We start from the raw sequence: 56105 nt of genomic DNA on the forward strand, positions 1-56105 counted from the left end.
GGATCAGTCAAACAGCTTGTCTATTGCTGCGTGATCAATCTGGCCTGTGAACTCGGCAAGATGCGCGCGCGGAGCTCCCGGGGCTTGGAAGGACTTCAGATTGCTAACGCTCGTGATGTGGCTAGATGTCAGCCCGTTGATCGGGGCGAGTGCCAGTTGCCCATTCTGAAGCCTGCCCACGACAAACACATCCCAACTGGAAGGGTTGGAGAACGACTGAAGAATGCAGCCCACAAGATGCTGGCCGTCAACGGCTTTGCGCCTGCATGTCACGGCGGCATACCTGCTGTTGTCAAAGTAAGATGATCTGCTGCCCTTGAGGTTCATCTCATAAAACGCCTTCAGGGCAGCGAGTGCTTCCTTCGCATCAGATCGAGAGGTCCCCGCTGCAAGCTCTGGTGTGACCACAGCCCAACCCTTGCTCCTTGCTCGACAGTAGGTGGGCCAAGAGGCATTCATAGTAAGGTTGTTTAGTTCCCATTCCATGATCCCAAGATCAGACGCGAGGTTCGTCGCTAGCTCCCGCTGTAACCCGTCATATCGCCCCGTGATTTCTTTGCGGACCTCTTCGCCGGGGTTAGTGTCCAGCTCGGCATCCCGTTGTTGGGATAGGGCGAACTGCTCTGCGGACATTTCACACCACTGCGCGATTACCTCGGCGTTGTCACGGAGCTGAGAGGCTGTCGTGGCAGTCTGCTCGTTAGAAGTGGGCGCGGGGGCCGTCGCCACCGAAGCTGTATTTACACGGCCTGCATCGGCATTGGCGCGCATGTCCTGATCGAGTTCAGCATCCATGAGATAGGTGCCGATCACGAGTGACGCGAAGGAGCCGAGGGTCATAAATGCGCTGTGCCTGACCTGCTTGCGAAATAGTTTGATGACTGCCCAGATAATGAGGATGGGGCTGAAGAGTATAAGTGCAATTGCGGTTCCCAAAGTGTCGTACTCCCAATGATCCAAAGAAACGGTCACCAGAGCGCCTCTGGTGACCGGGGAGTTCGTAAGCCGCCCGTAGACAGCCGCTACGGCCTTTAAGCCGAGGCTCTGGACATGCGCCGCAGCCTCCCCGACCATAAAGGCTGAGGAGGTGGCATTACGGCTGACACCAGCCGCTACGGGAGGGGTTACGACGCCCCGGGACCACGCCGTTTTACGCAGTCCTGGGAATATTTTACTCTTTGCTGGAGCCTAGCTCAAGGGGAATGACTGAGGATGCCAAGGGAGAACACTGCTTGGTTTTGCAAGAGGTTTATCACTTGACATCAAGTCGGAGAACGTAACGCTATGCGCCGCTGCAACAACCAATAATGAGGCTGGAATTGCCCAAGAACAGTGACTTCGAAGTTGTCTTTACGGATGGATGGAGCCAACAGGACTATGAAGAGTATGACGCGGAATGGAAGCAGCGGCATCTAGATAAGCATTTCTTTATGCATGCTTTGGCCCCATCATCGTTTCATTGGCATTTTCAGCAAGCCAGCGAGGCATTACAAAACGACTTGTACTTGCCAGGGCTGTCGGGGCTTTTGAACGGTATCGAAGCAAGTTTGCGAACTGTTTGCTGTCGTTTGCAGGGTGTTCCGCTGGAAGGTGATTTGGGGCGCGTAATGAGCAATGGCCTCCTAAAGCAAGCAAACGAATATGGAATGAGGATAGAAAAACTGTCATTTCCGGATGAGGAGGATTTTCTGGATACAATCCATCATACACGAAACCCGGTAGAGATCGTTCGTTTGAGGAATGACGTTTGCCACGGAAACTTCCAGGCTTACGTCTTAGACTTGCCTGACATTGGTGAGTTTTTCACTCCTGAATGTCTCCGGGAGGTCTCTGCGCATCTGCTTGAAATCAGCTATGAATGGACCTTAGAGATATCACGGTTTATGGTTGAGCAAGGATGGCGGGATCCTGGCAAGGTGATTGAGAAACCGCAAAATCCGCTAGGGATCTGGCTGCATCAGGGTACACATAGCGATACTTAGTTAGCATTGCGGCCATATATTAAGCGAATGGATCTTACGCGCCTCCGGCACCGATGACGGTCCTGAAGCCTCTAACGGGCGAAAAACACAAGGCATGGGTATAGAAAACGCGATATGGGTATGACATCAAAGACATTCGACACCCGTTTTCTGAAACAAAGTTGCGCGCTCGGATGAGGCCGTATGCTTCGTGAACCGAGGTTCATTCCGTATCATTCTCCCAATCGGGTCTGTAATGAAAATGTCCGGAAAGTGCGCGGTATTTCTCCAATTTTTCCAGGACGTCTCGCTTTCTCTTACGCCCTACCCACAGTTCCTTTAGGTTCTGAAATGAAAGGCTGGCGAGTGTAACATTGGGGAAATGCTCGACCAGATCGTCATACTCTTCGCTTGTCAGAGCACCTGCTTCATTCGCAATGGATGGTGACCGTAGGAGATCAATTCTCTTTTCTATCTCTTCGAGTTCTGGGCGAACGGTGTTTTCGAAGTAATCGAAGCGCGAAACCGAAGGCTGATCTTCGCAATAGTCCTCCTCCCATTCCAAGGAAGACTTCGGCCCAAGCCAGGGCCAACGCTCCTCCTGGATCACTACAGAGTAGTTTCGCGCATTCCTCTTCGAATTTTTTCTAGAGCGTTTGCGGGTCGTCCCGTGTATAACTTCAGAAAAAGGCCGCCCCGCTTTTATTCTGGATCTGACGGTCGAAATCGAAACATTGTAATTCTTTGCTATCTCAGCAGCCGTATATTCCTTGCCTTCATGTTCTATTTTCACGGTATTTGATCGATTGCGGGTCTGTGTGGTTTTGCTGGCCCAACGCACTTTTCCGGGCGCATATTCTGGATCTTCATTATTGATCCGATCAAGCGATGCGCTGGGGTAGGGCTTCGACCCTACAGCATATAGGAAGTCTGCAAACTTATCGAAGTCTGGATGCACCGCGATATCCTGCTTTTTCAGCTTCTTCTTCATGTTTGCCCAAGCATTATACTCGGATAGATATTTTTCCTTCAGCTCAGTGGCTGTGAGATTTTGGCAGTCGCGGATCAAATGGGCCGTTGTGATTTTCATTTTGTTCGCTTGGTTAAGTTATTTTGTTTAATAGGGAAATGAGCATGCAACTTGGAACAAAATTGATTACCTAGTGCTCTGAGTGTGCAAGTGGCTTAATTCCAGCCCTTCGTAGCTGGTTCGGCATAGCTCTTCATGAAGCCGTGACACCAAGTAACCATCGCCATACCGGGGATCCATTTTCTTATAATCCACCCAGCCCATGATCAGCTCGCGGAACTCTAGGCGGACATCCGCCCGCCGGAGGGCATCATTGAATGCGTTGCGAAAGCTGTGAAAGACCTTGCGACGTGGCACTGAAATGCCGGTCGGCTTTAAGAATGTGTGAAACCTTTTGGAGAACTGGTCGGACATCTTGGAGCCCCCCATACAAGGCATGTCTGGAAATAGCCACTCACGGTCAGACGCGGCAACGAAGTCAATGAAACCGATCTTGATCAGTTCGGGGTGGATAGGGACTTTGCGCACTGAGTTCTTTGCCTTGAGGCGCTTTATATATTCGCCGTCCTGATAGTCACTCCCGACAACCTTATCGTTCACGCTGATGAAGTGAATACCATCTGCTTCCTGAATGTCTGCGCGCTCAAGCTGCAAGATCTCCTGCATGCGCAGACCTGAGAATGCCGAGACCAACGGAACCCAGAACCGACTTCTGCGTGGGTGATTGTCGCCGGGTGTGTTGATGCCGTTTCCGTCGTCTTTGCAACCTGTATAAAGAGGCTGGCGAAAGATCACCTGAAGCTCTTCGATAGAGAACGGCTCATAGCCTTCTTCATGTTCTGCATAGCTCTTCACACGAGCGGGTTTCACCACCTTGACGCGCTGGGCGGGGTTTCTGGCGAGCCACTCCTTGTCGAGGGCGAACTCGAAGATTTCCCGGAGCACCGTTAGGTTCTTGTCGGCTTCGCTGTGGCGTTGCGCAGGTGCGCCTGTCTTGCGTGCATGTGCCTCAGCCGCCTTGCGCAGGCTGAGGTTTCGGTAGTGGCGTCTCGCATAGGGAGGGATCGTCACGAAGAGGTCGGCGATGTCTTGGCATTGCTCGCGTGTGATTTGTGTGATGGGGAATTTGCTGCCTACTTCTTCTTTGAGTGCGCGGCAAGCCGTGAGCAACTGTTCATAACGTGACCTGCCAACCTCCTGCTTTCGCCGTTCAAGGTAACTGGTCACGAGCTGATCAACCCGGATTTCCTTGTGCGGTTTGATTGTTGCGCCGGGCATGAGCGCAGGGGTGAAAGCTGGGTTGCGTAGTGTGGGATGTTGGCCCTCTTGGACGGCTTCCAATTTGCGGCGCGCCATTTCGAGATTGGCCTCCGCCAGCCTGTCGGACAACTTCTGAAAGCCAAGGCTGGCTTTGAGCTCCGCACTGACTTTTAAGCGCCGGTACTCTTTGATGGTGTTGCCACGCTGCCGTTGGAAAGCTTCTTCGTAGTCTTCCTGTTCGAGGAACTGATACTTGATAAGCTGTTGAAGAGCCTTGTGGTGAAAGGCTGTTTCAATAGCGCGGTCAGGGTATCTGAAGTCTCTGCCCTGATCACCGACATGAATGGCGTCTGCCTCTTCGTACTCTTCGGTGAGTTCGATCAGCACATCGCGTCGGTTATCGCTGGTCACGCCCTTTCGATAACCGCCACTGTTCTGCACGCCCTTCTCTAGCTCATGGAAGTAAGCGATAGCGATCTGGTCGATCTCGTGATCGGTTAGTTCCAAAGTGAACCCGGGTTCACTTTGCTTTGGAGAGGGAGAACTGACGCGTGTGCGCGAAAGCTGGCCTTCGTAGCGTTTGATTTCCGCATCGGTGCGGACGCCGAATGTCTTGGCACGCTCACATGCTTCGCGATGGCTAACCCCCGCGAGACGCTCGACCCATTGGGTCTTGCCAATCACGTCTCGTAGCTTCTCTGGGACCCTCCGGCGGAGCTTCCAGCCCTTGTTGTCTTTGCTGAGGTACTGCTGTCTAGGCATGTCTGTCATGCCCAATGTGTACCACCGTTGTGTACCACTGCTCAATCAAAAGCCCTTTGTAAGCAAGGCTTTTCCGCAATAACAACGCTTTAAGGAAAAGGTGGTAGCGGAGGAGGGACTTGAACCCCCGACACGCGGATTATGATTCCGCTGCTCTAACCAACTGAGCTACTCCGCCGCTCGCCGTGTGGACGCGATTTACGGAATGCTGCCTGTCGGGTCAAGCAGAAAAGCCGAAGAATTTCGGATTTCCCGGAATTTTGTTTAGGCTGCAAATTATGTTGATCTAAAATAAGTGCTTATGCCGGAGGAGATGCGCGTCTTAGGTCAGCAAGGCAAGCCGCGGGAGGAGGTGGCAAGCCAAGTCTGGCGAGCCTTTAGTCGATTGGAGCGTCCAGGGCAGCCAGTTCGGGCAGGGGCAGCTGGTCCAGCAGGCCAAACACCAGTGCGCGGCAAGTTTCACCTGCCCAGTCCGCCGGGTGAAAGCCGGCCGGTAAATCCGGATGGCGCAGAACGACACGGCGCCAGCGGTGTACGATCAAGGTGCGCAGAGTGCCGGTTTGAGCCGGGCTCAGCCGGGATGGCGGCGGTGTGATTTGTTCCAGATCCTGCTGTAATTCCTTACAGGCTTTACACAGTTGCAAAGGGAACAAGCGCGCCTTCAGCCAGCCTGGCACGGCGATGCTGCTGACCTCTGCAGCCATCAGGTCATCCAGAGTGTGCGGTATCGGCCCATGCCCCAGGGCAGTGGTCCGGTTCACGCTTACGTAGTTGGGCAGCAGCAGAACGTCGTCCAGGGTGGTTTGGCCGGAGCCGTCCTCGGCGATAAGCACATGCCAGTCGCCCGGCGCCGCGGCGCTGCGGCCGTAAATCCGGGGCGTCACTGCGGCGGATTGGTTGCGGCCGTATTCGGTTAGATAGTGGATTGACGCACGGCCAGCGCGGGCGCTTTCGATCCAGCCGTCCTTGCGCAGCCGGTGCAGGGCGACCCGGATTGCCTCGGGCTTGATTCCCATCGGGGTGATGATGCGTGTCAAGGCGCCGCCGCTGATCCGGGCGCCCTTTTCCTGGGCCAGATCGCCGAACAGCGACACAATCACCGACCAGACCCGCTGGTTCTGCGGGTCATTCAGTTGTTGGACGGTGGCGTCAAACCAGGGGTTCAGCTGTTCGTTCATAGGGATAAACATAGTCCGCCCGGACGGGTTAGACCAGTCCGGGCGGGGGCAGCGTTGCGGCTCCCTGCCGCTTTAACATGGGATCAAAAGGCGTTCATGGTCAGCAGCTCATATTCCGCTGCAATCTCGTCGTCCTGATTGGTGAGGGTGACGTGCCAGCGGACCTCGCCGTATTCTTCATTGCGCGGGGTCTTCTTCTTGACCGTCAGGCGCACCTTGATGCTTTCGCCTGCGGAAATGGGTTTCATGAAGCGCAGATTATCAAGGCCGGTGTTGGCCAGAACCGGACCTTCGTCCGGCTGCACGAACATGCCGGCGGCAAAGGACAGCAGCAGGTATCCATGCGCAACGCGGCCCGGGAAGAACGGGTTCCGCTTGGCGGCATCATCGTCCATATGGGCATAGAAGGTGTCGCCGGTGAAATGGGCGAAGGTTTCGATATCCTCCAGCGTCACGGTACGGGGCGCGGTGTGCAGGGTCTCGCCGATCGCCAGCTCGCCGAACTTGCGGGTGAAGGGATGTGCCGGACCTTGGATCTCAGCGCCGCCGGGCACCCATTTTTCACCGATCGCCGCCAGAATATCTGGGGAGCCCTGGATGGCGGTGCGCTGCATGTAGTGTTTGACGCCGCGCACGCCGCCCATTTCCTCGCCGCCGCCGGCGCGGCCGGGGCCGCCATGCACCATATGCGGCAGGGGGGAGCCGTGGCCGGTGCTTTCCTTCATCGAGTCGCGGTTGTTGAAGTAGAGCCGCCCGTGGTAGGCGCCGGCGCCGATGGCAACCTCGCGCGCGACGGCCAGGTCGTGGGTGATGACCGAGGCCACCAGAGAGCCCTGGCCGCGGTTGGCCAGATCAATGGCGTGATCCAGATCGCGGTAGCCCATGATGGTGGAAACGGGGCCGAAAGCCTCGGTGTCGTGCACGCGGCTCGCCTTGTCCGGATTGGCACAGTGGAACAGCATCGGCGGCACAAAGGCGCCTTTATCTGCATCTGCGCCCTCGACGGTGAAGTTCGCCGGGTCGCCAAAGACGCGCTCGGCTTCCTGGCCGATGATCGCGGCTTTCTCCAGCACGTCGCGTTTCTGACTGTTCGAGACCAGTGCGCCCATGCGGGTGGTTTCCAGGCGCGGGTCACCGATCTTGGTTTTCGCCAGCCGGCCTGACAGCGCTTCGATCACTGCATCCACCTGCGCCTGCGGCGCGATGATGCGGCGGATAGCGGTGCATTTCTGGCCCGCCTTGGTGGTCATCTCGCGGCTGACTTCCTTGACGAACAGGTCGAATTCCGGTGTGCCAGGTGTGGCATCCGGCCCCAGGATCGAGGCGTTGAGGCTGTCCTGCTCGGCCACGAAACGCACCGAGTTCTGCAGGATCACCGGGTTGGCGCGCAGTTTCAGCGCGGTTTGCGCCGAGCCGGTAAAGCTGACAACATCCTGCATCGTAAGATGGTCCAGCATGTCGCCCAGCCCGCCGGAGACCAGCTGCAGCGCCCCTTCGGGCAGGATACCGCTGTCGAGCATCAGCTTCACCGCCAGTTCCGTGACGTAGCAACTGTTGGTGGCGGGTTTCACGATGGCGGGAACGCCGGCCAGAAGTGTGGGAGCCAGCTTTTCCAGCATGCCCCAGACCGGGAAGTTGAAGGCGTTGATATGCACCGCGACACCGCGCAGCGGGGTGCAGATGTGCTGGCCCAGGAAGGTGCCGTTGCGCGACAGCTGCTCCACATCGCCGTCGAGATAGACATGGCCGTCGGGCATCTCCCGCCGCCCCTTGGAGGCGAACACAAACATGGTGCCGATGCCGCCGTCGATGTCGATCATATGGTCGGACAGGGTGGCACCGGTGTCGAAGCTGAGGTCATACAGCGCCTGCTTGTGCTTGTTCAGGTGGCCTGCCAGTGCCTTCAGCATGCGGGCGCGGTCGTGGAAGGTCAGCTGCCGCAGGTTTGCACCGCCTTTGGAGCGGGCATAATCGAGCATCGCCTGCACATCGAGCGCATCATTGCCGGCGCTGGCGATCACCTCGCCGGTGATGGCGCTGGCGATGTTGCGGGCGCCTGCACCCGGTGCGACCCATCGGCCCGCTGCAAAGCTGGAAATCTCAAGAAGGCTCATGGTGCTGTCCTTTTCGTCACGCCGGTAGGGCCGGCTGGCTGGAATCCGATGCTGAGATATATTGACCGTCCGGTCGGTTTATGCAAGGTATTTGTCAAATGCGCCGCTGACAGGGTGAGGGAACGATGAGCGATACGATTCTGGTAGAGGATCACGGGAGCTGGGTGGAGATCGCCCTGAACCGCCCGGACCGGCTGAACAGTTTCAACGAGGAGATGCACAACGCCTTGCGTGGCGCGCTGGAAGCGGCGCGTGACGGGGGTGCCCGTGCCGTGCTGCTGACCGGGACGGGCCGCGGCTTTTGCGCGGGCCAGGATTTGGGCGACCGCGATCCGCGCAAGATGGACGGGCCGCCGGACCTGAGCAAGACCGTACGCACCTTTTACGCGCCGCTGGTGCGGCTGATCCGGTCGCTGAACGTTCCGGTGATCTGTGCGGTCAACGGCGTGGCCGCCGGGGCCGGGGCCAATCTGGCGCTGGCCTGCGACATGGTGCTGGCGGGAGAGAGCGCCAAATTCATCCAGTCGTTCTCCAAGGTTGGCCTGATTCCCGACACCGGCGGCAGCTGGCATCTGCCGCGACTGCTGGGCGAAGCGCGGGCCAAGGGGCTGGCGCTGACCGCCGAACCGCTGCCTGCGAAAAAGGCCGAAGACTGGGGCCTAATCTGGAAAGCGCTGCCGGATGACGAGCTGATGACCGAGGCCCGCGCGCTGGCAGAGAAATTCGCAAACGGCCCCACTCTGGGCCTGGGTCTCACCAAACAATGCATTCAGGCGGCGGCGGTCAACACGCTGTCCGATCAGCTGGATATCGAAGCCGACGCGATGAAAACCTGCGGCGAGAGTGCGGATTATGCTGAAGGCGTGGCCAGTTTTCTGGAAAAACGCGCGCCTGCGTTCAAGGGCAAATGACCATGACCCCGAAAGAACGCGCCGAAAAATCTGCTGCCGCCATGTGGGCGGATGACCACGCTTCGAAATGGGCCGGGATGGAGATCACCCATGTGGATGTGGGCGAGGCGACACTGGAGCTGACCGTGGCCCAGTATCACTGCAACGGCCACGGCATCTGCCATGGCGGCGTGACCTTCATGCTGGCCGACAGCGCCTTTGCCTTTGCCTGCAACAGCCGGAACCAGGCAACCGTGGCGCAGCACAACGTGATCAGCTTCACCGCGCCGGGGCGGCTGGGCGACAGGCTGACCGCGCAGGCCCGCGAGATTTCCCTGACCGGGCGCAGCGGCATCTATGACGTGACAGTGACCAACCAGGACGGCCGGCAAATCGCCGAGTTCCGGGGTTTTTCCCGGGCGGTCAAAGGCCAGTTGTTTGACGAATAAGGCGTGGAGGACGCAATGGAAGACCTGACCCCGAACAAGGCTGATCTGGACCCGATCGAGATCGCCTCGATTGACGAAATCCGCGCCCTTCAGCTGCAGCGGCTGAAGTGGTCGCTGCGCCATGCCTATGACAACGTGCCGATGTACAAGCAGCGGTTCGATGAGGCGGGGGTGCATCCGGACGACCTGCAGGAACTGAAGGACCTCGCCAAGTTTCCCTTCACCTACAAGAACGACCTGCGGGACAATTATCCCTTTGGCCTGTTCGCCGTCCCGCGCAGTGAGATCATCCGCTTGCATGCGTCCTCCGGCACCACCGGCAAGCCGACAGTTGTGGGCTACACGGCGACTGACATCAGCAACTGGGCGGATCTGGTGGCGCGGTCCTTGCGTGCAGCCGGCCTGCGCAAGGGCGATATGGTGCACAACGCCTATGGCTACGGGCTGTTCACCGGCGGGCTGGGCGCCCACTACGGGATTGAACGGCTGGGCGCGACCGTGGTGCCGATGTCGGGCGGGCAGACCGAAAAGCAGGTTGGTCTGATCACCGATTTCAAGCCTGACGGGATCATGGTGACGCCCTCCTACATGCTCAACATTCTGGAGCAGTACAACAAGGTCGGCATGGACCCGCGTGAAAGCTCTCTGAAGGTCGGCGTCTTTGGCGCCGAACCCTGGACCGATGCAATGCGCAAGGAGGTTGAACAGGCCTTTGATATGCACGCGGTCGACATCTACGGGCTGAGCGAAATTATGGGGCCGGGTGTGGCCAATGAATGCGTTGAGACTAAGGACGGCCCGGTAATCTGGGAAGACCACTTCCTTCCGGAAATCATTGACCCGCAGAGCGGTGAAGTACTGCCGGATGGCGAGATGGGCGAGCTGGTGTTCACGACGCTGACCAAGGAAGGCCTGCCGATGATACGCTACCGCACCCGCGATCTGACGCGGTTGCTGCCGGGCACAGCACGGTCGATGCGGCGGATGGAAAAGATCACCGGCCGCAGCGACGACATGATCATCCTGCGCGGTGTCAATGTCTTCCCCAGTCAGGTCGAAGAACAGCTGATGGCAACCGGCGGGCTGGCGCCGCATTACCAGATCGAGCTTTACAAATCCGGGCGGATGGATGCGATGCGGGTTTATGTGGAGGCAAATCCGGATGCCACGGATGAGCTGAGCAGAACCGCTGCGGCGCGGATGCTGACCAAGCGGATCAAGGATATGATTGGCGTTTCCACCGAGATCATTGTAGGCGACCCTGGATCGGTCGAGCGCAGCCAAGGCAAGGCGAAACGCGTCGTCGACAACCGTGGCAAGTCCTGAATGAGGGAGTGAGTTTTGGCCCGCACCATCGCAAAAGACCATGACCAGAAACGCACCCAGATCCTGAAATCCGCAGCCAAGGTGTTTGCGGAAGCGGGCTATGACCGCGCGTCGATGACACAGCTGGCGCGGGAATGCGGGATCTCCAAGGCGAACATCTACCACTATTACGACAGCAAGGATGCCGTGCTTTTCGGCATTCTTGATACCTATCTTTGCGACCTGCGCGACCGGGTCTGCGGGGTGGAGGCGGAGGTCTGCGGTCCGGAGGACAGGCTGCGCCGTATCGTGTCGGAGATCATGCTGGCCTATCAGGGCGCGGACCACGAGCATCAGGTGCAGATCAGCGCCATGGGTGCGTTGCCGGAGGATCAGCAGAAGCTGCTGCGCGCTTACCAGCGCGAGATGGTGCAGGTCGTCAGCAGCGCGCTGGCGGCGGTGGCTCCGGAGGTGTTCGAGGGCGAAACTGCCAAGTTGCGCGGCGCAACCATGTCGGTCTTCGGCATGTTGAACTGGTATTACATGTGGAATTCCGGCGCAGGCTCCAAGGCGCGCGAGGACTATGCGCGGCTGGCGGCAGATCTGGTTCTGAATGGAATCAAGGGCCTTTGACGCCCTGGACGTTCAGCACGAAAACGTGACCTGAAAACGCCGCAGAGTTTCTTTTGCGTTTGCGCCGGCCTGCACTAAACTTGCGGACCTCAAGGAGGGCGGCATGGCAAACTCTGAAAGTTTCGAAAAGTTCTACTACAAAAAGGTCGGGCTGGGCGAGGGCTGCGGCTGCGCCGAGCGGGTGATAGACATTCATGAATTCGACCGCCGGCCGGGGCGGCCGCAACTGAAATCCTTTGGCCGCCGGTTCTCGCTCAGGTCTTTTGCCCTGAAATACGGGCTCATTTCCCGGCGCAGGACGCGGGTGGAGTAGAGGCAGGCAAACACCCGGAGGGGCAGCCCCCCGGGGCGCAATTGTTCTTGTTCACCGATCAGCCTCGCTGCCCAGCAGCGGCGTAATGCGGCGCACGGCAACGCGGCGGTTGGCGCGTTCAGCGGCCAGTGTCCTCACGGTCAGATCGCTTTCGCCATAGCCCTGCACCACCATGTTTTCCGGCGGCACGCCGAAATACTCAGTCAGAGCCAGCGCCACCGTTTCAGCGCGCCGGTCGGACAGCGCCAGATTGTAGGTGGCTGCACCCACCGCATCGGTGTGGCCTTCAATCAGGAACACTTCGCCCGGGTTGCGGTCGACCAATTCACGCAGCGCGTTGCCCAAGGACGCCAGTTCTTCGGCCTGGTGGGTACGGATCACCGCAGAGCCGGTGTCGAAATTAACGGAATCCACGTTGATCACCGGCACCAGCCGGCGCACGGCGTCAATATTGCGGATCTGTGCCAAAGAGAAGCTGCGGCCGGCATCCGGTGCCTGCTGTGCGGCCAGCGCTGCGGCCAGGTCCTGTGCTGAGACTGCGCCGGTGCTGGAGAAGGCACGGCGGTTGTCCTGAAACTGCGGCAGCTCGTTGACGTCGACCTTTTCGGCCTTCCGGGTGTCGTCGAACAGCACCACGCTGCGGCCATCAGGCAGGATACGGGTGCGGCGCAGCACCCGGCCTTCGGCGGAGCGGATGGTTTCCACCTCAACCCCGTTATCGCGGATGACCACAGTGCGGGTGGAGCCGTCTTGGAACCGGTAGGCGGTCACGTTGGAGCCCGGCTGGCGCAGCAGGGCGTCGTCGTCCTTCAGGACGCGGTACTGGCCGTCCTGTTCCACGATGGCGCGGTCGCCGGTGTTGGAGACGACCTTGCCGCCATTGTTGAGCAGCGTGCCGATGGCCAAGGCGCCAAGGCCAAGCAGCGCGTTGCGTTGCTGGTTGGACAGGCCGCCGTCATCCTGTTTTGGGGCGGTATTGGTCTGCGGGTCGGGGGCTTCTGCCGCAGCCTGGGCGTTTTCGCCGGCGTCGGTTTCAAACTCCTCGTCCGAACTGCGCACGGTGTCTTCGGTTACCGTTTCCTCGATCACCTCGGCCTTGCCGGCGGTGTTTTCTGCCGCGGCTGCGGCCGCTGCTGGGGTGCCCGTCTCAGCTGCGGCCTGAGCGTCAGCCTGGGCCTGGCTGTCCAGCTCAACCAGTTCGGGGTTGTCTGTTTCATCGCTGGCTTCGCCCTGCGACTGGGCCGGGACAGCGGCGGTCGCCCCGGCGGGTTGGTCTGCTTCGGCCTGCCCGTTCTGTTCGGCGGCCTGCGCTTCGGTCTGCTGTTCCAGTGCCTCTGCCAGAGCCGCGGGCTCATCCGCTTCCTGGGCGGTTGCAGTGTCTGCGGCAGCCTCTGCTTCGGCGGACGCCTCCGTTTCGGCACCGGCCTCGACACCGGTTTCAGTACCGGCGGTTTCAGCTTCAGCCTCGGTTCCGGCAGTCATCTCTGCGACGCTGGCCAGCACGCTGGCGGATTGCAGTTCACCCGGCAGGCCGGCGTCAAAGGCGCCGGTGGCATAGGCCTTGCAGAACTTGGCAATCCGGCCCTTTTTATCTTGGACTTCTTCGCCTGCGGCCAGTTCCTTCTGCCGCCGCTCGGCGCGGTTCCGGCAGCGCTCGACCAGTTCGCCGATCTCGGCGTTGGTCATCCCGGTGAGGTCAATACGCTTGTTGCCCTTGTCCTGCGACAGGGCGGGCAGCGGGGCTGCCAGCGAGACCACCACTGCCAGCGCCGTGGCCGATTTGAAAATTCCCGGTTTCATTGCGGTTCCTTCCTTGCTCCGGCACGGGGCCGTACGGAGGTAACCGCTGAGAGCAGGAAAAGTTTCCGCGCATCCCGGCAAAAAAGAAGCCGCCCCGGCAGGGGCGGCTGTGGTCTGGCTGGTTTCCGCCAGCAGCAGGCCGTTTCAGAGGCTTACGGGCGGAACCATGCCGACGATGTCATAGGTCTTACGCAGGATCGGCGCGGTGATTTCGCGCGCGCGCTCCGAGCCGCGGGACAGGATCTTGTCGATCTCATCCTGGTTCTGCATCAGCCGCGCCATTTCGGTCGAGATCGGCGCCAGTTTCGACACGGCCAGATCCGCCAGCATCGGCTTGAACTCCGAGAACTGCTTGCCGCCGACATCCGCCAGCACCTGATCTACGCTCTGCTCGTTCAGGGCGGCGTAGATGTTGACCAGGTTCCGCGCTTCGGGGCGGGCTTCCAGGCCCCCGGCTTCGGACGGCAACCCTTCGGGGTCGGTCTTCGCCTTGCGGATCTTCTTGGCGATGGTGTCGGCATCATCAGTCATGTTGATGCGGCTGGCGTCCGACGGGTCGGACTTTGACATTTTCTTGGAGCCATCGCGCAAGCTCATCACCCGGGTGGCGGCGCCCTCGATCACCGGTTCGGTGATCGGGAAGAAATCGACGCCATAGTCATGGTTGAACTTGGCGGCGATGTCGCGGGTCAGTTCCAAATGCTGTTTCTGATCCTCGCCCACCGGCACGTGGGTGGCGTGGTAGACCAAAATGTCGGCTGCCATCAGCGACGGATAGGCCAGCAGGCCAAGCGAGGCGTTTTGCGCGTTCTTGCCGGCCTTGTCCTTGAACTGGGTCATCCGCTGCATCCAGCCCATGCGGGCGACGCAGTTGAAGATCCAGGCCAGCTGCGCGTGCTCGGGCACCTGGGACTGGTTTATCAGGATGGATTTCTCGGGATCCAGGCCAGCAGCCAGGAAACCTGCACAGAGTTCACGGGTGGATTTCCGCAGATCGGCAGGATCCTGCCAGACGGTGATCGCATGCAGGTCGACCATGCAATAGATGGTCTCCACATCATTGGCCTGCCAGTCGACGAACCGCTTCAAGGCACCAAGATAATTGCCCAGGTGCAGGTTGCCGGAGGGCTGAATCCCCGAAAAGACGCGCGGGGTGAATGTGGTTTCGCTCATCTAGGCGTAACTCCCGTCTGGAAATAGCAACCCCGGTGGCTTACCCATGAGGCTTGGATAGGTCAACAGGCGCGGGGGATTCCGCGCCGCAAGGAGCCAGGATGAGCAACCAGCCCCCGAATACCCCCGTCAACCGGGCCCCGGTCAACCCGCTGCCCGCCGCCGTGGTGGCGCTGGTGCTGATTGTCATCGCGATCGAAGCGGTGTTCTCGCTCGGCGCCCGCGGGATCCTGGGCGGGCCGGAGGCGATCGGCTGGAGGCTGGAGGCAATCCAGTCCTATGCGTTTTCCAGCGAGATCTTCTGGTGGATGCAGGATAGCGGGCGCTGGCTGCCGGAGCATCTGCTGCGCTTTGTATCGTACCCCTTTGTGCACGGCGCCTTCACCCATGCGCTGTTTGTCTGTGTCTTTGTGCTGGCAATGGGCAAAATGGTGGGCGAGGTGATGGGCGATCTGGCGATGGTGATCATTTTTGTGTTGTCCGGTGCAGGCGGCGCGCTGGGCTATGCGCTTCTGGTCAGCGGAGGCCAGCCATTGATCGGCGGTTTCCCGGCGGTTTACGGGCTTATCGGGGCATTTACCTTTCTGCTGTGGCGCTCGCTGGCCTCGGTCGGTGCTCAGCAGAGCCGGGCGTTTTCACTGATAGCTTTCCTGATGGGGGCACAGCTGCTGTTTGGATTGCTGTTTGGCGGGCAAAAGGACTGGGTCGCGGATCTGGCAGGCTTTGCCACCGGATTCGGGCTGTCGTTTTTCCTGGCACCGGGGGGCTGGGCGCGTATCCGCAACCGTATTCGCCACGATTGAACCCGGGGCGCTCCCGCCGGCTGTCACAGCCTCTGACGGGGCAATTCCAGCCGGCGACCCCCGCAGCGGGTGCGAGGAGTCAGACCTGCTTGCGGCGGCTGAAAGCAGTCCGGAATTCGGACAGGCGGAAGGCGCCAAGGGCCTGGCCGGCGGCAAAATAGACCGTGCCGCCCAGTGCCACCAGGCCAAGCAGGGACAAGTAGCGCCAGTAATCCAGCGTAAACAACCAGCCCGCTGCCGAGGTGACGGTATAAAGCACCGCGCCCATTGCGGCTGAGGCAACCACGATGCGCCAGGCGCGGGTAAGGAAGCGGGCATCAAAACGGGCCTCTTCCCCCATCCGGCGGGCACCGATCGCCAACAGCGCCACCATCGCCCAGCCTGCGGCAGAGGCGGCAATTGCGGGGGCAATCCAGCCCAGGACAGGTTTCAGGCCAAAGGCCAGCGCGGCGTTCACTGCCATCGCCACCAGCGCATAGCGGAATGGAGTCTTGGTATCCTCGCGGGCAAAGTAAAGCGGCTGCAGCACCTTTTGCAGCATAAAGGCCGGCAGGCCTGCGCCATAGATGGCGACCGCAATGGCAATGGCCGCCACATCTTCGGGGCCGGTCGCGCCGCGCTCATACAGGACCGAGACCAGCGGCACGGGCACGGTGATAAAGGCGACGGCGGAAGGCACTGCCAGCAGCAGCGAGAATTCTCCTGCGCGCGACAACGCGTCTTGTGAACCGGTGCTGTCCCCGGCCCGAAGACGGCGCGACAGGGCAGGCAGCAGCACGATGCCGACAGCAATACCGACAACGCCCAATGGCAGTTGGTACAGCCGGTCGGCGATGAACAGCCAGCTGGCCGCCTTTTCGATGTCAGAGGCCACGTATTGCCCGACAACCAGGTTGATCTGAGTGACCCCCATGGCCAGCGCAGCCGGCACGGCGACGCGGACCAGGTTGCGCATCTCGAAGTTCCAGCGGGGCAGGCCGGGGCGCAGGACAATGCCTGCACGCGCCGCGGCCGCCCAAACCAGGGCCAGCTGGGCGACACCTGCAACCGGGATTGTCCAGACCAGCCACAGGACGACATCGCCGCCCAGCAGGGCGCCGGCAGCCATGGCCGCACAGGCAAATATGTTGAGGAGGACCGGTGCGGCGGCGGCGGCGGCAAAGCGGCCGGTGGCATTCAGAACCCCGGAAAACAATGCGGCCAGCGACATGAACAGGATATAGGGAAAGACGATGTAGCCGTAGCCCACCGCCATGCCGAAACGGGCATCGCCCACAAACCCGCCTGCCGTCAGCCAGACCAGCCCCGGCATGAACACCATGCCCAGCCCCACCAGGGCCAGCACCGCAGCGGCCAATAGATTGAACGCCTGCTGCGCGTAGTGCCTGGCATCCTCACCGGCCTCGTAGCGCTTGGAAAAGGCTGGCACAAAGGCCGCGTTGAAGGCACCTTCTGCAAAGAAGCGGCGGAACATGTTGGGCAGGCGGAAAGCCACGATGAAGGCGTCCAGCACCGGACCGGGGCCGATAAAGGCGGCAATCAGGATCTCGCGGGCAAAGCCCAGAACACGGCTGGCCAATGTCCAGAACCCGACGGTCAGGAACCCCGATAGCAATTTGATCGGTTTCATGTATCCGCCCGTTTTGCACCTTCGGCGATGGCCTCGCGCAGTTTCTTTTCCAGCGTCCGCTGCTTGGAGTCTGCGTAATATTTCAAGCCGAACATGTCCTTGACATAAAAGGCATCCACCACCTGCTCGCCGTAGGTCGCAATCACCGCATTGGCGATATAGACATTGGCCGACGCCAGCGCCCGGGCCAGATCATACAGCAGCCCGGGGCGGTCGCGCGTATCCACCTCGATGATGGTGTAGATCTCCGAGCCGTCGTTGTCGAAGGTGATATGGGTTGGCACCTTGAAGGCGCGCTCCCGTTTCTTGATCTTGTCGCGGGATTTCAAAGCGTCGCGGGTGATCACTTCGCCCTTCAGGGTCTTCTCAAGCATCTGCTTAAGCCGGTGCAGGCGCATCGGATCGAAGGGGTGGCCTTCGCTGTCCTGAATCCAGAAGGCGTCGGTCACGTATCCGTCCTTGGTCGTGTAGGAGCGCGCATCCACCACATTGGCGCCGACCAGTGCCAGCGCGCCGGCGATGCGGGCAAAGATGCCAGGGTGGTCCTCCATCACGAAACAGGCGCGGGTCGCGTCGCGGTCGACATCCGGGTAAAGCCGGATCATCACCTCGCTTGGATCGCCCTTGGCGGTGTAATCGCGCAGCATCTCGGCGAAATCCACATGGGCGGTGATGTGCAGCCCGTGCCAGTAGGGCGGATAGTGCCGGGCGGTTTCGGTTTTGAGTTCGGCTTTGGACCAATCCTTCAGCGCCTCGCGCAGGGCCTTCTTGGCCGACGCCCCGCGGTGTTCGCGGTTCAGCGCCTCCATGCCGCCTTCGAGCGCTGCGCGGGTCTGGCCATAAAGCGCCCGCAGCAGGGCGGCTTTCCAGTTGTTCCAGGTGTTCGGGCCTACGCCGCGGATGTCACAAACGGTCAGCAGCAGCAGCAGGTCCAGCCGTTTGACTGTTTGCACAGCCTTGGCGAAATCGCGCACGGTGCGCGGATCGGCAATGTCGCGTTTCTGCGCCATGTCGGACATCAGCAGGTGATAGCGCACCAGCCATTCCACGGTTTCGCATTCAGACGGTTTCAGCCCCAGCCTGGGGGCCACCTTGCGGGCGATTTGGGCGCCGAGGATCGAGTGATCCTGTTCACGGCCCTTGCCGATGTCATGCAGCAGCATCGCCACCATCAGCACCTTGCGGTTCAACCCCTTGCGCAGCACGCCCGAGGACAGCGGCAGCTCGTCTTCCAGCTCGCCGCGTTCGATGGCGGCGAAATTGGCGATCACCTGGATCGTGTGTTCGTCCACCGTGTAGGAGTGGTACATGTTGAACTGCATCATTGCCACGATCGGCTCGAACTCGGGCAGGAAGGCCGACAGCACCCCCAGTTCATTCATCCGCCGCAGCGCGCGCTCCGGATTGCCGTGCTTGAGCAGCAGGTCGAGGAAGATGCGCTGGGCTTCCTTGTCGTTGCGCATGCCGTCATCAATCAGACGCAGATTGGCGGTGACCAGCCGCATGGCATCGGGGTGGATCAGCATACCGGTGCGCAGGGCTTCCTCGAAAATCCGCAGCAAATTCACCCGGTCGGCCAGAAATGCTTCCGGATCCTGCACATCCAGCCGGTTGTGCACCACTTTGTAGCCGGGCTTGATCCGCGGGCGCCTGCGGAAGATGCGTTCCAGCAGCGGCGCGCCTTTTTGCTGACTGGCCTCCAGCTTGGTCAGGAAAATCCGGGTCAGGTCGCCGACTCGTGTGGCATGGCGGAAATACTCCTGCATGAAGATCTCCACCCCGCGGCGGCCGGCCTTGTCCTTGTATCCCATGCGGCTGGCCACCTCGACCTGCAAGTCGAAGGTCAGCTGCTCAGTGGCGCGGCCGGTGGCAAGATGCAGATGCGAGCGCACCGCCCAGAGAAAAGTCGCGGCTTTGGCAAACCGCTCCAGTTCAGCGGGGCGGAACAGGCCCAGCGGCACCAGGTCTTCCGCGTCTTGCACCTGGTAAAGGTACTTGGCGATCCAGAACAGCGATTGCAGATCGCGCAAGCCCCCTTTGCCTTCCTTTACATTGGGCTCAACCATATACCGCTGGCCCTGCTTCAGATGGCGGGCGTCGCGCTCGGCCAGTTTGGCTTCAATGAAGTCAGACGCGTCCTGCGAAAACAGTTCCGCCTTCAGCCGCTTTTCCAGCTCCCTTGCCAGCGGCACGTGGCCGGCCAGGAACCGGTGCTCCAGCATTGCGGTGCGGATCGTGTAATCCTCGCCGCCCAGCCGGATGCAGTCCTTGATTGTTCGGCTGGAATGGCCGACCTTCAGCCGCAGATCCCACAGGATGTAGAGCATAGATTCGATTACGCTCTCGGCCCAGGCGGTGATCTTGTAGGGTGTCAGAAACAGCAGATCGACGTCCGAGGCAGGGGCCATTTCCCCCCGGCCATAACCGCCAACCGCGATTACCGCGATGCGCTCGCCCCGGGTCGGGTTAGCCAGCGGGTGAAGCAATTCACCCGCGACATACAATGCCGTGGTCACCAGACCGTCGGTCAGGAATGTGTAGGACCGGGTCAGGTCCCGGGCCGCAAAGGGGGTCGCGGCAAAGGCTTCGGCAATCACTGCACGGCCGGCCTTGTTTGCCGCCTTCAGAACCTTCACCGTTTCCCCGCGCAGATCCGCAGCAGTGGTGTCCTCTGCCATGGTTCTGATCCGGGCCCGGACCGCCGCGGCATCAAAGATGTCCGCAGGATCGCAGATCAACGGGCCTTGCGGTTCGGGAAAGCCGTCGGCGGCGTACTGCGCGAGGCCGGCAGCGGGTTCAGAATCCGGCGCCGGTGAAGCTGCTTGGGGCAGGGTCAATGATCACGACCTTCTGTTCTTGGATGGTAGCGACCGCCAGGCCGCGCTCATTGGTGCCGTCCGGGCGCAGGCGGAAAATGCCGCCGGCACCCTGAAAACCGGCGCCTTGAGTCAGAGCCGCACCGGTCAAAGCGTCGGATTTTCCGGCAGCCACAAGTGCGCCGATTGCGGCAATCCCGTCATAGGCCAGGCTGCCGATCGAATGCGGCGATCCGCCATAGTTCGCCTGGTAGCGGGCGCTGAATTGCTGAACCTTGCCCTGGTCGGGCATTGCGAACCAGCCGCCCTGCACACCGGGCAGAGCCAGCGTTTGGGCTGGAATATCCCAGCGGGTCAGCCCGATATACTGCTTTTCTGCCGGATCCACACCGGCTTCGGGCAGCAGCTGGGCCAGCAGCGGCAGGGCGCCGGCTGTGGTCGAGGTCAGAAACACCGCATCTGCCTGGCGGGATTGATTGCGGATCGCCGGAATGGCGTTGATCACGCCCTGCTGGGACAGCTCATAGCCGACGCTGCCTGCAATATTGGCACCGGTCTGGCTGGCCGCGCGCTGAATGGCAGTGCGGCCAGCCAGGCCGGCAGCATCATTGCCGCCGACAATCAGGATGTTCTGCTTGCCGTTGCGGGCGGCAAAGCGGGTCAGCCGCCGTGCGGTATTGTCAAAGGTAGGCCCCAGGATAAAGACGTTGCCGCCGGCAATTGCTGGGTTGTTTGAAAAGGCCAGCACGTTGACGCCGCGCTGGCGGGCGGCGATGCCCGCTGCATTTGCGGCTTCGGCGTACACCGGACCCAGAATGACACGGGCGCCGTCCTGCAGCGCCTGCTGCGCAGCACCCGAAGCCACTTCGGGTCCGCCCGCCGTGTCATAGACCCGGAGATCAATCTGCACGCCTTGCAAATCGGCAATCGCCATGCGGGCAGCGTTTTCCAGGCTTTGCGCCAGCACTCTGTCGCCCTGCTGGGCTGATCCGCGTGGCACCAGCAGCGCCACCGGCACCGGTTTTGACGTGTTGATTGTCGGACCTGTGCTGAGGGAAACCGGGTCACAGGCTGTCAGGGCAAGTGCGGAAAGTGCCGCGGCGGCTGTCAGTGCCGCCTTGCGGGCGCGTTTGAAAACAGCAAACATAATGGCTTGAAACTCCGTTCTCCCGGCGCGGCTGCACCGTGTGGGTTTAAGGGCGGATCATAAACGACCAAAAAGGCGGGTCCAGCGTTGAATCACCAGAATGTCATATTGTCCCCGGGGCTTTACTTTGTTGCCACGCCCATTGGCACTGCCCGCGACATTACCCTGCGTGCGCTGGATGTGCTGGCCTCGGCCGATGTGCTTGCAGCTGAGGATACACGCTCGCTGCGCAAACTGATGGAGATTCACGGTGTTCCCTTAAACGGGCGGCGGATCATTGCCTACCATGACCACAGCGGTGCAGGCGCCCGCGCCAAACTGCTGGAGGCGGTGGCGGAGGGGAAATCTGTTGCCTATGCGTCGGAGGCCGGGATGCCGCTGATTGCCGATCCGGGATTTGACCTCAGCCGTGCTGCGGCGGAGGCCGGGCATACGGTCACCTGCGCCCCCGGCGCCTCGGCGGCGGCAACCGCGCTGACGCTGGCAGGGCTGCCTACGGATGCGTTTTTCTTTGCAGGTTTCCTGCCTAATGCCTCCGGCGCGCGGCGCAAGCGGCTGGAGGAACTGCGGGACATCCCCGGCACGCTGATCTTTTATGAATCACCGAAACGTATTGCCGCCTCGGTTGCCGACATGGCCGCGGTGCTGGGCAACCGCTCCGCCGCGCTGTGCCGCGAGCTGACCAAGAAGTTTGAGGAAGTGCGCCGCGCCCCGCTTGCCGGGTTGGCTGCGGGGCTGGAGGAAAAACCAGTCAAGGGCGAGATCGTGCTGCTGGTTGACCGGGCGCAACAGGCCGAGGTGAGCGAGGGGGATCTGGAAAGCGACCTGCAAGCGGCACTTCAGGGCAATTCAGTCAAGGATGCCGCCGGCATTGTTGCCGAAATGCACGGTCTGCCGCGGCGCAAGATCTACCAGCTGGCGCTGCAGCTGGCCAAGGGCGGCTGAGACATGACCCGCGCCCGCCAGCATCGCGGTGCCCGCGCCCATCTGGCCGGAGAGGCGGCGGAAGAGATTGTCGCACGCCACTACGAGAATCGTGGTTACACCGTTGCGGAGCGCCGCTGGCGCGGGGCAGGCGGCGAAATCGACCTGATTCTGCGCGGGCCGGACGAGCTGATTTTTGTGGAGGTGAAACACAGCTCAACCAGCGCCGCTGCCGCCCTGCGCATCACGCCCCGGCAGGCGGAACGCATTTATGCCAGCGCCGGGCAATACCTGGAGAACGAGCCGCAGGGCCAGCTGACGCCGGTGCGGTTCGACGCGGCGCTGGTCAACGGCACTGGAGCGGTGGAGATTATCGAAAACGCTTTCGGCTTTGACTGATCCGCAGCTGCCCCATTGAACCCTGGGGCGGGGTGGGCCATGTATTCGGCCAGTTTACAAGGGATACTGCCATGAAAATCGCCTTTCAGATGGACCCGGTCATGGGCGTGGACATCAACGCCGACAGCAGCTTCCGCCTGGCTGAAGAAGCGCAGGCGCGCGGGCATGAGCTGTTCTACTATGCCCCTGATCAGCTGGCCTATCAGGAAGGCCGCATCACCGCGCGCGGCCACGATATGACGGTGCAGCGGGTGGCAAATGCCCCGGCAGTGCTCGGTCCGGAGCGCGAGGTGGATCTGGCGGAGTTTGATGTGGTCTGGCTTCGGCAGGACCCTCCGTTCGATATGCACTACATCACCTCGACCCACTTGCTGGACATGCTGAAGGACCAGGCGCTGGTGGTGAATGATCCGTTCTGGGTGCGCAATTATCCGGAAAAACTGCTGGTTCTGACCTTCCCGGGCCTGACCCCGCCGACCACCATTGCCCGCGATCTGCAAACCATCAAGGCGTTCAAGGAAAAGCATGGCGATGTGATCCTTAAGCCGCTCTATGGCAACGGCGGTGCCGGCGTGTTCCGGCTGGATGCCAATGACCGCAACCTCACTTCGCTGCACGAGCTGTTCACCGGTTTCAGCCGCGAGCCGCTGATTGTGCAGAAGTTCCTGCCGGATGTCAGCAACGGCGACAAACGGGTGATTCTGGTTGACGGCGAACCTGTCGGCGCCATCAATCGCGTGCCGGCTGCGGGCGAGACGCGCTCCAACATGCATGTGGGCGGACGGCCCGAGAAAACCGGGCTGAGCGAGCGGGATCTGGAAATCTGCGCCGCCATCGGACCGTTGCTGCGCGAAAAGGGCCAGATCTTTGTCGGCATCGACGTGATCGGCGACTACCTGACCGAGATCAACGTGACCTCTCCCACCGGGATTCAGGAGCTGGAGCGCTTCGACGGGGTGAATATCGCCGAAAAGGTCTGGCAGGCGATCGAAGCCAAGATCAGCTGATGAGCTGGCAGCGCCGGGCCATAAACGCATGGATGCGTTATGGCATGAAACCGGTGCTGCAGTGCACCAGCAGTCCGGAGTTGGCGCGCAAAAGTTTCGAGCTTGCGGCGCCGCTGTTCTGCCCGGCGCTGCCCTTTACCCGGCTGCTGAGGCGGCCAGCGCCAGTGCCGTTGTACCTGCTGTCCGCCGGCAGGACGCGGAACCGGCAGATTATCCTTTTCCTGCATGGCGGTGCCTATCTGGCAGGCAGCGCCCGCGCTTATCAGGGCATGCTGTCGCGTCTGTCTTGTGCCGCTGGCGTGGAGGTTGCCGTGCCCGACTACCGGCTGCTGCAAGAGGCACCGTTTCCGGCTGCTTTCGAGGATGCGCTGGCGGCCTGGCGGTATTTGCGCAGCACGGGTTATGGAGCTGACGGTATCCTGCTTGCAGGCGACAGCGCCGGCGGCGGGCTGGCGCTGGCGCTGCTTGCAGGCCTTCTCGCCGAGGGAGAACGGCCCGCGGGGCTTATTGCGCTGTCGCCTTGGTGCGATCTGACGCTGAGCGGGGCAAGCATCGAGGCCAACCGCTTCAGGGATGTGATCATTCCTGCCGGACGGATGAAGGAAGCCGTTGATCAGTATCTGGCAGGTGCAGATCCGGCAGATGTCCGGGCCTCGCCTTTGTTCGCAAAGTTCGCAAACCCGCCGCCGGTGCTGATTCAGGCCGGGGATACCGAGGTGTTGCTGTCGGATGCGCAGCGTATGGCGCAGCGTCTGGAGGAGGCAGGCGGCGCGGTGCGGCTGAGCCTTTGGCCGGATGTGCCGCACGTTTGGCAATTCATGGCTGGACATCTGCCGGAGGGGCAGGCCGCATTGGATGAAGCTGCCGCCTTTGCCATATCCGCTTTCGACGGCGGCTTACCGGGATGGGGGCAGCCTGAAACTTAGCGCTTCGGCGAAATGCCGGCGTTGCACCTGGTCCTCGCGGGCCAGGTCGGCAATGGTGCGGGCAACGCGCAGTACCCGGTGGTATCCGCGGGCGCTGAGGCCAAACCGTTCGGCAGCACGGAGCAATAGATCACGGCTTTCGGCATCCGGCGCCGCAATTTCCTCCAGCACAGCGCCTTCGGCATCCGCGTTCTGGCGCAAGCCAGGGTGGCCGCGGAACCGCTCTGTCTGCGTTTCCCGGGCAACCGCGACCCTTTGCGCCACCTGGGCCGAGCCCTCGGCGCCGGGCGGTAATTCCAGATCGGACACATCCACCGGCGGCACGTCCAAATGCAGGTCGAACCGGTCCAGCAGCGGGCCGGAAATCCGCCCCAGATAGTCTGCTCCGCACATTGGTGCCCGCGAACAGGCGCGGTTGGCATCAGCCAGATAACCGCATTTGCAGGGATTGGCCGCAGCGACCAGCATGAAACGGCTGGGGTATTTCACGTGTGCGTTGGCGCGCGCCACCATCACCTCTCCGGATTCCAGCGGCTGGCGCAGCGTTTCCAGCACGGGACGGCCGAACTCAGGCAGCTCATCCAGAAACAGCACCCCATTATGCGCCAGGCTGATTTCCCCCGGCTGCGCCCGCCGTCCGCCACCGGCAATCGCGGCCATGGAGGCGGTGTGATGCGGTTCGCGGAAAGGGCGGGCGCGGCTGATGCCGCCTGCATCAATCAGGCCGCACAAGGAATGGATCATCGAGGTTTCCAATGCCTCGGCCGGTGACAGCGGCGGCAGAATCGAAGGCAGCCGCGCCGCCAGCATCGATTTGCCGGACCCGGGCGGCCCGATCATCAGCATGTGGTGACGCCCCGCGGCAGCAATCTCCAGCGCTCTTTTGGCTTGTTCCTGGCCCTTGACGTCGCGCAGGTCCTTGCCGCCCAGCCCGCTGACGGCCTCGCCCGGGGCGGAGGGTTCAATGCGCCGCTGGCCGGTGAAGTGCTGTACCACTTCGGTCAGCGTGGCGGCACCGATCACCTGTGCTGCATCGACCCAGGCGGCCTCGGGGCCGGATGGTTTCGGGCAGAGCAGCATCCGCCCTTCCTCTGCTGCGGTGACGGCCGCGGGCAGCGCACCCGCGACAGGCATCAGCTGGCCGTCCAGCGACAGTTCGCCCAGCGCGATGGTCTCCTCGGCCTTTTCCGCTGGTAGGATTCCAATTGCCGCCAGCAGAGCCAGCGCAATCGGCAGATCGAAATGACTGCCTTCCTTGGGCAGGTCAGCGGGTGACAGGTTGACGGTGATCCGGCGGGAGGGCAGGGCGATGGACATCGCCGCAAAGGCAGCACGCACCCGTTCCCGGGCCTCGGACACCGCTTTGTCCGGCAATCCGACGACGGAAAACGCCGGCAGGCCGGGCGCGACGGCGCATTGCACCTCGACCAAGCGGGCCTCAACCCCCTGAAAGGCAACTGTGTAGGACCGTGCTGTCATTTCTCCCCGCCCCTTCTGGTTCAGGGAGAAAGGCTTGGTGTTCGTGGTTTCCGAGTCGTTAACGTTTGGGGTGCCACCGGGCGAATTCACGCAGAATTCGCGCTGGCGGCCGGTTCAATCCAGAGACCAAGGCCGCCGCGGCAGATCCCGCGCATAAGGTTCCGGATCGTAGCTGACCTCATGTGCCTGTTCTTGCCAGCGCAGAACGGCCGGATCGGACAGCAGCAGCTTGCAATAGGCGTGCGTTGCGGCAGAGACCGGCAGCCCGTAGCCGATGATGCGTGCGGCAACCGGGGTGTAGAACACCTCCGCCAGCGAATACTCTCCGAACAGATAACCGTCTGCCAGGCCGGAAACGTTGCGCGCATGGGCGAACAGCGTTTCAATTCGGTCCAGGTCCGCCTGAACGGCGCCGGACGTCTCAAACTCTTGGTAGATATGTGCCAGCTGCATCGGGCATTCGCCGCGCAGCGCGCCAAAGCCCGCGACCATTTCGGCCGCCAGCCAGCGAGCGGCGGCTCGCTGTGCGGGATCCGCGGGCCAAAGCCCGGCGTCCGGGTTCTGTTCGGCCAGCGTCTCGGCTATCGCCAGGCTTTCGCCTACAACTGTGCCCTCTGGTGTGCGCAGCGCGGGCACCAGCCGGGCCGGGGCCAGATGCGCCATTTCTTCCGCCATGGTTCCTGAGTACAACCCCACCAGATGCACCGTATGGGGAAGAGCAAATTTTTCGAGCATGAGCCAGCCGCGCAATGACCAGCTGGAGAACATGCGGTCGCCGATATAGATTTCATAAGCCATGAGGTAAGGCTACTGCGTGCATTATCATTCTGAAATGGAATGTTTGTGATGCATTGAATCACGGAAGGTGATTTATGGCGCCTGTCTTCCAGCCATCACGGCCCACAGCGACATCGGTGACCGACAGGTTGTCGATCCGATGGCTGAAGGCCTCTGCGGAAGTCAGTAACTCTGCCCGCTGTATCTGGGTCAGTATTTGCCCGAAATGCCCCACGACGATCAAGTCGCGGCCCTGATTCGCGTTGATCAGCCCGTCAACCGCCGCATTCACCCGGTCACAGACCTGATGCCAGCTTTCGCCGCCCGGCGGGGTCACGTCGCCCGGCGTTTCCCAATAGGCCCGGATCCGGTCCGGGTCCTCGGCGTCCACCTCGGCCCAGGTTCTCAGCTCCCAAGCGCCGAAATGGATTTCACGCAACGCCGCGACATGGGGGAGGCGCTGACGGCTGCCCTGGATCGCGCTGGCTGTATCAACTGCGCGCGACAGGTCGGAGGAGACGATTAATGCGTCAGCCGGCAGGTAATCCGACAGTCGTTTCAGCGCGGAGGTGTCGGACAGGTCTGCCGGCAGATCCGACCAGCCGACCATGCATTTGGCGTGTGTAGGCCCGTGCCGCACCAGGAACAACCGGGTGGTCATAACGCCCCCTTCAGCAGCAGCGGCAGCCCGGCGGTCACCTGCACAACCGTATCTGCACGCGTTGCCAGTGCGATATTGAGCCGCCCCTGCGCCTCGCGGAAACGGCGGGCCAGTTTATTCTCGGGCACAATCCCTAGGCCGGTTTCGTTGGAAACCACTACCAGGTCTGCACGGCAGCGGCCGATTGCTGCCAGCAGGTTTTCCTGTGCAAGATTCAGGTCATTCCCGGCCAGCAGATGGTTGGTCAGCCACATGGTGGCGCAGTCCATCAGGCAAATTTGTTTTGCGGTCAGCGCATCCAGAACCCGGCTGGCTGTTTCCGGTTCTTCGACAGTTGTCCACCCCGAACCCCTTTGCATGAGATGGCGGGACACTTTCTCGCGCATTTCGCTGTCAAAAATTTGTGCAGTCGCCCAGTAAAACCTGTCTTTTCCGGTGTTTGTACAGATCTGTTCGGCAAAGGCCGACTTTCCAGAGGCCGCCCCCCCTAGAATAAAAGTTACATTTGCAGGCATTTTTTGCTAACCTGTAAGAACGAAGCCGTTCCTGTGGGTAAACGCAGGGCCCGGTTAAGACAAGAGACCGCAGTATCCCGGGGTTCCACTTATTAAGGCCGGGAAAGTCTGCGCAGGGGCCAAAAACCATTTTTCTTTTCCATTTTTTGGCCTGTGGATATGGCAAAAGTCGTATCCAGTGCGCTGCTGCTGCCGGCCTATAGAAGACCCGGGCTCAACTTTGTTCCATATGCGTCCCCAGGCATCGGTGGTTTGTTAATTAGTTTCCGGGGGGAAATAAAATGGCACTAGATTCCACAATCGAAAACCCATTGCCGCGGCAGGCGATGAAGGCAGAGCTTTTGGATGCTGAAACCGAGCGGCGTCTGGCTTACGCATGGCGCGATGACCGCGATGTAAAGTCGCTGCACCGGCTCATCAACGCTTACATGCGCCTGGCAATTTCCATGGCGGCCAAGTTCAAGCGCTACGGGGCGCCGATGAACGATCTGATACAGGAGGCGGGTCTGGGGCTGATGAAGGCCGCCGACAAATTTGATCCGGACCGGGGGGTTCGGTTTTCGACCTATGCGGTCTGGTGGATCAAAGCGTCGATTCAGGACTATGTCATGCGCAACTGGTCGATGGTGCGCACCGGTTCCACGTCGTCACAGAAATCGCTGTTTTTCAACATGCGCCGGGTGCAGGCGCAACTGGAGCGCGAGGCCCGTTCGTCGGGCGCGCGGCTGGACCGGCATCAGCTGCATCAGAAGATTGCGACTGAAATCGGGGTGCCGCTGCGCGACGTTGAGATGATGGAGGGGCGCCTGTCTGGTGCCGACTTTTCGCTCAATGCGGTGCAGTCCAGCGATGAGGAAGGCCGCGAGTGGATAGACGCACTGGAAGATGACACGTCTCAGGCTGATGAGCTGGTCCAGGAGCGGCACGACCGCCGCCAGCTGCGCAAATGGCTGGTTTCTGCGCTGCAGGCGCTGAATGACCGTGAGCGCTTCATCATCACCGAACGCAAGCTGCGGGAACGCCCGCGCACCTTGGAAAGCCTGGGAACCGAACTGGGGCTCTCCAAGGAACGGGTCCGCCAGCTGGAGGCCGGGGCGTTCCAGAAAATGCGCAAAAGCCTTGAGGGCCAGTCGCGCGAGGTGCACAGACTGCTTTCATGAGAGAGCAGATAAATTTCCTTAAAATCGTGTTGAGCGCCGCCGGTCTGGCGGCGCTCAGCATGTCTGGCGTCCGGGCGGATGAGGTGTCCGCGGCAGCCCGGCTGCTGGGCGGCGCAGATGTTGTGATTCTCGGTGAGGTGCATGACAATCCTGTGCATCACCAGCGGCAGGCATTGCTGCTGGCACAGCTGCAACCCAAGGCTGTGGTCTGGGAGATGATCACAGCAATGCAGGCAGCTGCATTGGATCCTGAAACGCTGACGAATGCAAAGCGGACGGCCCGGCAGCTGGATTGGGTGAATTCCGGTTGGCCGGACTTCAGCCTTTATGCCCCGGTATTTGCCGCTGCTGCGAGTGCCCGCCAGTATGGCGCACAGGTGCCGCGGTCCGCGGCTGCGGAGGCTTTGAAAAACGGCGTGGCTGCCTATTACGGGGCTGAAGACGCGGCCCGCTTTGGCCTTGACCGGCCGCTGCCGGAGGCAGAGCAGGCCGCGCGTGAGGCGGACCAGCAGGCCAATCATTGCAATGCGATGCCGGTTGAGATGCTGCCTGTCCTGGTGGAGTTCCAACGCCTGCGGGACGCTGCCCTGGCAGAGGCCGCGGATAAGGCACTTGCGGAAACCGGCGGTCCAGTGGCCGTGATCACCGGCAATGGCCATGCCCGCACCGACCGCGGACTGGCGGTCTACTTGGCCCGGGCCCGTCCAGCGGTGCGGATCCGCAGCCTGGGCCAGTCCGAGGGCGGACAGATCAGCGGAAAATTTGATCTGCTGCTTGACGCGGGCGCTGCAGTCAGCCGTCCGGATCCCTGCCTGGCCTTCCTGAACGGCGGCTGACAGGCGCCAGTTGGCGAGGCGCCAGGCTGCTTGAAAACGGCACCGCGCCGTGCGCAGCCCGGCGCCCGGCCCAACGCCGCCAGGGGCGGCGGCCACAGGCCGGTGCCGCGCGGGGGCGGGAGCCATTGGCTTTGGAACTCTGCCGCCGGGAAAACCGTTTCACACTTTTGCCGCAGCGCAGTAAGGTCGCGGTAAATGGGATAAGGGCGGACAAATGCTGGCTGGCAGACATATTCTTTTGATTATCAGCGGCGGCATCGCGGCCTATAAGTCGCTGGAGCTGATCCGCCGCCTGCAGGACAAGGGGGCGCGCGTGACCCCGGTTCTGACCAAGTCCGGCGCCGAATTTGTGACGCCCCTGTCGGTCTCGGCACTTGCCGGAACCGCTGTGCACCAGGAGCTGTTCGACCTGACCTCTGAGGCCGAGATGGGCCATATCCAGCTATCGCGCAGCGCCGATCTCTTGGTGGTGGCGCCGGCCACGGCGGACCTGATGGCCAAGATGGCGCACGGCCACTCCAATGATCTTGCCTCAACCCTGCTGCTGGCCACCGACACCCCGGTGCTGCTGGCGCCAGCGATGAATGTGCGCATGTGGGAGCATCCGGCGACACAACGCAACATCGCGGTTCTGAAGGAGGACGGGGTGTCTTTCGCGGGTCCGAATGACGGCAGTATGGCGTGCGGTGAATTCGGCACCGGCCGGATGGCGGAACCGGATGAAATTCTGGCTGCTATCACCGCCAAGCTTTCGGATGGGCCCTTGAATGGCAGGCGTATTCTGGTGACCTCAGGGCCGACGCATGAGCCGATCGACCCGGTACGCTACATCGCCAACCGCTCCTCGGGGGCGCAGGGGGCAGCTGTAGCCCGTGCGCTGCGCGATCTGGGTGCGGAAGTGGTGTTTGTCACAGGCCCGGCAGCGGTGCGCCCTCCCGAGGGGGTGCAGGTGGTCGAGGTGGAAAGTGCCCGTGAAATGGAGGCGGCCGTGCAAGCGGCATTGCCCGCTGATGCCGGGATCTTTGCCGCCGCGGTGGCAGATTGGCGGGTTGCCAGCGCCTCGGACCGCAAGCTGAAAAAATCCAAGGACGGGCTGCCTGTGCTGGAATTTGCAGAAAACCCGGACATTCTGAGAACAGTTGCACAGATGACAACGGGACGTCCCAAGCTGGTGGTTGGCTTTGCCGCTGAGACCAACGACGTGGTGGAAAACGCCACCGCCAAGCGCAAGCGCAAGGGCTGTGATTGGATCGTTGCAAATGACGTCTCTCCCGCGACCGGAATCATGGGCGGCAGTGAAAACGCGGTGGTGCTGATCTCTGATGATGGCGCCGAGGACTGGCCGCGTATGGGCAAGGATGAGGTGGCCCGCAAACTGGCAACGCGGGTCGCTGCGGCGCTGGCCGGGTGAGTTTGAGTATTTGAACAAAGAAGAAGCAGGGGAGCAGCAATGGTTGCCATCCGTGTAATCCACGACGAAGACGCGGACCGGAATGTGCCGCTGCCCGCCTATCAAACGGCAGGTGCAGCCGGGGCGGACATCCGTGCCAATTTGCCGGACCGGGACGCACTGATGCTGGAACCCGGTGCCAGGGTGCTGGTGCCAACCGGGTTGCGGCTGGAAATTCCTGCAGGCTACGAGGTGCAGATCCGCCCGCGCTCCGGGCTGGCGCTGAAGCACGGGATCACACTGCCCAACACGCCCGGAACAATCGACAGTGACTACCGCGGCCCCCTGGGCGTGATCCTCCTCAATGCAGGGCAGGAGCCCTTTGCAATCCGCCATGGCGAGCGCATCGCGCAACTGGTGGTCGCGCCGGTGCTGCAAGCCCGGTTCGAGCTTGCGGAGGCGCTCACAGGCACCAGCCGCGGCGACGGCGGCTTTGGGTCCACCGGGCGCGGCTGATGCTTCGCATTCTGTTTCTGGCAGCGCTGATTTGGTGGGGCGGGCGATTTCTCGGCCTGCCGCGCAACCTGCGTTTCGGTTTGCTTTCTGTACTGTTTGCGACCGTGCTGGCGGTGCAGTTGACCCTGCCGGACGGGCACCCCTTGCGCGAAGGCACCGGCGGCACGCTGGCGCCCTGGCTGCTCTTGGGCGGCTTTGCTCTTGTGGCTGGGGTTTATGCGCGTATCGTGGCCGGCCTTAAGACCCGCGCCCAGCCTCAGGACACGCAGATGAGCCAGCCCGCAAGCACCTTCACTGAAAGCGAACTTGACCGCTACGCCCGCCATATCGTCCTGCGGGAGCTGGGCGGTCCGGGGCAGAAGAGGCTGAAGCAGGCCAAGGTGCTGGTGATCGGTGCCGGCGGCCTTGGCGCCCCTGCCTTGCAGTATCTGGCTGCCGCCGGAACGGGGACCGTCGGGGTGATCGACGATGACGTGGTCGACAATGCCAACCTGCAGCGCCAGGTGATCCATCGCGACGCAGACATCGGCAAGCCAAAGGTGTTTTCGGCCCAGGCCGCGATGCAGGCGCAAAACCCTTATGTCGACGTGCGGCCCTACCACCGCCGTCTGACAGAAGAAACGGCGGCAGAGCTGTTTGCGGACTATGATCTGATCCTCGACGGCACCGACAATTTCGAAACCCGTTATCTCGCCAACCGAACCGCCGTGTCGCTGGGCAAACCGCTGATCTCCGGGGCACTGTCGCAATGGGAAGGCCAGCTGAGCGTCTTCCACCCGGCCAACGGCGGGCCCTGCTACCAGTGCATTTTCCCCGAGGCACCGGCGCCCGGCCTTGCCCCCAGCTGTTCGGAGGCCGGGGTGGTGGGCCCGCTGCCCGGTGTCGTCGGCTCTATGATGGCAGTTGAGGCGGTCAAGCTGATCACCGGTGCCGGTGCGGTTCTGCGGGGCGAAATGCTGATCTATGACGGGCTTTATGGCGAAACCCGCAAGATCCGCATGGCCAGGCGGCAAGGTTGCCCGGTCTGCGGCAAAGCTTGAAAGCCTGACGAGATCTCCCTGTGAACGAAGCCTTTTTCATTTCGCTGCTCTGCGGCGCACTGTTCGGCGGCCAAGCGGAAACAGTGCATGAGTTCACCTATCCCGGCGGTGCGGCGTCGATCAGAACGGACTGCGAAAATGCAAACCGGGTCATCGAGTTCGGCCTCGACAAGCGCAGCAGCCTGGACAGCATCCAGCAGGTGTTGTTCGCGGCAGAAGTCACCGGCAAGGAGCCGGTGGTGGTTCTGATCGATACCGATGGCAGAATGGGCCGCTTCGAGTGGCGGATCGCCAGGGCGGCCAATGTCGCGGATGTCCCGGTCCGCATCGTGCCGGCGGCGCTGACCGTAGGCGATGGCGCCGGCGGCTGACCCGGTCGCGCTACTGAAACTCAGCACCCGGCACAGATCGGCGATCAAGTCTTCAGGCCCCAACCGCCCGAGGGGCAGGCGGTAAAAACGGCGCGGTATTCAGCTGCCTGCGCCGGGGCAAGGCGGAAGGGTGTCTACATCAGCCCTGCCGTCTCCATCCGGAACACCAGCGGACAGTGGTGGCCCAGCGGGCGTGATGCTGGGAGTATCTTCGCCATGCCCATTCATTGGAAGCCCAATTGCAGCCCTAATGGTTTCCCGTTAGCGTCCCCGGCAAAGGAGATCCGTTTATGCCCAATCCGCTTCTGACCCGCTGGGACACGCCGTTTGAAATTGCCCCGTTCGACAGCATCTCTGATGACGATTTCGCCCCCGCGCTGGAGCAGGCCTTGCAGGCACACACCGCACAGATCGACGCCATCGCAAACAGCGGCGAGGCACCCGGTTTTGCCAATGTGATCGAGGCGCTGGAGACCCCTTGCCGCGAATTAGAACAGGTTTTAGGCGTGTTTTTCACCGTGGCCGGAGCAGACAGCAACCCCAAGCGGGAAGAGCTGCAGCGGGCGTTCTCACCCAGGCTTGCCGCGCATTTTTCCGCAGTCACCGCAAATAAGGCGCTGTATGCACGGGTCAAGGCGGTCTGGGACAAGCGCGAGGCGCTGGATCTGAACCAGGAGCAGCAACGGGTTCTGATGCTGACCCACCGCGGCTTTGTGCGTGGCGGCGCAGCGCTGGAAGGCGATGCCGACAGGCGGATGCAGGAGATCAAAGGGCGGCTGGCGACCCTCGGCACAGAGTTCACCCAGAACCTGCTGGCGGATGAGCGGGGCTGGTTCATGGAGCTTTCCGAAGACGATCTGGAAGGGCTTCCTGAGTTTGTGGTCAGTGCTGCCCGTGCGGCCGGCGAGGAAAAGGGCAAGGATGGTCCGGTGGTTACCCTTTCGCGCTCGCTGATCACACCTTTCCTGCAATTCTCGCCGCGCCGCGACCTGCGCGAGAAAGCCTTCAACGCCTGGGCTGCCCGGGGAGCCAATGGCGGAGACACCGACAATCGCGCCATCGCTGCAGAAATCCTGCAACTGCGCGAGGAGAGAGCGAAACTTCTGGGCTACGAAAATTTTGCCGCCTACAAGCTGGAAACTGAAATGGCCAAAACGCCGGCGGCGGTTCGCGGCCTGCTGATGGATGTCTGGGGCCCGGCCAAATCCCGTGCGGAGGCTGACGCAAAAGTGCTGACCGCGATGATGCAGGCGGACGGTATCAATGGCAGCCTGGAGCCCTGGGACTGGCGCTACTACGCCGCCAAGCGCCGCAAGGCTGAGCATGATCTGGATGAGGCGGCGCTGAAACCCTATCTGCAGCTTGACCGGATGATCGAAGCCAGCTTTACCTGCGCAAACCGCCTGTTCGGGCTGGAGTTTGCACCGCTGGACGTGCCTCTCTACCACCCGGATTGCCGCGCCTGGGAAGTGACACGGAACGGCGCTCATGTGGCGGTCTTCATCGGCGATTACTTTGCCCGCGGCTCCAAACGCTCAGGTGCCTGGTGCTCGGCGATGCGCCAGCAGGCGAAATTCCCGCAGACCCAGACGCCCGTGGTAATCAACGTCTGCAACTTCGCCAAAGGCGATCCGGCCCTGCTATCTTGGGACGATGCCCGCACCCTGTTCCACGAATTCGGCCACGCGCTGCACCAGATGCTGTCCAACGTGACCTATGAAAGCATTTCGGGCACCTCGGTGGCACGGGATTTTGTCGAGCTGCCGAGCCAGCTCTATGAACATTGGCTGGAAGTGCCGGAGGTGCTGCAGGAGTTTGCCACCCATGCGGAAACCGGCGAGCCGATGCCAAAGGACATGCTGGAGAAAGTGCTGGGTGCCGCGAACTTCGACATGGGGTTCCAGACTGTGGAGTATGTCGCCTCCGCTCTGGTGGATCTGGCCTTTCACGACGGTCCTGCACTGTCCGATCCTATGGCAAAACAAGCCGAAGTGCTGGAGGAAATCGGCATGCCGCGCGCCATCACCATGCGCCATGCCACGCCGCATTTTGCCCATGTCTTTGCCGGCGACGGCTATTCTTCGGGCTACTACAGCTACATGTGGTCCGAGGTGATGGATGCCGATGCTTTTGCAGCCTTTGAGGAAGCTGGCGGTGCCTTTGATGCCGAACGCGCCAAAGCGTTGGAGACGCATATTCTTTCCACTGGCGGGTCGGTTGACCCGGCCGCGCTCTACATGGCTTTCCGCGGACGATTGCCGGGGGTGGAAGCGCTGCTGAAAGGCCGCGGCCTAACCGCAGAATAGCTGGCGTTGCCCAGAGCGATACCTCGGGAATGAGTATTCAAGACCAGAAAGAAGCGATAGGCCCCGGCTTTCTTTCTGGTTGAAAATACTCTGAGGGAATGCGCCGTCAGGCGCAGGGGGCAAGGCCCCGTCTTAGTATCCGAACCTCCGGTCCACCAAATGCAGCAGTGGTTCTCCAGCCTCGCCGCGGCGGATGTTTTCGGCAATCACTTCGGCAGCGGTGCTTTCACGGGTTTCCGAGGCAATATGGGGGGTTACCGTCACATTGGGGTGCGCCCAATAGGGATGCTCCGGCGGCAGCGGTTCAACGCGGAACACATCCAGCGTTGCGTGCGCGATCTGGCCGCTGCCAAGCGCCGCCAGCAGGGCGCTGTCGTCAATCAGCGGCCCGCGGCCCGGGTTTATAATCCTCGCGCCCTTTGGCAGCATGGCCAGTGTCTCCGCATTCAGCGTGTTTTCGGTGGCGGGCGTATCAGGCAGCAGCAGGATCACGATTTCGGCTTGCGCCAGCGCAGCCTTCAGGCCCTCAGGCCCGGCGTGGCAGGTGATGGCTTCGACCTCCTTTTGCGACCGGCTCCAGCCGGACACCTGAAATCCCAGGGCGGCCAGCGCTTGGGCACACGCGATGCCGAGGGCGCCCAGGCCAAGCACCGTCACCCGGCGGTCCTTTGCCAGCGGCGGCGCCTGAGGCTCCCAAATGCCGTTCTGGCCGCGGATATGGGCATCCATCCCCAAGTGATAGCGCAGCGTGTGCCCAACCACCCATTCGGTCATCCCCTGCGCCAGGCCGCTATCCACCATCCGCGTGAGCGGCACGCCTGCAGGCACAACGGGCACGATCTTTTCAACGCCCGCCCACAGGCTCAGCACCGCTTTCAACCGGGTAAATGGGGCAAAGTCGCTGACCGGTCCGCTGGGAGCAAAAACGATATAATCCACGTCTTCCGGTGCAAATTCGGTGCGCAGATCGGCATTGGTACCCAACCGGGAAAGTTCTGCCTTCAACAGCGCTTCATAGGAAGGCCAAGCGTCCTCGCGGCCGGCGTACAGAACATTTGCAGTCATAGGAACTCCGTCAATATCTAGCGAGAGGATTGCCGCGGCCGGTGGATGTGGGCGCTTTGCACAATGCCGAAAGCCCCAAGCAGCACCAGCATCGCCGAGCCGCCGTAAGAGACCATCGGCAGCGGCACGCCGACCACTGGTGCCAGCCCCATAACCATCGACATGTTAACGGCAAAAAACAGAAAGAAAGTGATGGCGATGCCCATGATCACCAGCGACGAGAACCGGTCCTTGGCGGCAATCGCCGAAGCGATGCAGAACAGGATGATCAGCATGTAAATGGACAATAGGGTCACACCGCCGATAAAACCGAACTCCTCTGCCAGGGTGGTAAAGATGAAGTCGGTGTGCTTCTCGGGCAGAAAGTTCAGCCGCGACTGCGTACCCTGCATGAAACCGCGCCCGGACCAGCCGCCGGAGCCAAGCGCAATCTTGGATTGGGTGATGTGGTAGCCTGCACCCAGCGGGTCCTGCGAGGGGTCCATAAATGTGTCGATTCGGCGGAACTGATAGTCTTTCAGAAGCTGCCATTCGGTGCCGCGGCTTTGGAAGACTGCGCTGACCAGCCCGGCGCCTGCAGCAATCACGGCGGCGAAATAGGCCCAATGGACACCGGCCAGGAACATCACCCCGCCGCCTGCCGCCAACAAGAGGATCGAGGTGCCGAGGTCTGGCTGCTTCAGCACCAGTGCCGTCGGAAGCAGGATCAGAACCACCGGCAGCAGCACCCACAAGGGACGCGAGGTTTTATCAGGCGGCAGCCAATCGTAGTAGGCCGCCAGCAGCATCACCAAGGCGATCTTGGTCACCTCGGACGGCTGCAGCCGCATGAAGCCGATATCGATCCAGCGCTGTGCACCCATGCCGACGGTGCCGAACAGTTCCACCGCGACCAGCAGTGCCAGCGACCCCAGATAGGCCAGCACCGACACGTTGCGCCAGAACCAGATCGGGATCATCGCCACCACAAACATGACGCCGAGACCGAGGGCAAAACGTTTGACCTGCGGTTCCACCCAGGGGCTGAAGGAGCCGCCCGCCACCGAATAAAGCATCAGAAAGCCGACGCTGGACACCGTGATCAGCAGCAGCGTCAGCCCCCAATTCAGATACAGGATCTTACCCAGGCCGGAGGGTGTCGATTTGGCGTTATATTCAAGATAGCTCATGCCTTGCTGCTCCGGCTGCCCAGGGGGCGCTTGACACGCTCGCGTTCCAGCCGCTCCTGCTGTGCCTTGATGCGGCTGCGGTCACCTTTGGGGTAGGCTTCCAGCGGCGGTGTGCCGTCGTAGAGCGCTTGCAGCAGCACGTCGCGGGCAATCGGCGCCGCCACTTTGGAGCCGCCGCCGCCATGCTCGACCACCACGGCCACAGCATATTTCGGGTTATCATAGGGGGCAAAACAGACAAACAGAGCATGGTCGCGCCGGTCCCAGGGCAGATCCTCGTTGCGGATCACCCCTGCGGCCCGTTCGGCGGCGGTGATGTTACGCACCTGGCTGGTGCCGCTCTTGCCGGCCATCCGTATGTTGTCAGCGATGATGCGGGAGCGGTAGCCGGTGCCCCGGCGGTCGTTGCTGACCGAATACATGCCGCGCCGCACCATGCGCAGGTTGTTTTCGCTGACATCCAGGGGGGCGCCCGCGCCGCTGGGCAGTTCCACCCCGTCAAGCGACTTCAGCAGCCGCGGCGTCACGCTGCGCCCGGTGGCGATCCGTGCGGTCATCACCGCCAGCTGCAACGGCGAGGCGAGCGTAAAGCCCTGGCCGATCGAGGAGTTCGCGGTGTCGCCGATCAGCCAGTCCTTGCCGTAAGAGCGGGCTTTCCATTCCTTGGTCGGCGTGATCCCCTGTGCCACAGCCGACATCGGCAGGTCGTGCCTGATGCCCAGCCCGAATTTGTTGGCCATGGCAGAGATGTTGTCGATCCCGGTCTTGATTGCCACGTCATAGTAATAAACATCGCAGGACCGTTTCAGTGAAGTATTGAGGTCCACATGCCCGTGGCCCGCCCGTTTCCAGCAATGGAAGCGGCGGCCGGCAACTTTCAGATGGCCGGGGCACCAGACGGTTTCCTCCGGTCCGATCACACCCTGTTCCAGCGCCGCCAGCGCGGTGATCATCTTGAAGGTAGAGCCAGGCGGGTAGGTGCCCTGCACGGTCTTGTTGGAGAGCGGGCGGTATTCGTCTTCGGTCAGCATCCGGTAATCGGCCACCGAAATGCCGCGCACGAACAGATTGGGGTCGAAACTGGGGGAAGAGCAGATCGCGCGGATATCGCCGTCTTCGCAATCGATCACCACCGCTGCCGCGCTTTCCCGGCCCAGCCGGGCCTGAACGTAGTTTTGCAGCTCCGCGTCAGTGGTCAGCTGCATGTCTGCACCGGATATGCCCTCGCGTCGGTCCAGTTCACGCATCACCCGGCCGGTGGCGTTCACTTCCACCCGTTTGGCACCGGCCTTGCCGCGCAGCACGTCCTCGCGCTTGGCCTCGAATCCCACCTTGCCGATCTGGAAGCGCGGGATCAGAAGCACCGGCTCGGGGTCTTCCATCTTGCTTAGGTCATAATCCGAGACCGGCCCGACGTAGCCCACCACATGGGCAAAATCGCCAAGCTGCGGATAGACCCGGGTCAGGCCGACCTCCGGCGTTACACCTGGCAGGGCCGGGGCGTTCACTGCCACCTTGGAGATATCCTCCCAGCCGATCCGGTCGGCCAGGGTGATCGGCAGGAACGGCGGCGACCGGCGCATCTCGGTGCGGGCGCGCTCCAGGTCTTCGGGATCCAGCGGCAGCAGGCTCGACAGCTTGTCAATCACCGCCTCCACGTCGCCGGCATCCTCGGGCACCACGGTAATCCGGTAGGAGGGGGAGTTCTGCGCGATGATCAGCCCGTTGCGGTCGAAGATCTGCCCGCGGGCAGGCGGCAGCAGGCGGATGTTGATCCGGTTTTCCTCGGCCAGCAGGCGGAACTCATCCGCTTGATCCACTTGCAGAAAACGCATTCTTGCCGCCAGCCCGCCTGCAAAGGCCAGCTGCAGCCCGCCAAGCAGCAGCGCGCGCCGGGTCATCTTGCCGTGCGAGACGTCCAGATCCTTGGAGTTGCGTTTCATCGGCGGCTCATCAGGGTTTCGGCTTCGGACGGGGAGAGTTTACGGACGCCCAGAATAGTCTGGCTGCCCCAAACTGCCAGCGGATAGGCGAGGATGGTCATCACAATCTGGATCACGGTCAGGCTAAGCGGCGCCTGTTCCACGCCAAACACCACAAGAACCAGCCGGTTCAATGTAAAAACCCCGGTCAGGATAACGCCAGCCGCCAGCCACTCGCTGGCAAATGTGCTTTCACGTTGCGGGGCCGCGCGCCCTTTCAGGTATTCGCAGGCCAGCACCGCCAGCAGCGCCAGCAATCCGGGCGGGCGCTGGAACAGTAAATCCGAAAGCAGCATGACCAGGGCAATCGACAGCGCGGGCACAAAGTCGGGCCGCCGCAGCGACCAGGTCATGGCCAGCAGCAGCAGGAAATCCGGCGGCGCCCAAAACCGCGGCTCGGTGTTCAGCGGCAGCAGGTGAAAAAACATGATCAGCAGCGCCAGCGCCGGAAAGGTCAGGCGCATGGTCCAGATCCGGGCAGCCGAAGTATTAGCCATTGCCCGCCTCAGCCGTGCCTTCAGCGCTGCCGTCTCCCAGTCCTTCAGGCCGCGGCTGCGGAACCGGATCACCCGGAGCTGCACCGACCAGCCCGCCGGGATCCTGGATCACCTCGGTTCCGTGGTGGCGCAGCACCCGCAGAAACTCCAGCCGGCTGTAATCGGCGGACAGCCGCACCCGCATCCGGCCCGAGCGGTCTTTGGCCACCTGGCCGATCAGCAGGCCTGCGGGAAACACCGCGCCGTCGCCGGAGGAGATCACCCGGTCGCCGGGCCGAACGAGATCGGGGTTTTCCAGAAAACTCAGGACTGGCGCGGCGCTGTTGTCGCCGGTGACCAGCGCGGTCTGGCCGGAGGGCTGAATGGCGGCTGGGACAGCGCTGGCAGCGTCGGTCAGCAGAATAACACGCGCTGTGTCGCGCCCAGTGCCGGAAATCCGGCCCACCAGCCCGATCCCGTCCATCGCGGCCCAGCCGTCATGCACCCCGTCGCGGCTGCCAACATTCAGCAGCACCGACTGCCGGAAGGGCGAACCGCTGTCGGCCATCACAACCCCGGTGATATAGGTCAGCTGCGGGTCCAGCCGCACATTGTTGAAGTCCAGCAGCCGGGCATTTTCCTGCTCCAGCTGCAGCGCCGCCTCTTTCCAGGCCCGCATCTGGCGCAGCTCGCTGCGCAGCTCGCGGTTCTGCTCGGCAAGCCGCTGATAGCTTTGGAAATCGCGCACCAGGTTAATGGCGGCGGTGACTGGCACCATGGCCCAATCCATGCTGGGGACCACCTGGTCCGCCACCTGGGCGCGGAAACGCTCCACCCGCGGGCTGTCGATCCGCCAGACAATAAAAACTGCAGCCAGGCACAGGCACAGCACCGCTGTCAGCAGACGCCGCAGCGGGGTTGTATAATCGTCGCGCTGTGACCTGCCTTTTGCCACGTCTCTCCTTCCAGCCGCCCCTTCGGCCCGCAGTCAGCCGGTGCCGTTTTGGCGGGCAGGGGCTGTTAGCTGTCGTAGTCGATGGCGTGGGCCAGCTGCTTTTCGTATTCCAGCGCCTTGCCGGTGCCCAGTGCCACGCAGTTGAGGCTTTCATCCGCAATCGACACGGCCAGTCCGGTCTGTTCGCGCAGGGCCAGATCCAGATCCCCCAGCAGCGCGCCGCCGCCGGTCAGCATCACGCCGCGGTCGACGATGTCGGCGGCCAGATCCGGCGGCGTGGTCTCCAGCGCGGTCATCACTGCTTCGCAGATTTGCTGGACAGGCTCGGCCAGGGCTTCGGCCACCTGCGCCTGAGAGATTTCGATTTCCTTCGGCACGCCATTCAGCAGGTCGCGGCCGCGGATCTGCATGGACTGGCCACGGCCGTCGTCCGGCATCCGGGCGGTGCCAATGGAGGTCTTGATGCGTTCCGCCGTGGCCTCGCCCACCAGCAGGTTCTGCTGGCGCCGCAGGTAGGAAATGATCGCCTCATCCATACGGTCGCCGCCAACGCGGACCGAACGGGCATAAACGATATCGCCCAGTGACAGCACCGCCACTTCGGTGGTGCCGCCGCCGATGTCGACAACCATGTTGCCGGTCGGGTCGGTGATCGGCATGCCGGCACCGATGGCCGCAGCAATCGGCTCGGCAATCAACCCGGCGCGGCGGGCGCCTGCGGACAGCACAGACTGGCGGATCGCACGCTTTTCAACAGGGGTGGCGCCATGCGGCACGCAGACAATGATCTTGGGCTTCGAAAAGGTCGAGCGCTTATGCACCTTGCGGATGAAATGCTTGATCATTTCCTCGGCGGTGTCGAAGTCGGCAATCACACCTTCGCGCATCGGCCGGATCGCCTCGATCGAGCCGGGGGTGCGGCCCAGCATCAGCTTGGCGTCTTCGCCCACCGCCAGCACCTTTTTGACGCCATCCTTGACGTGGTAGGCCACCACTGAAGGCTCGGACAGGATCACGCCGCGGCCCTTTACATAAACCAGCGTATTGGCAGTGCCGAGATCGATGGCCATGTCCGAAGTGAACAGACCGCCCAAGTTTCCAAAAAACGCCATATAGAAGGGATCCTGTGAGTGCTGCCATAATACCTTGGACGACTCCCGGAGGAGCCGCCTGCACCAACCTTATAAGCGGCAGTGCAGGGCCGCGAAAGGGCGTATTATGGTGAAACAGCGCCTTTCCGCCAAGTCCAGGGTGTCAATACCGGCTTTGTCAAGGCGGCAAGGCCGGGACTGGCGCAGGGCCTTGCCTGGGCCGGCAGCAGCGGGTCCAGGTCAGCTGGAGAAAATCCGCTTCATTTCAGTATCAAAATGCGACCAGGTCAGGCTGGCGCTGTTGCCGGCATAGCCCTCATAATACGACTTTCCGTTGGACGTCGGCAGCCCGGCCCAGATCTTGGCCAGGTTCAGCATGAAGGTCTTGCGCGGCATTTCTGCCTTCAGGAATGCGCTGTAACCGGCTTCTTCGATCAGCTGATGCGCCAGGCGGTCCTGCAACTCGGGCGAGAACCGCGCCTGCGGCTTCACGCCCTGATGCTTGACCAGCCGCCGGAATGTTGCGGGGATCAGCTGGTAGCGCCCGATGGCATGGGGCTGTCCTGGTGTTGCATTGATCCAGGCGTTGATCTCGGCAACAGTCATCTGGGTAGGTTTCTTCGGCGGCTTTCGTTTGGCGCCAAGCTGCACGGCATCATAATTCGCCTTGCCTGCTTCTGCGCTGGCGATCAGAGACAGCAGTTGGCTTACGCTTGGCGGCGTTCTGAGGGCCGGAGCAAACAGGCTGCCGCTGCTGCGGCCGCGGAACAGGCTGGCGGCGCCGGGGTCAAGCGACACCGCACCCCGGCCGGTGTTTGCGCCGGGCAGGGTATCGGGCAGCAGGCTGGCGATTGCCTGCGGTGCCGGGCCCGCCGCGGACCCCGGTTGCGGAGCAGAGGCTTTGTGCAGGAAGAACTGGTTGCCGACCAGCGAATAGCCTTGCGCGCTGACCGCTGCCGCTGCGCACAGCAGCATAGCCAGAAATGTAAGGAAGAGGGCAACGGCGCTCGTTCTGAGGGGCATAGGAACCTGCATTCTGCGGTATCTCGACTGGCTGCAGTCTGCCGTGCCGAGGTTGAGATTCCGTTTATCCTGCGGCCGCAGCCCCTTCCGCCCTGCGGGAATTGCCGCTAGAGGGGGCCTATGCTCTCCTATCAGCACATATACCACGCCGGGAACCTGGCTGACGTTCAGAAGCACGCGCTGCTTGCCTGGACGCTGGCCTACCTCACCCGCAAGGACAAACCGCTCAGCTATATCGAGACTCATGCCGGCCGGGGGCTCTATCAGCTGGACGCAGCAGAGGCGGTCAAGACCGGCGAAGCGGAACAGGGCATCACACGGGTTCTGGCGGACCATGGCCTGGCAGCGGATCACCCGCTGCACCACGCCCTGACGGAAACCCGCAATCAGCATGGCGGCGCGGCCTATCCAGGCTCGCCGCTGGTCGCCGCCTCTTTGCTGCGTCCGGGCGACGCGCTGCATTTTGCCGAGCTGCACCCGCAGGAAAACGCAGCCCTGCGCGCCGCACTGAGACCCTGGAAGGCCAAGGTGCATCAGCAGGACGGGTTTGAGCTGGCCATGTCACTGGCGCCGCCAACCCCCCGCCGCGGCCTTATTCTGATTGATCCCAGTTACGAAATTAAAACCGACTATGCCCGTATTCCCGGCATCATCGGCCAGCTGCACAAGAAGTGGAATGTGGGAATCATCGCTTTGTGGTATCCGATCCTCAAGGACGGCGCCCATACACAGATGCTGACGGCGCTGGAGGCGCAGGGCCTGCCTGGCGCGTTGCGCCACGAGGTCTCCTTTCCGCCGGTCCGTGACGGGCACCGGATGATTGGCAGCGGCATGTTTGTGGTCAACGCCCCCTATGGCATCGAAGACGAGGCCGCCCGGCTGTCGGCGCTGTTCGAAGGGATTTCCCGCAAGTAACCGCGCACCGCCCGCCTCACCCGGGCGGCCAAGCCCGGCCCGCCGGCCTCGCTGCTGAGGGCAGCGGCGTTGATGATGCCTTTGGCAATGGCGACCACGTCGCGGGCCTCTTGCAGACCAGCGGCGGGCTGCAGGCGCCGCACAGTCTCCAGAACAAGCTGCGCCATCTCATCTGCCAGCGCCGCGGTTTCCTCCGCCAAGTGCAGCTGCTGCCCGGCATATTCAGCTTCAAGAGCCAGGCGCGGCCGCTCAACCTGGTGCCGCATCCCGGCATCCAGCAGCGCCTGCAGGGCCTTTTCAGGCGGGGCCTCCTGGTTTGCGGATACAGCTGCACGCATCCAGGACAGCAGCTCTGCCCGCTTGGTCCGCAGCAGCGCCGCCAGCACCGCCTCCTTATTGGGGAAGTACTGATAGAGCGAACCGATACTGACCCCGGCACGGGCGGCGATTGCATTGGTGGTCAGCCCGGCGCTGCCGCTGGTTTCCAGAATGCGAGCAGCCGCCTCCACGATTGCCGCCTGAGTGGCGCGGGACCGGGGCTGAGCGGCTTGTTTTCTGGGCGCGTGCATGGGTGGGCGGCTCCTTGCGGGAATGCGAGTTGCGTATGCGAGCAATCATTCACATTCTTGGGGCTCAGACAACACAGCACAGGCCGACCCCATGAAACTCACTGTATTTCTGCTGCTGCGTGCGGCGCCCTCCTGGCTGCGCCTCGACCGCGCCGAACGCGGCCGTATCGCCGACGCGGCTCTGGAACCCTTCACCCGTGACGGGCTGACCCTGCGCCATTTTGATGCCGAGGCCTTTCACGGCCGGATCAGCGACGTGGCCATGATCGAGGCGGATGATGCCACGGCCTATTACTTCGCGATGGAGCAGCTGCGGGATTCTCCGCTGATCGCGGAAGGGTATTTTGAAACCTTGGAGATAATCCCGGCCTATGAGAATGGCTTCCGGCATTTTGAAGCAGCCCATGCGGTCTGAACGCCAGTCAGCTGCTGGCCGCGCCTTGCCAAAGCCCGGCAAGAGGTATCGCTTTGAACAACAAAGGGCGCCGCAGAGGGCGCCCTTTGTCTGTTGTGTCTGACCGGCTGCGGATCACGCCAGGTCTTTATAGGAAATCTCGCGTGTATCGGCGCCTTCGCCAACCCGGCCGCGGCGCACGATCAGGCGGTTCAGCGCGTTCACATAGGCCTTGGCCGAAGCCACCACCGTATCGGTGTTGGCGCTTTCGCCGGTGGCGATGATGCCGTCTTCCTCCAGCCGCACCGAGACCGTCGCCTGCGCGTCGGTGCCTTCGGTCACCGCGTGCACCTGGTACAGCTGCAGCCGGGCGGTGTTCGGATAGATCATGCGGATCGCCTTGAAGGTCGCATCAACCGGACCGTCGCCCTCGGCGGTCTCGGTCACGTCCTTGCCGTCTATCTCCATCTCAAGGGTGGCTTCCGCCGGGCCGCCGGTGCCGCAGACCACTTTCATCGAAACCACTTTCAGGTAGTCGTTCTCGGCGTCCGCACCGGTGCGCATCAGCGCAATGAGGTCGTCGTCAAATACCTCTTTCTTGCGGTCGGCCAGTTCTTTGAAACGGACAAAAACATCCTTCAGCTGGTTGTCACCGACTTCATATCCAAGGTGCTCCAGCTTGTCGCGCAGCGCGGCGCGGCCGGAATGTTTGCCAAGCGGCAGGGAGGTGCCGGAGAGGCCCACGTCCTCGGGCCGCATGATTTCAAAGTTTTCGCGGTTCTTCAGCATCCCGTCCTGGTGGATACCGCTTTCGTGGGCAAAGGCGTTTTTACCGACAATGGCCTTGTTCGGCTGCACCACAAAGCCGGACACGGTCGAAACGCGGCGCGAGATATGCATGATCTTGGTGGTGTCGATACCAGTGTGCCAGGGCATGATGTCATTGCGCGTCTTCAGCGCCATCACCACCTCTTCCAGTGCGGTGTTGCCGGCGCGTTCGCCAAGGCCGTTGATGGTGCATTCGATCTGCCGCGCACCGCCGGCAACTGCCGCCAGCGCGTTGGCGGTCGCCATGCCAAGGTCATTGTGGCAATGGGTGGCAAAGACCACCTCGTCCGCGCCCGGCACGGTCTCGATCAGGCGCTTGATCAGGTCGGCGCTTTCCATCGGCGCGGTGTAACCCACGGTGTCGGGGATATTGATGGTGGTGGCGCCGGCCTTGATGGCGATCTCAATCACCCGGCACAGATAATCCCATTCGGTCCGGGTCGCATCCATCGGCGACCACTGCACGTTGTCCACCAGATTGCGGGCATGGGTGACCGTTTCGTGGATCTTGTCGGCCATCTCGTCCATGGTCAGGTTCGGGATGGCGCGATGCAGCGCCGAGGTGCCGATGAAGGTATGGATGCGCGGCTGCGCGGCCTTGCGCACGGCTTCGGCGCAGCGGTCAATATCCTTGAAGCTGGCGCGGGCCAGGCCGCAGATCACGGAATTTTTCGAGCGTTCGGCAATTTCGGACACCGCGCGGAAGTCGCCTTCCGAGGCAATCGGGAAGCCGGCCTCGATGATGTCCACTCCCATATCATCCAGAAGCCCGGCAATCTCCAGCTTCTCGTCATGGGTCATGGTGGCGCCGGGGCTTTGTTCGCCGTCGCGCAGGGTGGTGTCGAAAATCACGACACGGGATTTGTCGCCGGAGTTCGGGCCGGTAATCGGGGAAGTGTTGGTCATGCTGGTATCTCTTGTCTCTGTCCTAGGCCCTTTGGGGCATCATAAGCCTTCGATGGCGCGCGTGCGGCAATCCTCTGAGCGGGCGCGCCGGAAGGGCACGCTCAGAGGCGGGCTAGGATCAGTAGGGCGCGCAGAGCGGCACCGCGGGACGCGGCGGCGGCAAGGGGGATATCTGCGCAAATGGTCATGCAAAGGATTTATACAGAGGCAATTGCAAATGAAAAGCCCATAGGCAGAGAATTTCAGCTTTGCTCCACGATCCGCCGCAGCCCGGCGATCTGGCCGGGCAGCGCATCCGGGGGGGCTTGGCAAAATCCGATAAGCAGCCCTTGGGACTGCTTGGCCGGATCATGCGGGGACAGGGGCCTGACGGCATACCCGGCGTCATCCGCGCGGCGGCAGACCCGGGTGTCACCGCGTTCGCCGGCCAGATGAAAGGCAATCTGCATCCCGGCATTGTGGCGCTGGAAAACTCCCAGCCAATCCGGCCATGCCTCCAAGGCATCTGCGGCCGCAGCATAGCGTTCCGCATACAGCCTGCGTGCGCGGCGGATGTGGCGGTCATATTGTCCTGAGGCCATGAAATCCGCCAAAGGCCGCTGCGCGGTGATGGCCGCGCCTGCACTTGGGTGGATGAACAGGGTGCGGAACGGCGGCACCAGCGCGGGCGGCAGGATCGCATATCCCAGCCGCAATGCGTGGGAAAATGTCTTGGAGAACGTGCCCACATAGATGCAGCGGCCCTCCCGGTCGAGCGCGGCCATGGCAGGGACCGGCTGCCCGGCATAGCGGAACTCGCTGTCGAAATCATCTTCGATGATCCAGCCGCCCCGGTCCTTGGCCGCTTGCAAAAAGGCTTGCCGTTGCGGAACAGGCAGGGTGCCGCCAAGGGGGAACTGATGCGACGGGGTCAGCAGCGTGACCTTGGCCATCTGCCTTGGAACCTCCGCCCCGCGCGCGCCCGCGCGCAGCCAGCGCACGTCCCACCTGCGCGCCAGGGCAAACCGCTGGGTCGGGGTGAACCCGGGCGCCTCCAGTGCGATGTCCTCGCCGCCAACCAGGAAATCCATCGTCAGTTCCAGCGCTTCGCGGGCGCCGCTGGTGACCAGAACCTGCCCGGCGCTGCATTCGATCCCCCGCCAGCGGGCCGCGTATGCAGCGATCTCGCGGCGCAGTTCGGGATCGCCAAAGGCATCTGCCTGATGGCTGAGGCTCAGCGGATCCATCCTTGCCACACGTGAAACACAGCGCGCCCAGGGGCGGGCCGGAAACACCTCCGGGTCCGGTGCGCCGGGCAGCAGCATTCCCGGGGCTGGCGCTGTCACGGCGGGCAGAGGCCGGGATGGAGCCGCCGGCGGGCGGATCGGCGCCACATCGCAGACAAAGATCCCCGCGCCGCGCCGGGTTCCGGCGAACCCCTCGGCCACCAATTGGTCATAGGCCGTCACCACAGTGGACCGTGCCACACCCAGATCCTGCGCCAGCGCCCGGGACGAGGGCAGGCGGGTGCCGATACCCAGGCTGCCATCGCTGATCCGGCGGCGCAGCGCCGTGACGATTTGCAGGTATAGCGGCTCAGCGTTGTTCGCTGACACCATGCCGGAGAGGTCAATCATAGTGGACTGTTCTTTTTGTCTGAAACTGGACGTTAATTGTAGTCCAGTTTGCGCATAGCTGTCCTGGAAAGACAATCAGGAACAAGAGGTCAGCCTATGAGCCAGTCCGAACCGGAAAACGCCCTGAAATCCGAACGCAGCCGCCTGCGGCGCGCGCACGAGCGCGGCCTTTATGACCGCGGCGCTGTCTATCAGGTGCTTGACGCCATGCCGCTTGCCCATATCGGTTATCAGCTCGATGGGGCCACATCCGTGCTGCCGACTCTGCAATGGCGCGAGGGCGATCACGTCTATTGGCACGGCTCCGCAGCCAGCCGCGCGATCCGGGCGATGGAAGGGGCGGAGGTCTGCCTGACCGTCACCTGCATGGATGGCTATGTGCTGGCGCGGTCAGCCTTTCATCATTCGGTCAATTTCCGTTCCGCAATGCTGTTCGGAACGGCTGAAAAGGTGACGGATGAAGACGCCAAGGCTGCCAGCCTGAAGTCCATGGTGGACCATATCTTCCCCGGCCGCTGGGACGCGCTGCGCCCCATGACCCGTCAGGAGCTGAAGGCAACGGCCCTGCTGCGGATGCCGATCGAGGAAGGCGCCGCCAAGATCCGCAGCGGCCCGCCCAAGGATGACGGGGAAGATTATGCGCTGCCGATCTGGGCGGGTGTGGTGCCGATGGCAATGGAACTGAAGCCGCCGCAGCCCGATCCCGCCAATCTGGAAGGCGTGGCGATGCCGGATCATCTCAGCCGCATCCGCATCGGCTGACCGGAAAAAAGGAGGGGCGCTGCACAGCGCCCCGATCCGTTTTCGTCTTACCCGCCGTCTTTGCTGACCAATGCACCGTTTTCCCAGGTGCCTTCCGCCTGCTGGCCGCTGGCATATTTCATCGTGCCCGGCCCCTGGCGCTTGCCGTTGACAAAGCTGCCCTCGTAAATGTCGCCATTGGCATAAGTCGCCACGCCGTCACCGAAAATCTTGCCTTCGCGCCATTCTCCTTCGTAGGAGAAGCCGTCTGGCATGACGATCTTGCCCTGACCGTGCCGCTGGCTGTCCGCAAACGCACCGGTATAGACCGAGCCATCGGCATAGGTCACCTTGGCCTCGCCGTGGCGCTGCCCGTCCTGCCAGCCGCCCTCATACCGATAGCCGTCGGCATAGGTCATAACCCCTTGGCCATGGTTTTTGGCATTCTGGAATTCACCGGTGTAGGTGATGCCATTGGGGTAGGTGGCAGTGCCGGTGCCTTCAATCACGCCGGCCACCCAGGCGCCTTGATAGGTGGAGCCGTCGGGATAGGTAATCTTGCCCTGACCCTCGGCCAGATCATCGCGGAAATCCCCTTCATAGACTGACCCGTCAGGATAGACCGCCTTGCCTTTGCCTTCGATCTGCCCCTTTACCCATTCACCGGTATAGCTGTAGCCGTCCTTTTCGGTGAAGGTGCCGGTGCCGTGGCGCTGATCGTTCTGGAAGCCGCCGGTATAGGTATCGCCGTTGGCATATCTCTGCGTGCCGGTGCCATGACGGCGGCCTTTTTGCAGCTCACCCTCATAGATGTCACCATTGGGCTGCATCAGTTTGCCGGTGCCGTGCATCTGGCTGGCGGCCCATTCGCCCTCGTAGACCAGCCCGTCCGAGGTCTCCAGCTTGCCTTGACCCTGCAATTGGCCATCAGCCACGGCGCCTTCATAGACAGTGCCCTCGGCATAGGTGATCTTGGCTTGTCCCTGCTGGCGTCCCGCAACCCAATCACCGTCATAAATATATCCGTCAGGCGAGGACATCACACCTTTGCCGTGGCGTTCGCCTTCAGCAAAACTGCCTTGATAACGCACGCCGCTGGCATAGACCGAGGTGCCGTCGCCGTGAATTTGCCCATTCTGCCAGCCGCCCTCATAGGTGCTGCCGTCGGCGCGGGTGAGTTTACCCAGCCCATGCGGCTTGCCTTGCGCAAATTCGCCCTCGTAGACCGAGCCGTCGGGGAACCGCGCGATGCCATGGCCACGGACCTCGCCATCAACCCAGTCGCCGGTGTACTCATATCCGTTGGGCAGTTTGTAGGTGCCGGTGCCATGTTGCAGCCCGTTCCGGAAGGTGCCCTCGTAGACCCCGCCGATTTCGTCCTGAGTGGTAATGACGTCACCCTCCTGGGCCAGCGCCGGTGCGGCCAGTGCCAGAAGTGTGGAAAGCGCGAATGCGGTGCCGAAACGGGTCATTGAAACCTCTGCCTGCCCAGAAATTACGGTGCTGCTGCCATATTGGGTTGCTCGCCGGGAAACTAAGCTACCGCAGGCGGGGCCGCAATGTCTTTTACCCGCCTTCCGCGCCTTGCTCTTTTACTTGGCGTTCAATCTGGTAAAGGGCTCTCAGTGAGTTTTGCAAAGGGCCAAAGCAGCATGGCAGACCGTTTCCGCGTGACACTGGCGCAGCTGAACCCCACGGTGGGCGACCTGGCGGGCAATGCCGCCAAGGCCAGGGCCGCCTGGGAGGAGGGCCGCAAGGCCGGCGCCGATCTGGTGGCGCTGCCGGAAATGTTCATCACTGGCTACAATACCCAGGACCTGGTGATGAAACCGGCGTTTCACTCGGCGGCCATCGCAGAGGTCGAAAAACTGGCCGCCGACTGCGCCGACGGGCCGGCGCTGGCGGTCGGCGGCCCCTGGATCGAAGGCGGCAGGCTTTACAACGCCTATCTGATCCTGAAGGGCGGCAAGATCGCCTCGCGCAGCCTCAAGCACCACCTGCCGAACGAGACCGTCTTTGATGAGGTCCGCATCTTCAACGAAGGCCCGCTGGGCGGTCCCTATGCTGTCGGCAATACCCGCATCGGCTCCCCCATCTGCGAAGACGGCTGGCATGAGGACGTGGCCGAAACCCTGGCCGAGACCGGTGCCGAGTTCCTGCTGATCCCCAACGGTTCGCCCTATTTCCGCAACAAGATGGAAGTGCGCTTCAACCACATGGTGGCGCGCGCGGTCGAAACCCATCTGCCGGTGATCTACCTCAACATGGTGGGCGGCCAGGATGACCAGGTGTTCGACGGCGGCTCCTTTGTGCTGAACCCCGGCGGCGCCCTGGTGCTGCAGATGCCGGTGTTCGACGAGGCCTATGCCCATCTCCGCCTGGAACGCACCGACGAGGGCTGGCACGCGGTCGAGGGCGAAAAGGCGCATCTGCCGGACGCGTGGGAGCAGGACTATCGGGTGATGGTCGAGTCCCTGCGCGACTACCTGGGCAAGACCGGCTTCAAGAAGGTGCTGCTGGGGCTGTCCGGCGGTGTTGACTCGGCCATTGTCGCGGCGATTGCGGTGGATGCGCTGGGGGCGGAACACGTCCGTTGCGTGATGCTCCCGTCCGAATACACGTCAGAGGAGTCGCTGGAAGATGCCGAGGCCGTCGCCAAGGCGCTGGGCGTGCACTATGACTATGTGCCGATTTCCGAGGGCCGGGCCGCCATCACCAACACACTGGCGCCGCTTTTTGCAGGTATGGAGCCGGGCCTCACCGAAGAAAATATCCAGTCCCGGCTGCGCGGGCTCTTGCTGATGGCGATGTCCAACAAGTTCGGGGAAATGCTGCTGACCACCGGCAATAAATCCGAAGTCGCGGTGGGCTATGCCACCATCTATGGCGACATGAACGGCGGCTACAACCCAATCAAGGATCTCTACAAGACCCGTGTGTTCGAGACCTGCCGCTGGCGCAACGCCAACCACCGCCCCTGGATGAAGGGCCCGGCGGGGGAGGTCATCCGCCCCAATGTGATCGACAAGCCGCCCAGTGCTGAGCTGCGCGAGGATCAGAAGGACAGCGACAGCTTGCCGGACTACCCGGAGCTGGACGCAATCCTGGAAATCCTCGTCGATAAGGATGGTTCAATCGCTGATTGTGTTGCGGCCGGATTCAGCCGGGACGTGGCCAAGCGGATCGAGCATCTGGTTTATATCAGCGAATACAAGCGCTTCCAGTCCGCGCCCGGCGCCCGGCTGACGCCGCACGCGTTCTGGCTGGACCGCCGCTACCCGATTGTGAACCGCTGGCGCGACCCGTCCTGAAAGCTGGCGTTAACTCATTGAAGCCGCAGGCATTTCCATGCTTGCGCAGTTGCTTTCCGGGACCGGTGACGCAGCGGTAACGCTCTGATATGCGGCGGAAAAATCACAATGACGGAAAGCGGCGCAGGATACGTCGCCTGGACGCTGGACCGCCGATTCCGCAACGGGCATAGATGCAGTTATGCCCGGACCCAGACTGCCCCATTTCCAATCCGATCTGGCCTTGCCCAAGGCCGTTGACGCCGTGGTGACCGGCGGTGGCATCATTGGCGCGGCAACTGCGCTAGAGCTGGCCGAACGCGGCTGTTCGGTGCTGCTGTGCGAAAAGGGGCAGATCGCCGGGGAGCAAAGCTCGCGCAACTGGGGATGGGTGCGGATGTCCTGCCGCGACCCGCGGGAAATCCCGCTGATGACCGAGGCTTTGCGGCTGTGGGATGGGCTGGCGGAACGCACCGGACGGGAGACCGGATTCACCCGCTCCGGCATTCTCTATACCGCGGAAACCGCCAGGCGCGAGGCGCAGCTGGAACGCTGGCTGCGCAATCTCGATGGTTTGGGGCAGGGCGCCCGGATGGTCCGCGGCCAGCAGTTGGAGCAGCTGATGCCGGGCCACCAGTCCAAAACCCGCAGCGGGCTGCTGACGCCTATGGACGGACGGGCTGAACCGCAGATGGCGACGCACGCCATTGCCCGTGCCGCACAGGCGGCAGGCGCCAAGGTAATGACCGAATGCGCAGTTCGCAGCGTCGAGACCGCGGCCGGCCGCATCAGTGGCGTGATGACCGAGCGCGGCCGGGTTGCCTGCTCCGCTGTAGTCGTGGCGGGCGGGGCCTGGTCGCGGCTGTTCCTGGGCAACGCAGGTGTGAATCTGCCGCAGCTGAAAGTTCTGAACTCTGTCCTGCGCACGTCACCTGTGCAGGGCGGGCCAGACACCGCCATCCGCAGTGCCAATCTGGGCCTGCGCAAACGCGCCGACGGCGGTTACACGGTGGCGGATGCCCATGAAAACATCGTCGATATCGTTCCGGACAGCTTTCGCCTGGGCTGGAAGTTTCTGCCCAGCTACCGGCAGGAATGGCGGGCGCTGCAGTTCCGCCTGTCAGACCGCTGGCGCGAGGAGGCGGCCCAGGACCGCCGCTGGCAGCCGAACCAGACCACCCCGTTTGAGTTGTGCCGGGTGCTGGACCCTGCGCCGTCGCAAAAGGCGCTGAAAAGCGGCTGGGCGGCAGCGCAAAAGGCCTTTCCCGTGCTGAAAGGCGCCGATGTGGTGCAAAGCTGGGGCGGGCTGATCGACGCAACCCCGGATGCGATCCCGGTGATCTCGCAGGCCGACGGGCTGCCGGGACTGTTCATCGCCACCGGATTCTCGGGCCATGGCTTCGGCATCGGCCCCGCTGCGGGCAGACTTACCGCCGATCTGGTCACCGGCGACAACCCGGTGGTGGATCCGAGACCCTTCCGCCTGTCGCGGTTTTCCGACGGGACACGGTACGGGCCTCAGACCGGATACTGACCAGGCAGGGCTTGCGCGGCATCAGCTGATCGCCTGCCGCCACAAAGCGGCGAGTGGGGGCTAGGAACAGGATTGGAATGCGGGGTAGGATCCGGCAGGAGGCGTGCCCGCCATGAACCAGAACAAGACCGTCCCCACCGGGGCCAGCGTTGCGCAATTTCTTGCCGGTGTTGAGCCGGAACGCAAAGCAGATGAGGCGCAGCAGCTGGACACCCTGTTCCGCGAGGTTACGGGCTATGAGCCGCAGATGTGGGGGCCCACGATCATTGGCTATGGGCGCTACCACTACTGCTATGTTACCGGCCGCGAAGGCGGCTTTCTCGCCACCGGCTTCTCCCCCCGCAAGGCGCGCCATTCGATCTACATCATGCCGGGTTATCAGGACTACGGTGCCATCCTCTCCCGCCTCGGCAAGCACAAGCTGGGCAAAAGCTGCCTTTATGTGAACAAGCTCGCCGATATCGATCTGGACGTTTTGGCCGAATTGATCCTGGCGGGACTGAAGGATCTGGATGCGATCTGGCCGGTGCAGCCTGCTTGACGAACCGGGGCTTTCATCTTTCTGAAAATACTCCTGCCGGAGGCAGGCGCCACGGCTGCGTTCACTTTGCTGAAACTGGACAAACCGCGGCCCATGTGACAAGGGGCAGGGCAACAGGAGAACCGTGATGACCACCACCCGTTTTGCCCCGTCGCCCACCGGTTACATCCATGTGGGCAACCTGCGCACCGCGCTGATGAACTACCTGATCGCCCGCAAGGCCGGCGGCACCTTCATTCTGCGCATCGACGACACCGACCCGGAGCGGTCGAAGGAAGACTATGTCGATGCCATCAAGCAAGACCTGGAATGGCTGGGCCTGACCTGGGACAAGGTGGAGCGCCAGTCGGAACGGCTCGACCGCTATGTTGCCGCGGCGGATAAGCTGCGCGGGATCGGCCGCTTTTACGAGGCATTCGAGACTCCGGTCGAACTCGACCTGAAACGCAAGAAGCAGCTGAACATGGGCAAGCCGCCGGTCTATGACCGCGCCGCGCTGGCGCTTTCGGACGACGAGAAGGCCAATCTGCGCGCCGAGCGCGGCGATGGCGTCTGGCGCTTCAAGCTGGACCATCAGCGTATCGAATGGGCCGACGGCATCCTGGGCGATATCTCCATCGACGCGGCCTCGGTCTCCGACCCGGTGCTGATCCGCGGCGACGGGCAGTTTCTCTATACGCTGGCCTCGGTGGTGGATGACACCGAGATGGGCGTGACCCATGTGGTGCGCGGCTCCGACCATGTGACCAACACCGCGACCCAGATCCAGATCATCGAAGCGCTGGGCGGCACGGTGCCGTCGTTCGCGCACCACTCGCTGCTGACAGGCCCCCAGGGCGAGGCTCTGTCCAAACGCCTTGGCACGCTTGCCCTGCGCGACCTGCGCGAAGCGGGTGTGCAGCCGATGGCCCTGCTGTCTTTGATGGCCCGCCTGGGCTCCTCCGACCCGGTCGAGCTGCGCAGCGAACTGGCGGAACTGATCGACGGCTTCGATATCAATCGCTTCGGCGCCGCGCCGACCAAGTTTGATGTTGAGGATCTCTATCCGCTGACCGCCCGCCACCTGCAGTCGCTGCCGCTGGACGCGGTACAGGCAGAAGTGGACGCGCTGGGTGTGCCTGCCGCGAAACAGGCGGCGTTCTGGGACATGGCCAAGGAAAACATCACCACGCTCAAGGATCTGGGCGGCTGGTGGGAGCTGTGCCGCGATGGTGCCGCGCCGCTGGTGGCGGATGAGGACAAGGATTTCATCGCCGAGGCGATGGCGTTGCTGCCGGAAGGCCCCTACGACAGCGAAAGCTGGGGCAAGTGGACCGCTGCCGTGAAAGAGGCGACGGGCCGCAAGGGCAAAGGCCTGTTTATGCCGCTGCGCAAGGCCGTAACCGGTATGGAGCGCGGCCCCGACATGTCGGCGCTGCTGGCACTGATGGAAACAGTGC

At 62.3% G+C, this 56105-nt stretch carries 50 protein-coding genes and 1 tRNA gene (1 of these 51 only partly in view); 25 read left to right on the top strand and 26 right to left on the bottom strand.

What is annotated here, in order from left to right:
- Window positions 1-3: 3 nt before the first annotated feature.
- Window positions 4-972: a hypothetical protein gene (locus AC0KW6_RS05020; protein ID WP_474034285.1), complete on the bottom strand. Its 969-nt coding sequence runs from the start codon at window positions 970-972 to the stop codon at window positions 4-6.
- 335 nt (window positions 973-1307) lie between these two features.
- Between AC0KW6_RS05020 and AC0KW6_RS05025 the strand changes: the two genes are divergently transcribed.
- Window positions 1308-1982 (top strand): hypothetical protein, encoded by a 675-nt coding sequence (locus AC0KW6_RS05025; RefSeq protein WP_474034286.1) that lies wholly within the window; start codon window positions 1308-1310, stop codon window positions 1980-1982.
- A 202-nt stretch (window positions 1983-2184) separates the two neighbouring features.
- On the opposite strand, the gene AC0KW6_RS05030 is transcribed toward AC0KW6_RS05025, so the two are convergent.
- The 5 genes from AC0KW6_RS05030 to paaZ form a co-directional block, all read right to left on the bottom strand.
- The gene (locus AC0KW6_RS05030; RefSeq protein WP_474034288.1) at window positions 2185-3051 is read right to left on the bottom strand and encodes an RNA polymerase sigma factor sigma-70 region 4 domain-containing protein; all 867 of its coding nucleotides are present in this window, start codon (window positions 3049-3051) and stop codon (window positions 2185-2187) included.
- Window positions 3052-3117: 66 nt separating this feature from the next.
- Window positions 3118-5022: a site-specific integrase gene (locus AC0KW6_RS05035; protein WP_474034289.1), complete on the bottom strand. Its 1905-nt coding sequence runs from the start codon at window positions 5020-5022 to the stop codon at window positions 3118-3120.
- Between the two features lie 92 nt (window positions 5023-5114).
- Window positions 5115-5191 (bottom strand) — tRNA-Met (locus tag AC0KW6_RS05040).
- A gap of 199 nt (window positions 5192-5390) precedes the next feature.
- Entirely contained in the window at window positions 5391-6203 is an 813-nt protein-coding gene (locus tag AC0KW6_RS05045) for a PaaX family transcriptional regulator C-terminal domain-containing protein (protein WP_474034290.1), read from the bottom strand.
- A 71-nt stretch (window positions 6204-6274) separates the two neighbouring features.
- Window positions 6275-8305 (bottom strand): phenylacetic acid degradation bifunctional protein PaaZ, encoded by a 2031-nt coding sequence (gene paaZ / locus AC0KW6_RS05050; RefSeq protein ID WP_323782422.1) that lies wholly within the window; start codon window positions 8303-8305, stop codon window positions 6275-6277.
- A 125-nt stretch (window positions 8306-8430) separates the two neighbouring features.
- On the opposite strand from paaZ, the gene paaG reads away from it, so the two are divergent.
- The 5 genes from paaG to AC0KW6_RS05075 all read left to right on the top strand — a co-directional run bounded on the left by paaG (window position 8431) and on the right by AC0KW6_RS05075 (window position 11895).
- Window positions 8431-9216, top strand: a complete 786-nt coding sequence (gene paaG, locus AC0KW6_RS05055; protein ID WP_323782419.1) for a 2-(1,2-epoxy-1,2-dihydrophenyl)acetyl-CoA isomerase PaaG — start codon at window positions 8431-8433, stop codon at window positions 9214-9216.
- Between the two features lie 2 nt (window positions 9217-9218).
- Complete coding sequence (gene paaI / locus AC0KW6_RS05060) at window positions 9219-9644, top strand: hydroxyphenylacetyl-CoA thioesterase PaaI (protein ID WP_474034291.1); 426 nt, start codon at window positions 9219-9221, stop codon at window positions 9642-9644.
- A gap of 15 nt (window positions 9645-9659) precedes the next feature.
- Complete coding sequence (gene paaK / locus AC0KW6_RS05065; protein WP_323782412.1) at window positions 9660-10970, top strand: phenylacetate--CoA ligase PaaK; 1311 nt, start codon at window positions 9660-9662, stop codon at window positions 10968-10970.
- Between the two features lie 15 nt (window positions 10971-10985).
- Complete coding sequence (locus AC0KW6_RS05070; RefSeq protein ID WP_474034292.1) at window positions 10986-11582, top strand: TetR/AcrR family transcriptional regulator; 597 nt, start codon at window positions 10986-10988, stop codon at window positions 11580-11582.
- Window positions 11583-11685: 103 nt separating this feature from the next.
- Entirely contained in the window at window positions 11686-11895 is a 210-nt protein-coding gene (locus AC0KW6_RS05075) for a hypothetical protein (protein WP_474034293.1), read from the top strand.
- A 51-nt stretch (window positions 11896-11946) separates the two neighbouring features.
- Here AC0KW6_RS05075 and AC0KW6_RS05080 read toward each other — a convergent pair whose 3' ends face one another.
- The gene (locus tag AC0KW6_RS05080) at window positions 11947-13695 is read right to left on the bottom strand and encodes an OmpA family protein (RefSeq protein WP_474034294.1); all 1749 of its coding nucleotides are present in this window, start codon (window positions 13693-13695) and stop codon (window positions 11947-11949) included.
- A 144-nt stretch (window positions 13696-13839) separates the two neighbouring features.
- Window positions 13840-14868, bottom strand: coding sequence for a tryptophan--tRNA ligase (gene trpS / locus AC0KW6_RS05085; protein ID WP_474034295.1), 1029 nt, complete (start codon window positions 14866-14868; stop codon window positions 13840-13842).
- 101 nt (window positions 14869-14969) lie between these two features.
- Between trpS and AC0KW6_RS05090 the strand changes: the two genes are divergently transcribed.
- Complete coding sequence (locus tag AC0KW6_RS05090; protein WP_474034297.1) at window positions 14970-15671, top strand: rhomboid family intramembrane serine protease; 702 nt, start codon at window positions 14970-14972, stop codon at window positions 15669-15671.
- Window positions 15672-15750: 79 nt separating this feature from the next.
- On the opposite strand, the gene murJ is transcribed toward AC0KW6_RS05090, so the two are convergent.
- From murJ to AC0KW6_RS05105, 3 genes are read right to left on the bottom strand one after another with little or no spacing between them, the layout of a single operon-like run.
- On the bottom strand, window positions 15751-17301 hold the full coding sequence (gene murJ, locus AC0KW6_RS05095; RefSeq protein ID WP_323779841.1) for a murein biosynthesis integral membrane protein MurJ: 1551 nt from the start codon (window positions 17299-17301) through the stop codon (window positions 15751-15753).
- Window positions 17298-20138 carry a [protein-PII] uridylyltransferase gene (locus AC0KW6_RS05100; RefSeq protein ID WP_474034298.1) on the bottom strand — a complete coding sequence of 947 codons (2841 nt, stop codon included), beginning with the start codon at window positions 20136-20138 and terminating at the stop codon, window positions 17298-17300. The genes murJ and AC0KW6_RS05100 overlap by 4 nt, the downstream gene beginning before the upstream one ends.
- Complete coding sequence (locus AC0KW6_RS05105) at window positions 20098-21264, bottom strand: penicillin-binding protein activator (RefSeq protein ID WP_323779839.1); 1167 nt, start codon at window positions 21262-21264, stop codon at window positions 20098-20100. Before AC0KW6_RS05105 ends, AC0KW6_RS05100 begins: the two co-directional genes overlap by 41 nt.
- An 87-nt stretch (window positions 21265-21351) precedes the next feature.
- Here AC0KW6_RS05105 and rsmI point away from each other — a divergent pair, with 87 nt between their 5' ends.
- The 4 genes from rsmI to AC0KW6_RS05125 all read left to right on the top strand — a co-directional run bounded on the left by rsmI (window position 21352) and on the right by AC0KW6_RS05125 (window position 24520).
- Window positions 21352-22209: a 16S rRNA (cytidine(1402)-2'-O)-methyltransferase gene (rsmI, locus tag AC0KW6_RS05110; RefSeq protein ID WP_323779836.1), complete on the top strand. Its 858-nt coding sequence runs from the start codon at window positions 21352-21354 to the stop codon at window positions 22207-22209.
- Window positions 22210-22212: 3 nt separating this feature from the next.
- On the top strand, window positions 22213-22587 hold the full coding sequence (locus AC0KW6_RS05115) for a YraN family protein (protein WP_323779833.1): 375 nt from the start codon (window positions 22213-22215) through the stop codon (window positions 22585-22587).
- Window positions 22588-22658: 71 nt separating this feature from the next.
- Window positions 22659-23594, top strand: coding sequence for a glutathione synthase (gene gshB, locus AC0KW6_RS05120; RefSeq protein WP_474034300.1), 936 nt, complete (start codon window positions 22659-22661; stop codon window positions 23592-23594).
- Window positions 23594-24520, top strand: coding sequence for an alpha/beta hydrolase fold domain-containing protein (locus tag AC0KW6_RS05125; protein WP_474034301.1), 927 nt, complete (start codon window positions 23594-23596; stop codon window positions 24518-24520). Before gshB ends, AC0KW6_RS05125 begins: the two co-directional genes overlap by 1 nt.
- On the opposite strand, the gene AC0KW6_RS05130 is transcribed toward AC0KW6_RS05125, so the two are convergent.
- The 4 genes from AC0KW6_RS05130 to cobU form a co-directional block, all read right to left on the bottom strand.
- Window positions 24491-25999 carry a YifB family Mg chelatase-like AAA ATPase gene (locus tag AC0KW6_RS05130; protein ID WP_323779825.1) on the bottom strand — a complete coding sequence of 503 codons (1509 nt, stop codon included), beginning with the start codon at window positions 25997-25999 and terminating at the stop codon, window positions 24491-24493. The genes AC0KW6_RS05125 and AC0KW6_RS05130 overlap by 30 nt on opposite strands.
- 114 nt (window positions 26000-26113) lie before the next feature.
- Complete coding sequence (locus AC0KW6_RS05135) at window positions 26114-26797, bottom strand: glutathione S-transferase (RefSeq protein WP_323779822.1); 684 nt, start codon at window positions 26795-26797, stop codon at window positions 26114-26116.
- Window positions 26798-26855: 58 nt separating this feature from the next.
- The gene (locus AC0KW6_RS05140) at window positions 26856-27437 is read right to left on the bottom strand and encodes a histidine phosphatase family protein (RefSeq protein ID WP_323779819.1); all 582 of its coding nucleotides are present in this window, start codon (window positions 27435-27437) and stop codon (window positions 26856-26858) included.
- A complete protein-coding gene (gene cobU, locus AC0KW6_RS05145; RefSeq protein WP_323779817.1) occupies window positions 27434-27952 on the bottom strand; it encodes a bifunctional adenosylcobinamide kinase/adenosylcobinamide-phosphate guanylyltransferase in 519 nt (172 codons plus the stop codon). Before cobU ends, AC0KW6_RS05140 begins: the two co-directional genes overlap by 4 nt.
- A gap of 281 nt (window positions 27953-28233) precedes the next feature.
- Here cobU and AC0KW6_RS05150 point away from each other — a divergent pair, with 281 nt between their 5' ends.
- The 7 genes from AC0KW6_RS05150 to AC0KW6_RS05180 all read left to right on the top strand — a co-directional run bounded on the left by AC0KW6_RS05150 (window position 28234) and on the right by AC0KW6_RS05180 (window position 35571).
- A complete protein-coding gene (locus AC0KW6_RS05150) occupies window positions 28234-29112 on the top strand; it encodes an RNA polymerase factor sigma-32 (protein ID WP_474034302.1) in 879 nt (292 codons plus the stop codon).
- The gene (locus tag AC0KW6_RS05155) at window positions 29109-29948 is read left to right on the top strand and encodes a ChaN family lipoprotein (RefSeq protein WP_474034303.1); all 840 of its coding nucleotides are present in this window, start codon (window positions 29109-29111) and stop codon (window positions 29946-29948) included. Before AC0KW6_RS05150 ends, AC0KW6_RS05155 begins: the two co-directional genes overlap by 4 nt.
- A gap of 214 nt (window positions 29949-30162) precedes the next feature.
- On the top strand, window positions 30163-31359 hold the full coding sequence (coaBC, locus tag AC0KW6_RS05160; RefSeq protein WP_474034305.1) for a bifunctional phosphopantothenoylcysteine decarboxylase/phosphopantothenate--cysteine ligase CoaBC: 1197 nt from the start codon (window positions 30163-30165) through the stop codon (window positions 31357-31359).
- A gap of 39 nt (window positions 31360-31398) precedes the next feature.
- Window positions 31399-31854 (top strand): dUTP diphosphatase, encoded by a 456-nt coding sequence (dut, locus tag AC0KW6_RS05165; protein ID WP_474034306.1) that lies wholly within the window; start codon window positions 31399-31401, stop codon window positions 31852-31854.
- Window positions 31854-32894 carry a HesA/MoeB/ThiF family protein gene (locus AC0KW6_RS05170; RefSeq protein WP_474034307.1) on the top strand — a complete coding sequence of 347 codons (1041 nt, stop codon included), beginning with the start codon at window positions 31854-31856 and terminating at the stop codon, window positions 32892-32894. The genes dut and AC0KW6_RS05170 overlap by 1 nt, the downstream gene beginning before the upstream one ends.
- Window positions 32895-32914: 20 nt before the next feature.
- A complete protein-coding gene (locus tag AC0KW6_RS05175) occupies window positions 32915-33265 on the top strand; it encodes a hypothetical protein (protein ID WP_323783188.1) in 351 nt (116 codons plus the stop codon).
- Window positions 33266-33555: 290 nt separating this feature from the next.
- Entirely contained in the window at window positions 33556-35571 is a 2016-nt protein-coding gene (locus AC0KW6_RS05180) for a M3 family metallopeptidase (RefSeq protein ID WP_323783185.1), read from the top strand.
- Between the two features lie 132 nt (window positions 35572-35703).
- Here the strand turns inward: AC0KW6_RS05180 and AC0KW6_RS05185 are convergent, their stop codons facing one another.
- From AC0KW6_RS05185 to AC0KW6_RS05215, 7 genes are all read right to left on the bottom strand, one after another.
- Complete coding sequence (locus AC0KW6_RS05185; RefSeq protein WP_474034308.1) at window positions 35704-36636, bottom strand: 2-hydroxyacid dehydrogenase; 933 nt, start codon at window positions 36634-36636, stop codon at window positions 35704-35706.
- Between the two features lie 17 nt (window positions 36637-36653).
- Window positions 36654-37805 (bottom strand): rod shape-determining protein RodA, encoded by a 1152-nt coding sequence (rodA, locus tag AC0KW6_RS05190; protein WP_323777203.1) that lies wholly within the window; start codon window positions 37803-37805, stop codon window positions 36654-36656.
- Window positions 37802-39748 carry a penicillin-binding protein 2 gene (gene mrdA, locus AC0KW6_RS05195; protein ID WP_323777204.1) on the bottom strand — a complete coding sequence of 649 codons (1947 nt, stop codon included), beginning with the start codon at window positions 39746-39748 and terminating at the stop codon, window positions 37802-37804. The genes rodA and mrdA overlap by 4 nt, the downstream gene beginning before the upstream one ends.
- The gene (locus AC0KW6_RS05200; RefSeq protein ID WP_474034310.1) at window positions 39745-40284 is read right to left on the bottom strand and encodes a rod shape-determining protein MreD; all 540 of its coding nucleotides are present in this window, start codon (window positions 40282-40284) and stop codon (window positions 39745-39747) included. The genes mrdA and AC0KW6_RS05200 overlap by 4 nt, the downstream gene beginning before the upstream one ends.
- Window positions 40277-41218 (bottom strand): rod shape-determining protein MreC, encoded by a 942-nt coding sequence (gene mreC, locus AC0KW6_RS05205; protein ID WP_323777207.1) that lies wholly within the window; start codon window positions 41216-41218, stop codon window positions 40277-40279. Before mreC ends, AC0KW6_RS05200 begins: the two co-directional genes overlap by 8 nt.
- Window positions 41219-41283: 65 nt before the next feature.
- Complete coding sequence (locus AC0KW6_RS05210; RefSeq protein WP_024088661.1) at window positions 41284-42330, bottom strand: rod shape-determining protein; 1047 nt, start codon at window positions 42328-42330, stop codon at window positions 41284-41286.
- Window positions 42331-42549: 219 nt separating this feature from the next.
- Window positions 42550-43332, bottom strand: coding sequence for a hypothetical protein (locus tag AC0KW6_RS05215; protein ID WP_323777209.1), 783 nt, complete (start codon window positions 43330-43332; stop codon window positions 42550-42552).
- Between the two features lie 120 nt (window positions 43333-43452).
- Between AC0KW6_RS05215 and AC0KW6_RS05220 the strand changes: the two genes are divergently transcribed.
- Window positions 43453-44247, top strand: coding sequence for a 23S rRNA (adenine(2030)-N(6))-methyltransferase RlmJ (locus AC0KW6_RS05220; protein WP_323777211.1), 795 nt, complete (start codon window positions 43453-43455; stop codon window positions 44245-44247).
- Here AC0KW6_RS05220 and AC0KW6_RS05225 read toward each other — a convergent pair.
- Window positions 44184-44816: a TetR/AcrR family transcriptional regulator gene (locus tag AC0KW6_RS05225; RefSeq protein ID WP_474034311.1), complete on the bottom strand. Its 633-nt coding sequence runs from the start codon at window positions 44814-44816 to the stop codon at window positions 44184-44186. The two genes, AC0KW6_RS05220 and AC0KW6_RS05225, sit on opposite strands and share 64 nt — an antisense overlap.
- Window positions 44817-44907: 91 nt before the next feature.
- Here AC0KW6_RS05225 and AC0KW6_RS05230 point away from each other — a divergent pair, with 91 nt between their 5' ends.
- Window positions 44908-45231: a darcynin family protein gene (locus tag AC0KW6_RS05230; protein ID WP_323777215.1), complete on the top strand. Its 324-nt coding sequence runs from the start codon at window positions 44908-44910 to the stop codon at window positions 45229-45231.
- A gap of 114 nt (window positions 45232-45345) precedes the next feature.
- Here AC0KW6_RS05230 and AC0KW6_RS05235 read toward each other — a convergent pair whose 3' ends face one another.
- Both AC0KW6_RS05235 and pdxR read right to left on the bottom strand, forming a co-directional pair.
- Window positions 45346-46944, bottom strand: coding sequence for a 2-isopropylmalate synthase (locus tag AC0KW6_RS05235; protein ID WP_323777217.1), 1599 nt, complete (start codon window positions 46942-46944; stop codon window positions 45346-45348).
- 242 nt (window positions 46945-47186) lie between these two features.
- Window positions 47187-48560: a MocR-like pyridoxine biosynthesis transcription factor PdxR gene (pdxR, locus tag AC0KW6_RS05240; RefSeq protein WP_474034312.1), complete on the bottom strand. Its 1374-nt coding sequence runs from the start codon at window positions 48558-48560 to the stop codon at window positions 47187-47189.
- A gap of 96 nt (window positions 48561-48656) precedes the next feature.
- On the opposite strand from pdxR, the gene AC0KW6_RS05245 reads away from it, so the two are divergent.
- Window positions 48657-49322 (top strand): pyridoxamine 5'-phosphate oxidase family protein, encoded by a 666-nt coding sequence (locus tag AC0KW6_RS05245; RefSeq protein ID WP_474034313.1) that lies wholly within the window; start codon window positions 48657-48659, stop codon window positions 49320-49322.
- A gap of 47 nt (window positions 49323-49369) precedes the next feature.
- Here AC0KW6_RS05245 and AC0KW6_RS05250 read toward each other — a convergent pair whose 3' ends face one another.
- Window positions 49370-50773 (bottom strand): MORN repeat-containing protein, encoded by a 1404-nt coding sequence (locus AC0KW6_RS05250; RefSeq protein WP_474034314.1) that lies wholly within the window; start codon window positions 50771-50773, stop codon window positions 49370-49372.
- Between the two features lie 180 nt (window positions 50774-50953).
- Here AC0KW6_RS05250 and AC0KW6_RS05255 point away from each other — a divergent pair, with 180 nt between their 5' ends.
- The 4 genes from AC0KW6_RS05255 to gltX all read left to right on the top strand — a co-directional run.
- The gene (locus AC0KW6_RS05255) at window positions 50954-52612 is read left to right on the top strand and encodes an NAD+ synthase (protein WP_474034315.1); all 1659 of its coding nucleotides are present in this window, start codon (window positions 50954-50956) and stop codon (window positions 52610-52612) included.
- Between the two features lie 181 nt (window positions 52613-52793).
- Window positions 52794-54125 (top strand): NAD(P)/FAD-dependent oxidoreductase, encoded by a 1332-nt coding sequence (locus AC0KW6_RS05260; RefSeq protein ID WP_474034316.1) that lies wholly within the window; start codon window positions 52794-52796, stop codon window positions 54123-54125.
- 112 nt (window positions 54126-54237) lie between these two features.
- Window positions 54238-54666: a DUF1801 domain-containing protein gene (locus tag AC0KW6_RS05265; protein WP_323777227.1), complete on the top strand. Its 429-nt coding sequence runs from the start codon at window positions 54238-54240 to the stop codon at window positions 54664-54666.
- 127 nt (window positions 54667-54793) lie between these two features.
- Window positions 54794-56105, top strand: the 5' portion of a protein-coding gene (gltX, locus tag AC0KW6_RS05270; RefSeq protein ID WP_474034318.1) for a glutamate--tRNA ligase. 14 nt of this gene lie beyond the right edge of the window; the window shows 1312 of its 1326 coding nt (coding positions 1-1312); its start codon is at window positions 54794-54796; its stop codon lies beyond the right edge, outside the window.

The organism is Leisingera sp. SA215, assembly GCF_055902035.1.

Excerpts from the sequence above, each read along its gene's own strand:
- AC0KW6_RS05260 (WP_474034316.1), top strand. The coding sequence starts at position 52,794 with ATGCCCGGACCCAGACTGCCCCATTTCCAATCCGATCTGGCCTTGCCC.
- AC0KW6_RS05080 (WP_474034294.1), bottom strand. The coding sequence starts at position 13,695 with ATGAAACCGGGAATTTTCAAATCGGCCACGGCGCTGGCAGTGGTGGTC.
- AC0KW6_RS05180 (WP_323783185.1), top strand. The coding sequence starts at position 33,556 with ATGCCCAATCCGCTTCTGACCCGCTGGGACACGCCGTTTGAAATTGCC.
- AC0KW6_RS05025 (WP_474034286.1), top strand. The coding sequence starts at position 1,308 with ATGAGGCTGGAATTGCCCAAGAACAGTGACTTCGAAGTTGTCTTTACG.
- AC0KW6_RS05185 (WP_474034308.1), bottom strand. The coding sequence starts at position 36,636 with ATGACTGCAAATGTTCTGTACGCCGGCCGCGAGGACGCTTGGCCTTCC.
- AC0KW6_RS05235 (WP_323777217.1), bottom strand. The coding sequence starts at position 46,944 with ATGACCAACACTTCCCCGATTACCGGCCCGAACTCCGGCGACAAATCC.
- AC0KW6_RS05035 (WP_474034289.1), bottom strand. The coding sequence starts at position 5,022 with ATGACAGACATGCCTAGACAGCAGTACCTCAGCAAAGACAACAAGGGC.
- AC0KW6_RS05215 (WP_323777209.1), bottom strand. The coding sequence starts at position 43,332 with ATGCCCCTCAGAACGAGCGCCGTTGCCCTCTTCCTTACATTTCTGGCT.
- paaK (WP_323782412.1), top strand. The coding sequence starts at position 9,660 with ATGGAAGACCTGACCCCGAACAAGGCTGATCTGGACCCGATCGAGATC.
- AC0KW6_RS05250 (WP_474034314.1), bottom strand. The coding sequence starts at position 50,773 with ATGACCCGTTTCGGCACCGCATTCGCGCTTTCCACACTTCTGGCACTG.
- AC0KW6_RS05200 (WP_474034310.1), bottom strand. The coding sequence starts at position 40,284 with ATGGCTAATACTTCGGCTGCCCGGATCTGGACCATGCGCCTGACCTTT.
- AC0KW6_RS05155 (WP_474034303.1), top strand. The coding sequence starts at position 29,109 with ATGAGAGAGCAGATAAATTTCCTTAAAATCGTGTTGAGCGCCGCCGGT.
- AC0KW6_RS05265 (WP_323777227.1), top strand. The coding sequence starts at position 54,238 with ATGAACCAGAACAAGACCGTCCCCACCGGGGCCAGCGTTGCGCAATTT.
- AC0KW6_RS05150 (WP_474034302.1), top strand. The coding sequence starts at position 28,234 with ATGGCACTAGATTCCACAATCGAAAACCCATTGCCGCGGCAGGCGATG.
- mrdA (WP_323777204.1), bottom strand. The coding sequence starts at position 39,748 with ATGAAACGCAACTCCAAGGATCTGGACGTCTCGCACGGCAAGATGACC.
- AC0KW6_RS05140 (WP_323779819.1), bottom strand. The coding sequence starts at position 27,437 with ATGACCACCCGGTTGTTCCTGGTGCGGCACGGGCCTACACACGCCAAA.
- AC0KW6_RS05045 (WP_474034290.1), bottom strand. The coding sequence starts at position 6,203 with ATGTTTATCCCTATGAACGAACAGCTGAACCCCTGGTTTGACGCCACC.
- paaI (WP_474034291.1), top strand. The coding sequence starts at position 9,219 with ATGACCCCGAAAGAACGCGCCGAAAAATCTGCTGCCGCCATGTGGGCG.
- AC0KW6_RS05220 (WP_323777211.1), top strand. The coding sequence starts at position 43,453 with ATGCTCTCCTATCAGCACATATACCACGCCGGGAACCTGGCTGACGTT.
- AC0KW6_RS05230 (WP_323777215.1), top strand. The coding sequence starts at position 44,908 with ATGAAACTCACTGTATTTCTGCTGCTGCGTGCGGCGCCCTCCTGGCTG.
- murJ (WP_323779841.1), bottom strand. The coding sequence starts at position 17,301 with ATGAAACCGATCAAATTGCTATCGGGGTTCCTGACCGTCGGGTTCTGG.
- AC0KW6_RS05075 (WP_474034293.1), top strand. The coding sequence starts at position 11,686 with ATGGCAAACTCTGAAAGTTTCGAAAAGTTCTACTACAAAAAGGTCGGG.
- coaBC (WP_474034305.1), top strand. The coding sequence starts at position 30,163 with ATGCTGGCTGGCAGACATATTCTTTTGATTATCAGCGGCGGCATCGCG.
- paaZ (WP_323782422.1), bottom strand. The coding sequence starts at position 8,305 with ATGAGCCTTCTTGAGATTTCCAGCTTTGCAGCGGGCCGATGGGTCGCA.
- AC0KW6_RS05225 (WP_474034311.1), bottom strand. The coding sequence starts at position 44,816 with ATGCACGCGCCCAGAAAACAAGCCGCTCAGCCCCGGTCCCGCGCCACT.
- gshB (WP_474034300.1), top strand. The coding sequence starts at position 22,659 with ATGAAAATCGCCTTTCAGATGGACCCGGTCATGGGCGTGGACATCAAC.
- AC0KW6_RS05030 (WP_474034288.1), bottom strand. The coding sequence starts at position 3,051 with ATGAAAATCACAACGGCCCATTTGATCCGCGACTGCCAAAATCTCACA.
- dut (WP_474034306.1), top strand. The coding sequence starts at position 31,399 with ATGGTTGCCATCCGTGTAATCCACGACGAAGACGCGGACCGGAATGTG.
- AC0KW6_RS05130 (WP_323779825.1), bottom strand. The coding sequence starts at position 25,999 with ATGACAGCACGGTCCTACACAGTTGCCTTTCAGGGGGTTGAGGCCCGC.
- AC0KW6_RS05210 (WP_024088661.1), bottom strand. The coding sequence starts at position 42,330 with ATGGCGTTTTTTGGAAACTTGGGCGGTCTGTTCACTTCGGACATGGCC.
- trpS (WP_474034295.1), bottom strand. The coding sequence starts at position 14,868 with ATGAGCGAAACCACATTCACCCCGCGCGTCTTTTCGGGGATTCAGCCC.
- AC0KW6_RS05105 (WP_323779839.1), bottom strand. The coding sequence starts at position 21,264 with ATGTTTGCTGTTTTCAAACGCGCCCGCAAGGCGGCACTGACAGCCGCC.
- AC0KW6_RS05135 (WP_323779822.1), bottom strand. The coding sequence starts at position 26,797 with ATGGCTTATGAAATCTATATCGGCGACCGCATGTTCTCCAGCTGGTCA.
- rodA (WP_323777203.1), bottom strand. The coding sequence starts at position 37,805 with ATGAGCTATCTTGAATATAACGCCAAATCGACACCCTCCGGCCTGGGT.
- cobU (WP_323779817.1), bottom strand. The coding sequence starts at position 27,952 with ATGCCTGCAAATGTAACTTTTATTCTAGGGGGGGCGGCCTCTGGAAAG.
- AC0KW6_RS05090 (WP_474034297.1), top strand. The coding sequence starts at position 14,970 with ATGAGCAACCAGCCCCCGAATACCCCCGTCAACCGGGCCCCGGTCAAC.
- pdxR (WP_474034312.1), bottom strand. The coding sequence starts at position 48,560 with ATGATTGACCTCTCCGGCATGGTGTCAGCGAACAACGCTGAGCCGCTA.
- paaG (WP_323782419.1), top strand. The coding sequence starts at position 8,431 with ATGAGCGATACGATTCTGGTAGAGGATCACGGGAGCTGGGTGGAGATC.
- AC0KW6_RS05245 (WP_474034313.1), top strand. The coding sequence starts at position 48,657 with ATGAGCCAGTCCGAACCGGAAAACGCCCTGAAATCCGAACGCAGCCGC.
- AC0KW6_RS05255 (WP_474034315.1), top strand. The coding sequence starts at position 50,954 with ATGGCAGACCGTTTCCGCGTGACACTGGCGCAGCTGAACCCCACGGTG.
- AC0KW6_RS05115 (WP_323779833.1), top strand. The coding sequence starts at position 22,213 with ATGACCCGCGCCCGCCAGCATCGCGGTGCCCGCGCCCATCTGGCCGGA.
- AC0KW6_RS05125 (WP_474034301.1), top strand. The coding sequence starts at position 23,594 with ATGAGCTGGCAGCGCCGGGCCATAAACGCATGGATGCGTTATGGCATG.
- AC0KW6_RS05170 (WP_474034307.1), top strand. The coding sequence starts at position 31,854 with ATGCTTCGCATTCTGTTTCTGGCAGCGCTGATTTGGTGGGGCGGGCGA.